The sequence below is a fragment of the Phenylobacterium sp. genome, from assembly GCF_041913825.1.
Classification (GTDB): domain Bacteria; phylum Pseudomonadota; class Alphaproteobacteria; order Caulobacterales; family Caulobacteraceae; genus Phenylobacterium.
The window spans coordinates 163,852-204,695 of sequence record NZ_JAYSEO010000006.1 but is presented as its reverse complement, the minus strand read 5'-3'; the positions used below and the strand labels follow the sequence as shown (position 1 = coordinate 204,695).

The following is a 40,844-nucleotide window of genomic DNA, read 5'->3' as shown; positions in this document are numbered from 1 at the left end:
CGTAGAGGTTGTCGAACTTCGACTTGGTGACGCTGTCGTTGACGTTGATCGCCGGGAAGGGCAGCTCGCCGCGCTCGGCCATCTGATACAGGCGGTGCACGCCCGTGGTGGTCTCTTCCGAGACGCCCTTGATGGCGTCGCGGATCGCCGAATAGAAGCCCGGCTTCTCCTTCAGGTAGCGCTTCATCACGGTGAAGAGCGCTTCCTCTTCCTCGTTCTGCGGGTTGGCGAGGACCGACGGGTCCTTCTCGGCCTTGGGACCCAGCACGCAGAGCAGGGTGGCGTCGCCGCCATCGTCCAGGATCAGGTTCGGGTAGCCGCCGTCGTGCCACTCGAAGATCTTGTGGGCGTACTCCCAGTACTCCACCAGCGTCTCGCCCTTGATGGCGAACACCGGGGTGCCCTTCACCGCGATGGCGGCGGCGGCGTGGTCCTGGGTGGAGAAGATGTTGCAGGAGGCCCAGCGAACCTCGGCGCCCAGCGCCTGCAGGGTCTCGATCAGGACGCCGGTCTGGATGGTCATGTGGAGCGAGCCGGCGATCCGGGCGCCCTTCAGCGGCTGGTCCTTGCCGAACTCGGCGCGCACGGCCATCAGGCCGGGCATCTCGGTCTCGGCGATGTCGAGTTCCTTGCGGCCCCATTCGGCCAGCGAGAGGTCCTTCACGACGTAGTCGGTCATGGGGCGTAGCGTCCTGATGCGGGATGTCGGTTTGCGGCTCCTATAGCCGCGCGCGGCCACTCTCGCAAGGAGGACATAAAGAAAGCTTTATATGTCTGAGACGACTCGCCGCGCGGCGGAGTGGAGCCGGCGGAGAAAAGGCGCTAGCTGACGCCCGGCCTCGCCTCGGGGCGCTGGCCGTAGCGAAACAGAGCAAGGATCGGGCTTCAGGTGAGCGACGCTGCAAGGGTCTGCGTCTATGGCGCGCCGCCGGCCGGCCTGGTCGAGGTCCCCCGCGGCGCCGTCCAGGTCTCACCGCTGTCGCCCGGCGGCGAGAGCCTCGAGGAACTGGCGTCGGGAAGCCTGGCCGCAGCGGTGGTCGCCGCCCCGCCCGGGACGGTGGAGCGCCGTTACGTCCTGGCCCGCCTGCTGCAGGCGCTGGCGCCCGGCGCGGCGCTGACGGCGGTGGCGCCGAAGGACAAGGGCGGCGCCCGGCTGCGCAAGGAACTGGAGGCGTTCGGATGCACGGTCGCGGAGACGAGCGGCCAGCACCAGCGCATCTGCCGCACCGAGCGGCCGCCGGAGCCGACCGGCCTCGAGGCGGCGATCGCCGCAGGCGCCCTGCAGCATCATCCGACGCTCGGCCTCTGGACCCAGCCCGGGGTGTTTAGCTGGGACCGGCCGGATCCGGGCACGCGCCAGCTTCTCGCCGCCCTGCCGGCGCTGTCCGGACGCGGCGCCGACCTGGGCTGCGGCCTCGGCGTCCTGGCGCTCGCGGTTCTGGAGGGGGCCAAGGTCAGCCGCCTGGACCTGGTCGACATCGACGCCCGCGCCATCGCGGCGGCCCGCCGCAACGTCGAAGATCCCCGCGCCGCCTTCCACTGGGCCGACGCCAGGCTCGCGCCGGAGCTGTCCGGCCTCGACTTCGTCGTCAGCAATCCGCCGTTCCACGATCGCGGCGTCGAGGATCGCGAGCTCGGCCAGGGCTTCATCCGCCGGGCGCATCAGATCCTGCGGCCGGGCGGCGCGCTCTGGCTGGTCGCCAACCGGCATCTGCCCTACGAGGCGGTGCTCAACGGCCTGTTCAGCCGGGTGACGCCCCGCGGCGAGGGGGCGGGGTTCAAGATCTACGAGGCTCGGCGATGAGCGCGACGTTCCGGCTCGACCGGCTGCTGGCCAACATGGGCTACGGGTCCCGGCGCGAGATCCAGGCGCTGGTCCGTGCCGGCGAGGTGGTGCTCGACGGCCAGCCGGTGAAGGACGCCGACATACGCCTGGCGGCGGGGCCCGAGCTCGCTGAGCGGATGCGGGTCGGCGGGGCGAAGCTCGATCCCCCGCCCGGCATGGCCCTGATGCTGCACAAGCCGACCGGCGTCACCTGTTCGCACAAGGAAGCCGGCCCGCTGGTCTACGACCTGCTGCCGACCCGCTGGCGCGCCCGCGATCCGGCGGTCTCGACCGTGGGGCGCCTGGACAAGGACACGTCCGGCCTGGTGCTGCTGACCGACGATGGCGACCTGCTGCACCGCATCATCTCGCCCCGCCGCCACGTGGCGAAGCGCTACGTGGCGACCCTCGCCCGGCCTCTGGAGGGTCACGAGGGCGCACGGTTCGCTTCGGGCGAGCTGATGCTGGACGGCGAGGACAAGCCGCTGGCCCCCGCCGTGCTGGAGCCGCTCTCGCCGACGGCGGCGCGGCTGACCATCACCGAGGGCCGTTATCACCAGGTGCGCCGGATGTTCGCCGCGGTGGGCAACCACGTCCAGGCCCTGCACCGGGACCGGATCGGCGGCCTCGACCTGCCGGAGGATCTTGCGCCCGGCGCCTGGCGGCTGATGAGCCCGGCCGACACCGCGGCCGTCTTCGCCGAGCCCGCCGCATGATCCCCTGGGTCCAGCTCGACGCCGCGCCCATCCCGGACGGCGGCGAGCTCCGCCTGATGCGGCGCGGCTCGGAGCTGTCGATCATGTCCGGCCCGATCGAGCTGATGAACAGCCGGCTGAGCGGCTCGGAAGAGGCGCTGGCCACCCTCACCTGCGAGCCCCTGGCCGCGGCCGCCGGTCCGTCGGTGCTGATCGGCGGGCTCGGCATGGGCTTCACCCTGCGCGCTGCGCTCGCGGTCCTGCCCGCCTCGGCGAAGGTGGTGGTCGCCGAGCTGGTCCCCGCCGTCGTCGCCTGGGCGCGCGGCCCGATGTCGGACCTGTTCGCCGGCAGCCTCGACGACCCGCGCGTCACGATCCGCGAGGGAGACGTGGCCGAGATCATCGCCGAGGCGCGCGCCGCCTACGACGCCATCCTGCTCGACGTGGACAACGGTCCAGGCGGGCTCAACCGCGACGCCAACGACGGCCTCTACGACATGCGGGGCCTCGCCGCTTCGGCCCGGGCGCTTCGGCCCGGAGGCGTGCTGGCCGTGTGGTCGGCCGTGCAGGACGCCGGCTTCGTCCAGCGCCTGCGCCGCAGCGGCTATGTGGTGGAGGAGAAGCGCGTGCGCGCCACCGGCGGCAAGCGCGGCGCCCGCCACGTGATCTGGCTCGCCCGCCCGGCTTCGACGCCTAGCGCCAGAACCGCGGGGTCTCGTCCAGCTTCTCGAAGGCCCTGACGGCCTTGTGGATGCGGCCGGGCTTCTCGGCTGCCTGCAGGCCAGTGAGCTCGCCCGCGGCGAAGGCGGCCTCCGGCGGCAGCTCCATAGACGCCAGCAGGGGCTCTGCGGTGGCGGCGTCGTTCAGCGCGCCCAGCTCCTCCTGCAGGTCCTTCAGCCGCCCGATGAAGCGGGTCGTCGGCTTCTCCGGGAACAGGCTGGCGAAGGTTTCGGCGGCGTAGCGCAGCTTCTTCGCCTCGATCCGCGCGTCGTGGCGGGCCTCGTCCGAGGCCTTCTCCAGGTCCCGGGCGAGCTTGCGCAGCTTGCGGCGGCGGCGGTCGAGGGCGGCGGCGGCGAAGGCGGTGGCCTTCTGCTCGCGCACATCGCGGCCCGCGTCGTCGGAGAGCCAGGCGCCGGTCTCGATCCAGGCGGTGGCGTCGATCATCAGGCGGCGGAAGCGCTCGGAGCGCGCGGCCTCGGCCGCCTGGGCGGAAGCCTCCGCCCGCGCCGTCTCCACCGCGTGCACCAGGGCGTCCAGCCCGGCCGGCGCGGCCGGCAGGGCCGCCGCGGCCTCGGCGATCCGCTCGGCCAGGACGTCGAGATTGCGGGCCGCGTCGCAGGCTTGGGCCAGCCAGCGCAGCTCGTCCTTCACCGCCTCGGCCCCAAGCTCGTCGAGCAGCGGGCCGAAGGTGGCGATGGCGCTCCGCAGCCGCCGGGCGGCGACGCGGAGCTGGTGGACCGCTTCCGGCTGCGGCCCTTCGCGCAGCACCGCGGCGTTGGCGGCGATCTGGCCGAGCGCGTTGCGGGCGGTGGCCTGGAAGGCCTCGGCGGCGGTTACCCCGCGGGCGAGCTCCACCCGCTCCTTGCGCCGGGCCTGCAGCGGCGCGCCCGCGACCAGCGCCTGGCCGCGGGCCGACTTGCTGTCGAACGAGAGGTAGAGCGGCGCGGCGGCGCCCAGCTCGCGGGCCAGCTCGAACAGCGCCTCGGGCCGGCCGGACTTCAGCTCCAGCTCGACCTCGCTGATCGGCGCGGTACGGTCGCCGCCGCGGACCTCGCCCTCGTCCAGGGCGAGCTCGATCTCGGCGTCCCGGTATCGCACGAGGCGCTGGCGGCGCGTGACGCGGACGTCGAAGGCCGGGCTCAGCGCCACCGCCTCGCCGTTCGGAAGGATGTCCTTGAGCGGGCCGACCGTGGGATCCGGTCGGTCGCCTTCCACCGGGACCTCGTGCTCCTCGCGGGTGAGGCCCGCGCCGCGCTTCAGGGTCTGCACCCGGCGGCCCTTGCTCTCGCGGACCCGCAGGGAGACGCCCTGCTTCTGGAGCTTCAGGTCCGGGGTGTCGAAATAGGTGCTGGCCAGCTCGCGGGTCTCGTCCTCGCCCGCCGGCGCCGCCGCCAGGACCGCGGCGAGGTCCTCCGCGGCGCACAGGAACTTCAGCTCGATCTCGTGAGATCCGCTCATCCAGGCGCCCTTCTCCGGCCCATGATCGACTGGCGCCTAGCACAACGCCGCGCCGGGAACATGCGCACGCTCAACAATAGCTAAAATTTTCCGCCCGCCGGACCGCTTGCTCCACGCAGCGTGAACCGCTCTAAGCGCGTCGAGCAAAGGAGCCGCCGATGAACGCCCCCTTCCGCCCCGCCGACCCTGCCCAGCCCCGGCACGACTGGACGATCGAGGAGGTCGAGGCGCTGTTCGAACTGCCGTTCACGGAGCTGGTCTTCCGCGCCGCCGAGGTTCACCGCCGCTGGTTCGACCCCACCGAGCTGCAGATCAGCCAGCTGCTGAGCGTCAAGACCGGCGGCTGCGCCGAGAACTGCGGCTACTGCGCCCAGAGCCAGCACTTCAAGACGGGCGTGAAGGCCACCAAGCTCATGGAGGCCGAGACGGTCATCGCCGCCGCCCGGGAAGCCAAGGCCGGCGGCGCCCAGCGCTTCTGCATGGGGGCGGCCTGGCGCGACCTGAAGGACCGCGACCTGCCGAAGGTCGCCGCGATGATCTCGGGCGTGAAGGCGCTGGGGCTCGAAACCTGCGCCACGCTGGGCATGCTGACGCCCGACCAGGCCCGCGCGCTGAAGGCCGCCGGCCTCGACTTCTACAACCACAACCTCGACACCGGCCCGGACTACTACGACCAGGTGGTCACCACCCGCACCTACCAGGAGCGGCTGGACACCCTGGCGGCGGTGCGCGACGCCGGCATGTCCACCTGCTGCGGCGGCATCGTCGGCATGGGCGAGACGCGCCGCGACCGGGCGGGCCTGCTCCACCAGCTCGCCGTCCTGCCGGGCCATCCCGAGAGCCTGCCGATCAACGACCTGATGCCGATCCCCGGCACGCCGCTGGGCGACTCAGAGGCCGTCGATCCGCTGGAGTTCGTCCGCATGATCGCGGTCGCCCGCCTGGTCTGCCCCAAGTCGGTGGTGCGCATCGCCGCCGGTCGCGAGCACATGACCAAGGAGCTGCAGGCGCTCTGCTTCCTGGCCGGCGCCAACTCGATTTTCGTGGGCGGCCGCCTGCTGACCACCAACAACCCCGAGAAGACCGCCGACGAGGCCCTGCTGGCCGACCTGAAGATGCGCCCGATGACCCGCAGGTCGGCCGAGTTGGCCTAGCGCTCCGCTTGATGTCGGCTACGCCCTAGCTGAACCGTCCTTCGGGCCCTATCTGGAGGGCGCAAGAGGGGGACGCGTGGATCCGATCATCCAAATCGAGGGCCTGTCGAAGACCTATGCCGGGGGCTTCCAGGCCCTCAAGGGCGTGGACCTGACCATCCGGCGCGGCGAGATCTTCGCCCTGCTGGGGCCCAACGGCGCCGGCAAGACGACGCTCATCGGCATCACCTGCGGCATCGTGAATTCGACCGGCGGACGGGTGCTGGCCGGCGGTCACGACGTGGTCCGGGACTACCGCGCCGCGCGGACCAAGATCGGCCTCGTGCCCCAGGAGCTCTCCACCGACGCCTTCGAGACGGTCTGGGCGACGGTCAACTTCTCCCGCGGCCTGTTCGGCAAGCGGCCTGACCCGGCCTACCTCGAGAAGGTGCTGAAGGACCTCAGCCTCTGGGACAAGAAGGACGCCAAGATCCAGGCGCTCTCCGGCGGCATGAAGCGGCGGGTGATGATCGCCAAGGCGCTCTCCCACGAGCCGGAGATCCTGTTCCTCGACGAGCCCACCGCCGGCGTCGACGTGGAGCTGCGCCAGGACATGTGGGAGATGGTCCGCGGCCTGCGCGAACGCGGCGTCACCATCATCCTGACCACCCACTACATCGAGGAAGCCGAGGAGATGGCCGACCGGATCGGCGTGATCTCCCGGGGCGAGCTGATCCTGGTGGAGGAGAAGCACACCCTGATGCGGAAGCTCGGCAAGAAGCAGCTCACCCTGCAGCTCCAGGAGCCGCTGGCGACGGTCCCGCCGGGGCTTGGCGGCTACAAGCTCGAGCTCGCCAACGACGGGCAGGAACTGATCTACACCTTCGACACCCAGGCCGATCACACCGGCATCGCCGAGCTGCTGCGGGAGCTCTCGAAGAACGGGATCGACTTCAAGGACCTGCAGACCAGCCAGAGCTCGCTCGAGGAGATCTTCGTGAGCCTGGTGCGCGGAGGCCGCCAATGAACCTGCACGCCGTCCAGGCCATCTACCGCTTCGAGATGAGCCGCTGGTTCCGCACCATCGTGCAGAGCGTGGCGGCGCCGGTGATCACGACCTCGCTCTACTTCATCGTCTTCGGCGCCGCGATCGGCCGCCGGATGCCCGAGATCGACGGGGTCAGCTACGGCGCCTTCATCATCCCCGGCCTGATCATGCTCTCGATCCTAACGGAGAGCATCTCCAACGGCTCGTTCGGCATCTACATGCCCAAGTTCGCAGGCACCATCTACGAGGTGCTCTCGGCCCCCATCGGCGTTGGCGAGATCGTGCTGGGCTACGTCGGCGCGGCGGCCACCAAGTCGGTGGTGCTGGGCCTGATCATCATGGCCACGGCCAGGGTGTTCGTCCCCTACTCCATCGCCCATCCGCTGGTCATGCTGGCCTTCCTGGTGCTGACCAGCGTGACCTTCAGCCTGTTCGGCTTCCTGACGGGCATCTGGGCGGACGGCTGGGAGAAGCTGTCGATCATCCCGATGATGGTGGTGACGCCGCTGACCTTCCTGGGCGGCAGCTTCTATTCCATCGACATGCTGCCGGGGATCTGGCGGACGATCGCCCTGTTCAACCCGGTGGTCTACCTGGTGAGCGGCTTCCGCTGGGCCTTCTACGGAGTCTCGGACGTGGGCGTGGGCGTCAGCCTCGCGGCCACGGCGGGCTTCCTCGCCGCCTGCCTGCTGGCCGTCACCTGGATCTTCCGCACCGGCTGGCGGCTGAAGACCTAGGCTATTCCTCTTCCTCGAAGCGGCACTCGACGAGGGCGCAGAGGGCTTCGAGCGCCTGCGGCGCCTCGGCGCCCTCGGCCTCGATGGCGATCTCGCTGCCGGGGCCGGCGGCGAGCATCATCAGGCCCATGATCGAGCGGGCGTCGACCGTCTGGCCGTCCTTGGTGACCCGGACCTCGGCGTCGAAGGCGGAGGCGGTCTTCACGAACTTGGCCGAGGCGCGCGCGTGCAGGCCGCGCTTGTTGCAGATCTCGACCGTGCGGGCGGCGGTCTCGCTCACTTTTCCCCTGCGAGCACGTAGGAGGCGACCGAGATGTACTTGCGGCCCGCTTCCTGGGCGCAGGCCACCGCGTCCTCCAGGCTCTGCCGGGTGCGCACGCTGGCCAGCTTGATCAGCATGGGCAGGTTCAGCCCGGCGATCACCTCGGCCTTGGTCTGCTCCATGACGGAGATGGCGAGGTTCGACGGCGTACCGCCGAACATGTCCGTGAGCAGGATCACGCCGCCGCCGGAGTCCACACGGCCGCAGGCCGCGAGGATGTCCTGCCGCCGGCGCTCCATGTCGTCTTCCGGGCCAATGCAGATGGCTTCGACCGCGCTCTGCGGCCCCACCACATGCTCCATGGCGAAGATGAACTCCTCCGCCAGCCGCCCGTGTGTGACGATCACGAGCCCGATCATGAAATGTCTCTCAAGGGGTATCCCCACCCGGCCGCGGCTACGCGAGCGCTGCTAAATACGCTTCTTGGAGCCGGCGTCAAAGGCGGCGAGCGCGTGACCGAGTTTCGCAGGGGCCGAGGCTTCACACGCCTGGAGATGCGCCAAGGGAACTCGCAACCCGAGGATGTCGGCGAACGCCGGGTCCGGCAGCCGTTCGGGCGCGCCGGCGCGGACCACCAGGGCCACCTCCGCGAACGGCAGAGCCTCGAAGCGCCGGATGCCCACCCCACGCACCTCCAGCAACCCCTGCAAGGGGGCCGGCGCGCGGCCGAACAGGCGGCCGCCCGAGACCCAGAGCAGCACCCGGTCGTCGGCGACCAGCCGGAAGCCTTGCTCGAGGGTGCGGAGCATCAGGTCGCTCTTGCCCGAGCCGGACGGCCCCTCGATCAGCACGCCGCGCCAGGCGCCGCCGGCCCCGCGCCGGGCGATCAGGCCGGCATGGACGATCACGCCTGCGCCACCGGCAGGGTGAGCACGAACAGGGCGCCCACCACCTTGTCGTCGGCCCCCAGCCGGTTCTCGGCGTGCAGCGAGCCGCCGTGCGCCTCGGCGATCTGGCGGGCGATGGACAGGCCGAGGCCCGAGTTGCCGCCGAACGCCGTTCCCTTCGGCCGGGAGGTGTAGAACCGCTGGAAGATGGTCTCCAGGTTCTCGGGCGGGATTCCGGGCCCGTTGTCGGCCACCGTGACGATCGCCTGGTCGCGGGTGCGGAACAGCGAGACGGTCACCTCGTCGCCCGGCGGCGAGAAGGACCGGGCGTTGTCGATGAGGTTGCGGAAGATCTGGCCGAGCGGCCCCTCGCGCCCCAGGACCACCACCGGCTCCATGCCGCCGGGGGCCTGGAAGCGGACCCGGACGTCCTGCGGCTTCAGCGTCGCGTCGTAGAGATTGACGATATCGAAGATCAGCCGGCCGAGGTCGACGGCGCGGGGGTTGTCGCGCGACAGCTCGGCGTCCAGGCGCGAGGCGTTTGAGATGTCGGTGACCAGCCGGTCGAGCCGCTGGATGTCGTTCTTCAGCACCTTGAACAGGCGCTCGCGCGCGCCCTCGTCCTTCACCAGGTCCAGCGTCTCGATGGCCGAGCGCATGGAGGTGAGCGGATTGCGGATCTCGTGCGCCACGTCGGCGGCGAAGCTCTCGATGGCGTCCATCCGCTCGGAGAGCACGTGGGTCATGTCCTCCAGGCTGCGGGTCAGGTCGCCGAGCTCGTCGTCGCGGCCCGCGAGATCGGGCAGCGAGATGGCCCGGGCGCGGGCCTGCTTCACGCGGTCGGCCGCGCGGGCCAGGCGCCGCACCGGCTGGGCGATCAGCCGGTTCAGCAGCAGCGACGACAGCAGGGTCACGGCCACCGCGATGAGGATGAAGGGGGTGAGCGCCGCCCGCTCGCGGGCGATGATCTCGTCCACGTCGCGGGCCTCGAGGGTCAACACGCCCAGCACCGCCTGGACGTGCTGGATGGGAATCGACACCGACACCACCCGGTCGCCGCGGCCGGTGCGCCGGAGCCCCGCCACGTGCTCGCCGTTCAGCGCCCGGCGCAGCTCGGCCTCCAGGGCCAGGCGCGCAGACTCAGGCGTCGGCTTGGGCGAGCTCGGCATCTCGAGCCGGAACCGCTCCGACTCGCCGCGCGGGCGGGCCGGCGGCAGCGGCTGGGCCTCAACCTGGTCCACCACCCAGTCGCTGTCGGCGACGACGTTCCCCTCGGCATCGAACAGCCGGGCCCTCTGGCCCTTGGGATTGGCCAGGAGCTGCAGGACGATGTCGTTCGCGTAGGCCGCGTCCATGGCCGGCGCGGGCTCGCCCACCGTGGCGGCCTGCTCGATGATCGAGGCCATCAGCTCCCCCTGGGTGGTCAGGCTGTCGATCCGCGCCTCCACGAGGCCGCGGCGCAGCTCGTTCATGACCATGGCCCCGCCGATCAGGATGGCGAGACTGAGCACGTTGAGCGCGATGATCAGCCGGCCAAGGCGGGTGCCGGGCAGCCACGAAAGCCCCGAGCGGCGCGGCCGCCGCTCAGCTTTCGCGGTATCGATAGCCGACGCCATAGAGCGTTTCGATCGCGTCGAACTCCGGGTCCACCTCGCGGAACTTCTTGCGCATCCGCTTGATGTGGCTGTCGATGGTGCGGTCGTCCACGTAGACCTGGTCGTCGTAGGCGGCGTCCATCAGGTTGTCGCGGCTCTTCACGAAGCCGGGCCGCTGAGCCAGCGACTGCAGCAGCAGGAACTCGGTGACCGTCAGCTTCACGGGCTTGCCATCCCACAGGCAGTCGTGTCGGGCCGGATCGAGGGTGAGCTTGCCGCGCTTGATGGCCCGCGTGCCGCCGTCGGCCGCCGGCGCAGGCGCCGCCCCGCCGTTCTCCTCCGCATCGACGCCCGCGCGGCGCAGCAGCGCCTTCACCCGCTCGATCAGCAGCCGCTGGCTGAACGGCTTGTGCATGTAGTCGTCGGCCCCGAGGTTGAAGCCGAGGATCTCGTCGATCTCCTCGTCCTTGGAGGTGAGGATGATCACCGGCAGGTCCGAGTTCCGGCGCAGCCGCCGCAGGACCTCCATCCCGTCCATCCGGGGCATCTTCACGTCGAGGATGGCGAGGTCGGGCGGATCGTTCTCCAGCGCCGCCAGGCCGGCGGCGCCGTCATAGTAGGCCTTCACGGTGTGGCCATGGCTTTCCAGCGCCAGGCTGACCGACGTGACGATGTTCTCGTCGTCGTCCACCAGGGTGATCTTGGCCATGTTTCGTCGATGTCTCCGTCGGGAAGATTGGTGAAGCTAGTCGCCACGCACCATGGCCTCAATGGGGCGGCGGCCAAGCCGTTCCGGAAACGCGGCCTTAAGGTTGTTCGGCGAGGGTGGTGCGTCCCCGGGGGTTGAGTAACAGATGGACGGCGCGCGCGTACATTTCGAGGTCTTCGTCCGCAGAAAGCCCGGCGCCGACTGGACGCTCGAGCTCGCGACGGAGAACCGCGCGACGGCGGTGTCGTCCGCCGAGCGGACATTCCAGGAGGGCGGCGTCCATTCGGTGAAGGTCACCAAGGAGACGCAGGACCCCGGCACCGGCCAGTTCCAGTCCGTCCAGATCCTCAACCTCGGCATGCCGGACCCGCTGTCAAAGCGACGCGCGGCGCCCGAGAACCTCGAGCCGCTCTGCGTCACGCCGCAGGACCTCTATACCCTCCACGCCCGCGACCGCATCGGGCGGCTGCTCGAAGCCTGGCTCAGCCGGCGGTCGGTGACGCCCTTCGAACTGCTGCACCGGCCGGACCTCGTCGAGCAGCTCGAGGCCTCGGGCAGCGACCTGCAGCACGCCATCCAGAAGATCGCGGTCCCCGAGGCGCAGGCCCGCGGCGGCAATGTCCACGAGATGATGCGCACCTTCCACGGGCTCGTGGAACGCGCCATCGACCGGCTGATGCGCGACTGGCGGGCGGGGCGCCTGCCGGACCTCGGCCGGGAGACCTTCGCCGGCGCTGCGGAGCGGCTGGCCCACGACCCCGACGGCGCCTACCAGTTGGGCTGCGGCGTCGCCATGAGCCTGGGCAAGGCCAAGGACTGGTCGGAGAAGCTCTCGCGGCTGATGGACTTCGCGGCCGCCGCGCCGCCCGCCGCGGGCCCGGCCCGCAAGCTCGCCATCTTGGTCCTGCAGCAGCCGATCGCCGAAATCCTGGAGTCCCGCGCCGGGCTCGAGGGCATCGTCGGCAAGACCGACAATCTCGGCGCCGCCCTCGCCGCGCTCACCCGCCTGGCCGCCGCCGACTCCGTCGAGATGCTGGTGAAGGTGGAGAAGTCGGTCGCCAAGGTCATGCCGGAGCTGTCTACCGAGGCCAAGCGGCTGGGCCGCTGGCTCGGGGGCGAGGACTTCCTCGAGGTGCGCACGGCGCTCGGCAAACGGATCCTGACGGAGCTGAACGGTCCGCGCCGGCTGGTGCCGGGCGACGCCGCCCGCGAGATCGAGGTGCTGCGCGCCCTCGCCATGTCGCTGACCGCCGCGGCCGGCAAGCTGCTGCCCCTGGAGGACGTGCAGGCGGCGTTCTCGCACCGCTCGAAGATGCTGGTCACCGGCGACTTCGTGGAGAGCTATCTCGGCCCCGGCCGCACGCCGCGCCAGGAGGCCGAGGCCCTGGTGTGGCTGGCGGAGAACGTCATCGGCCCGCAGAACAAGCGCAACGCCGCCCGCTGGCTGAAGGCGGTGATCGGCGCGCAACGCTTCGAGAAGGACGCCATGGGCGGCGTGGAGACGCCGCCGGTGCGGCTGTCGGCCTTGGCCGGCCTGCAACGCGCCTTGGGCCGCTGCGGCCTTGCGCCCGAGGACTCCGCGCCACTGCAGGAGCGGATCGGCGAGATCGGCGGGCGTATCGAGGCCGAGGCCCGGCTGATCGCCGCCCTGACCCGGGCCAACGCGCCCATCGTCCAGAAGCTGACCTTCCTGCTGCGGCTAGCGACCGGAGAGGCCGCGCCGCTCGGCCCCGCCGCCGACCGGGCCCGCACCGAGGCCATGCGCCTCGTCCGCGAGGACGCCGTGCGCGTGGAGCTGGCCAAGGCGCCCGAGCAGATGGCCGCCGTGCGCGACCTCGTGGAGAAGGCGGCCGTCGCCGCCTAGATCCCGAGGGCGGCGCCGAGCGCCTCCGCCACCGTTCGCACGTCGCCGTCCTGCATGCCCGGATAGAGCGGCAGCGACAGGCACCGGCCGTACCACGCCTCCGCGCCCGGCAGGGACAGCTCGCCATAGCGCTCCCGGTAGTAGGGCTGGCGGTGCACCGGGATGTAGTGGACCTGGCTGCCCACGCCGCGCGCCCGCAGGGCCTCCACGACGTCCAGGCGGCTGCGGCCAGCGCGCTCGAAGTCGATCAGCACGGTCATCAGGTGGAGGACGGGATCGCTCCAGGCCGGCTGCGCCGCCGGGCGCGCCACGGGCGCCAATGGGGCAAGCGCCTCCCGGTAGGCCGCCGACAGGGCGCGGCGACGGGTTGCGAACCTGTCGAGCTTGCGGAGCTGCGAAAGGCCGAGGGCGCAGAGGATGTCCGGCAGGCGATAGTTGAAGCCCGGCTCCGGCATCTCGTACCACCAGGGCTCGGCCCCCTCCGGACGCAACATCCCGTGGCTGCGCAGCGTCCGGAGCCGGGAGGCCAGAGCCGGGTCGTTGGTGGTGACCATGCCGCCCTCGCCCGTGGCGATGGTCTTCACCGGGTGGAAGGAGAAGGTGGCCATGGCGCTGTGGCGCACATCGCCGATGGTCTCCGTCGCTCCGCCGAAGTGCGTGGTCGTGCCGAGCGCGTGCGGCGCGTCCTCCACCAGCACCGCGCCCGCCTCACGCGCCACCGCCGCAAGGGCCGGGAGCTCGCAGGCGTCGCCCCGCAAGTGGACCGGCAGCACCGCCTTCACGGGCCCGTCGGCCCGGGCCAGGGCCTCGCGCAGGGTGGCCGGCGTCATCAGGCCGGTGTCGGGATCCACGTCCGCGAACACCACCTCGGCCCCGACGTAGCGGGCGCAGTTGGCGGTGGCCAGGAAGGTGATCGAGGGCGCCACCACCCGGTCGCCGGGACCGAGGCGCAGCGCAAGCATGGCGAGGTGCAAGGCCGCGGTGCCGTTGGCGCAGGCGATCGCGTGGGCCGCGCCCACACGCTCGGCGAAGGCGCGCTCGAACGCCTCCACCCTCGGCCCGGTGGTCAGGAAGTCGGCCCGCAGAGCCTCGGCCACCGCGGCGATGTCGTCGTCCTCGATGGTCTGTCGGCCGTAGGGCAGCATCAGTCGGTGGCCCGCCGGCGGCGCTGGACCGTGGCCGCCTGCCCCAGCATGCCGAGGAAGCTCTCCGGACTCAGCCACTCGTCGTTCGTGTCGGAGGCGTAGGAGAAGCCCTCGGCCAGGCGCCCGCCGTCCAGCGGCGCGCGGGTGTAGTCGGCGAAGGCCGGCTCGATGGCGTAGCGGTCCCCCAGGTCGACGGTGTCGCGCGCGTCGTCGGCCGAGATCATCATCTCATGCAGCTTCTCGCCCGGCCGGATGCCGATCACCTTGGTGGCCAGGCCGGGCGCCATGGCCGCAGCCATGTCCACGACCTTCATCGACGGGATCTTCGGCACGAAGATTTCGCCGCCCCGCATCATGGTCAGCGACGACAGGACGAAGTCGACGCCTTCGTCGAGGGTGATCAGGAACCGGGTCATCCGCGGATCGGTGATCGGCAGCTCCTTCACACCCTTTGCGATCAGCCGCTGGAACAGCGGCGCCACCGAGCCCCGCGAGCCCACCACATTGCCGTAGCGGACGACGGAGAAGCGGGTGCCGATGTCGCCGGAGAGATTGTTGGCGGCCACGAAGGTCTTGTCCGAGGCGAGCTTGGTGGCCCCGTAGAGGTTGATCGGGTTGCAGGCCTTGTCGGTGGAGAGCGCCACCACCTGCTTCACCCGATTGGTCAGGCAGGCCCAGACCACGTTCTCGGCGCCCAGCACGTTGGTGTGGATGCACTCCGAGGGATTGTACTCCGCCGCCGGCACCTGCTTCAGGGCCGCGGCGTGGATCACGACGTCGACGCCGCGCAGCGCCAGCGTCAGCCGCTCGCGGTCGCGCACGTCGCCGAGGAAGAACCGCATGCAGGCCAACCGCTCGGCGTCGAACCTGTCGGCGAGCTCGATCTGCATCTCGCTCTGCTTCAGCTCGTCCCGGGAGTAGACGATCAGCTTGCGGGGCCGGGCGCGGGTCAGCACCGTCTCGACAAACCGCCGGCCGAACGAGCCGGTGGCGCCTGTGACCAGGATGACCTTGCCGTCGAGGTCCAGGGTGGTCGGCGCAAAACGGCCCAAGCGGCGCTCCAGCAGCAGCGAATCTCTCGCGCGGCAGATTCGGACGTCGGGCGTAAAGAGAGCGCTAACCATAACCGGGCAGCTTCGCCGCATGCGCCGCCGCACCCTGCTCGCTCTATTGCTGACCGCCCTGCCCGGCGTGGCGGCCGCGTCGGGGAAGGACAGCGGCGAGGAGGGCGATCCGAAGAAGCGCTCGGGCGGGGCCAGCTACATCGTCGTCCAGACCCTGACGGCCACCACCAACAAGGGCGGCGGCCGGCGGGGCGTGTTCACCGTGGAATGCGGGCTGGACGTGCCCGACCCCGCGCTGCGGACCCGCGTCCAGCAGAGCCTGCCCAGGCTACGGGCGGCCTACAACCAGGTGGTCCAGAGCTATGCCGCCGGCCTGCCGCCGGCCACGGCCCCCAACGTCGATTTCCTCGCCCAGAACCTGCAGCGCCAGACCGACCTCGTGCTCGGCAAGCCGGGCGCGAAGCTGCTGCTGGGCGCGATCCTGGTGAACTGAGCGGCCGGCCGCCGCTCACATGGCGCTGATGCCGCCGTCCAGCTTCAGCTCGGCGCCGGTCATGAACCGGCTCTCGTCGGAGGCCAGGTAGAGCACCGCGTCGGCGATGTCCTTCGGCTGGCCGATCCGGCCGAGCGGCACCTGCCGGGCGAGCTTCGACTCCGCCTCCTCCTTGCCGAAGCGCTGGCGCAGCGGGTCCAGGATCGGGGTGTCGATGAAGGTTGGGTGGATCGAGTTGGAGCGCACGTCGAGGCCCTGCTTGGCGCAGTGCAGGGCGATGCCCTTCGACAGCAGCCAGACCGCCGCCTTCGAGGCGTTGTAGACGGGCGTGTTGTGGGCGGCGATCAGGCCGGCGATCGAGCTGATGTTGACGATCGAGCCGGGCTGGTTCTGGCGCAGGTACTTCAAGGCGTGCTTCGTGCCCAGGAAGACGGAGTCCACGTTGACGCTCATCACCAGCTTCCAGTCCTCGAAGCTGAGCTCCTCGATGTTGCCGCCGCGGCTGATGCCGGCGTTGTTCACGAGCACGCTGATCCCGCCCATGGCCTCGTCGGCCTCTTCGAGGGCGTAGATCCACTGGTCCTCTTTGGTCACGTCGAGCGGGAAGGAGAAGGCGGTCCCCTCCCCGTGCGCGGCGTTGATCTCGGCGGCCACCGCCGCCGCGCCCGCGGCGTTGATGTCGGCCACCGTCACCTTGGCGCCTTCGTCGGCGAGCCGGGCGGCCATGGCCGCGCCCAGCCCCTGCGCCCCGCCGCTGATGAAGGCCTTCTTGCCCGCGACCCGTCCCGCCATGCCGTGCTCCCTTGCTTCCTGGTCTATTCGCCGCCGAGCGTGCGGGCCGCCTCGTCCATGAAGGTGGCGAGCTGCACGTCGAGTCCGGTCACCCCGTCGGCGTCGTGGGTGGCCAGCAGCACCTCGACCCGGTTGTAGACGTTGAACCACTCCGGGTGGTGGTCGAGCTTGTCGGCCATCAGGGCGACGCGGGTCATGAAGCCGAAGGCCGCGTTGAAGTCGGCGAAGCGGAAGGTCCGCTGGATCGCGTCGCGCTCGCCGTCCACGGCGCGCCAGGCCGGTAGCGACTTCAGCGCCTCCGCGGCGCCGATCTTGGCGGGACGGTTCATGCGTCTTCCTCTGCGGAGAAGGTGAGGCCGGTGGCGGCGGAGAGCTCCGCCAGGGTCTGGTCGACGTCCACCACCTTGATGGCCTTCATGCCGAGCTGGGCGGCCGGTTTGCAGTTGATGCCCAGGTCGTCGAGGTAGACGCAGGCCGCCGGCTCCACCGCCAGCAGCTCGCACATCATCTGGTAGATCCTCGGATCTGGCTTGCGGACGCCGGCCTTCGAGCTCTCGATGATCGAGTCGAACAGCGGCATCACCTGGGCCATGGCCCCCGCCATCCGCTGGCCCTCGGCTTGGCCGGGGCTGTGCTCGGAGGCCACGTTGTTGGTGATGCACCCCACCTTGAAGCCGGCCGCCTTGCAGGCCTTCAGCGCCGCCACCATGCGCGGCCGGAGCCGGCCCGACAGCAGCGGCAGGACGTCGGCGCCGCGGACCGGGTGGCCGAGCGCCGTGGCCTCCTCCAGGAACAGGGCGTCGAAGCGGGCGGCGTCGATCTCGTTGCGTTCGAACAGGGCCCAGGCGTTGTGGTCGGGGTTGGTGGCGTTGACCCGCCGGATCAGGTCCCGCGGAAGGCCCCTCTCCTCCTCGTAGCGGTTGAACGCCTCGAACGGCGAGGAGGTGAACACCCCGCCGAAGTCCCAGATCACCGCCTCGATGGCCATACGCCGCGCACTCCCTTGGTGGCGGCGGACGCTAGTGAGCGGCGCTGGCCGGTGCAAGCGCGCTGGGCGATCTGCTATCGCAGGGTCATGCTCTACCTGCTCGCCAAGGCCGCCCTGTCCGGCGCGATCATCGCCGCCATCGCCGAGATCGGCCGGCGGAGCCCCGGTTTCGCAGCGCTCGTCGCATCCCTGCCGCTGGTCTCGATCCTCGGCATGATCTGGCTGTGGCGCGACACCCGCGAGCCCGAGCGGCTGGCCGCCCACGCCGAGGCCACCTTCTGGTTCGTGCTGCCGTCGCTGCCGATGTTCCTGGCCGTCCCGGCCCTGCTGCGGCGGGGCGCACCCTTCTGGCCCGCCCTGGCCGCCGGCTGCGTGCTCACCGTCGGCCTCTACTTCGCGATGCTCTGGGCCGCCCCGCGGCTGGGGCTGAAGCTGTGAGCCTGAACCCCGCGCGGCTGCCGCGACCGCTCCGTCTCGCCGCCTTCGCCGTGGCGGTGGCGGTGCTGCTGTGGCTCTGCCTCGCGCCCATGGACACCCTGCCGCAACCGCAGAACCTGGGCGACAAGGCCGAGCACGCCATCGCGTGGTTCGTGCTGACCGCGCTGGGCGTGATCCTCTCGCCGCGCCGGTGGCGCGGGGTGGCGCTGTTCGCGCTCGCGCTGGGGGCGGGGATCGAGGTGCTGCAGGGCGGGCTGGGGTTCGGCCGCCAGGCGGACTGGCGCGACCTGCTGGCGGATGGGCTCGGGATCGGCGCAGCCCTGCTGGTCCTCGTCCCAGTGCGCCGCCGCCTCGACCCGGCCTGAGCCGCCGCCTATCCTGCCGACATGACCGCGCGTCCGTTCATCTATCTGGCGGCCCCCTGCTTCGGCGGCCAGGTGAACCTGTTCTTCATGCAGTCGGTCCTGCGGCTGCAGGAGGCCTGCGAAGCCCGCGGCGTCGGCCTGCACGTGGAGCTCCTGCCCAGCGATCCGCTGATCACCCGCGCCCGCAGCCGGCTCGCGGCCAGCTTCCTGGCCCACGCCGAGGCCACCCACCTGCTGTTCGTGGACGCCGACATCGGCTTCGCGCCCGAGAACGCCTTCCGCCTGCTGGACTCCGGCCGCGAGGTGGTGGCGGCCGTCTGCCCCCTGAAGCACATCGACTGGGAGAAGGCGCGCGCCGCGGCAAGGGCCGGCGTCGAGGACCTGCAGGCCGCGGCCATCGGCTACGTGGTGCGCTTCATCGCGACGCCGGACCATTCGGTGGAGGTGCACGACGGCATCGCGCGTGTGGCCTACGGCGGCACCGGCTTCCTGATGATCGCCCGCGGCGCCCTGCAGCGCATCGCGGACGCCCACCCCGAGCTGAACGCGGTGCTGGACGACGGCTCGCCCGCCGTCATGGTCTTCGACACCCTGCTGGAGCCGGAGACCGGCGAGTACCTCTCGGAGGACTACGCCTTCTGCCGCCGCTGGCGGGATCTCGGCGGCGAGATCTGGGCCGACCTGGAGGCGCGCCTGACCCACGTGGGGCACGCCGCCTATACGGGCAGCGTGCTCCAGGCTATGCGATCCCGCTGACCTATTCGGCCGGCGCCACCGCGACGCCGCCGGTGGCGGGCGGCGTGCCCTGCGCCGCGACCGTCATCGCCTCCGCCCGACGCTTGGCCAGCGCCTCGCGCGTCACCTCGTAGGCCTGCCGGTCGATGCGGTAGCGGCCGTAGCACCAGGCGGCGATCAGGCCAGGGACGGCCGCCAGCAGCCCGTCCCAGAGCGCCAGATTGTTGAGGATCTCCGGGGCCACCTGGCCGGGCTGCGCCCGGTCCGGGAAGGCGATCAGCGCGATCACGAACCCGGCCAGCGCCGTGCCGATCGCCTGGTCGAGCTTCGCCGCAAGCGCGCGGGTGGAGTAGAGGATGCCCTCCTGCCGCACGCCGTACTTCAGCTCGTTCTCGTCGGCGATGTCGGCCAAGGCCGACATGATGCTGATCTGCAGCACGCTGACCGCGGCATAGGCGAAGGTGGCGAAGGCGATGAGGATCGCGAGCAGGCCCGGCGTGTCCGGACCGAGCACGCCCATCTGCCCCAGCACGATGGGGATGGTCGGGATCACCGCATAGGCGACGGCCGACCAGATGGCGGTGGCCTTCTTGTCGAACCGCCCGTGCATGCGCGCGGCGAAGGCGAAGGCGGTGGCGTAGCCCAGGAAGCTGCCGATGATGAACAGCCGCATGTCGCTGGAAGAGATCTCCCAGTAGTAGCTGTAGGTGTAGATCCTGAGGCCCTCCCGAAGCCCCAGCATCATCGACAGGAAGAAGTAGCCGGCCAGCAGCCAGACGTAGTTCACGTTGGTCAGCGCCTTGCCGATGTCCTTGAAGAACTCCGCGGGGCTGAACTTCGGCGTGTCGGCGGCGGGCTTCGGCAGGTAGGGAATCCGGTCGCGGGTGAACCAGGCCGAGGCGAACAGCACGGCGATCACCACCACCGCCATGGTCGCGGCGAACTCGTTCCAGGGCTCCGGGTTCAGCAGGCCGTTGTGGAATTCCTCCGTCTTCGGGAAGAAGAAGGTGAGCGCCACATAGGTCATGCCGGCCCCGCCGGCCCAGGTGAAGAAGCTGTTGTAGGCCATCACCTTGGAGCGCTCGACGTAGTTCGGCGACAGCTCCCCGCCCAGCGCAAGGTGCGGCGTGTGGAAGAAGGTCATCACCTGCCGCAGCACCGAGACGGTGACGCCGCACCAGACCGCCAGGCCGAGCTCGCCCAGGGACGCCGGCGGACTGAAGATGGCGAAGAAGGCGAGCGCGATCGGGATCGGCGCGGCGAACATCCAGGGATGCCGGCGACCCCACTTGGACTTGGTTCGGTCCGACCAGGAGCCGACGATCGGCTCGGTGAGGCCGTCGAACACCAGGCTGGCGGAGATCGCCAGGCCCACCCAGGCGGCGTTCACGCCCAGCACCTGATTGTAGAACAGCAGGGCGTAGCTGGTGACGGCGAAGAGCGCGATCGTCTCGGCGGCGCTGCCGATCCCGAAGGCCAGCTTGGTCTTCAGGCTGAGGCGCTCGGCCTCCGCAGGTGAGGCTTGGGCCACGTCGATGTCCTCCCACGCGCCGCTCTTGCCGGCGGCGCTTTGGGTCAGCAAAGACCCGTCCGCCTCGGCCGTCAATCGAAAGACGGGTATGGAGAAGGTCTTCGCGCGGCGCGGCGGGATCGAAGCGGCGTCACAGACATTCTAGGCTCGGCGAAGCTTCACCGGGGTCGCGAGGCGAGCGATGGACGAACGCACGGGTTCCGAAACCGAGGCCGGCGCCGCGCGGCAGGCGCTGGCGCGCGGCGTCTCGGCCGATCTGGACGCCATCTTCCGCCCCCCGCCTGAGGCTCCGCCGCCGCCCAGCGGGCGGGTGCGCGCCTTCGCCGGCCTGCGAGAGCCCGCCAGCCGCCAGGGCCGGATCGCGCGCTGGGGCGGGCTGGCCGCCGCCGCGCTGGCGGGTCTCGCGGTCGGCGCGGTGTTGATGGACCCGCGCGCGCCCGCAACCGCCGCCAAGCCCGTCCAGATCGCCCAGGCCGCGGCGACGCCCTCCCTCCCCGTGGTCGTGGCCGAGGCCCCGCGCCCCGCGCGGCCGCCGGCCGCCGACCTGCCGGCCCCGGTGTTCACGCCCGTGCCCGCCGCCCCGCAGGCCCGCCCCGCGGCGCCCGAGCGCGCCGGCGAGGCGAAGCCCGCCCGCGTGGTGAAGGCCAAGGCCAAGCGTCGGCCGGCGGCCGGACGCTGCGAGGGCCTGCGCGGCGACAATCGCGCCCGCTGCGCCTATCCGCAGGTGCTGGAGGCCGACCGCCGCCTGCGCCGCGCCTACGCCTCGGCGACGCGCGCCGGCGTCGCCCGCGCCAGCCTGGTCAGCTACCGCAACCGCTGGGCCAGCCTGCGCCACCGCGCGGATGACCAGCCGAGCCGGGTGATCGCCGCCTACAGCGATATGGCCCGCGACCTCGACAACCTGGCCCGGCGGGCCCGCTCGTGAGTCGCGGCGCCACCGAAGGCGAGCTGGTCTATGCGATCGGCGACGTGCACGGCTGCTACGAGGCGATGAAGGCGCTGCTGGCGCGCATCGCCGCCGATTCCGCCGAGCACGCCCGCGGCCGCCGGCCGATCCTGGTCTTCCTCGGCGACTATGTGGACCGCGGCCCTGACTCCGCGCGGGTGCTCGAGGCCCTGCTCTGGCTGCGCCGCCGGCCCGACCTGGAGGTGCGGCTGCTGAAGGGCAACCACGAGCAGGCCATGCTCGCGTTCCTCGAACGGCCGCAGGACGGCGGCGGCTGGCTCCGGTTCGGCGGGGTGGAGACCCTGGCGGCTTATGGCGTGGCCGCCCCCTCCGACCCCGCCGGCTACGGCCCGGCCCGCGACGAGCTCCTGGAGCGGATGCCGGCGTCGCACCTCTGGCTGCTGCAGCGGCTCGAGCTGATGCTCGCGGTGGGCGACTATGCCTTCGTGCACGCGGGCGTCCGGCCCGGCGCGGCCCTCGCCGCCCAGACGGAGGACGACCTGCTCTGGATCCGCCAGGCCTTCCTGGAAGCGCCCGGGCCGCACGAGAAGGTGATCGTCCACGGCCACACCTGGCTCGACGAGCGGCCGCAGCTCCACGACCACCGGATCGGCGTCGACACCGGGGTCTACGCCACCGGCGTGCTGACGGCGGTGCGGCTGGACGGCGACGAGCGGGCGGTGCTGCAGGCGAACACCCCGGCCGCCGCGCCGGTCACAGCCTAGAGCGCGCCTCGTCGGGCCGGCGCGCCGGCGGCTCCTCGAAGCCCTGGGCCGCGTCGTTGCGGAAATAGCCGCTCCAGTCGGGCTCGCCGCGCATCCGGCGCATGACGCGCAGCATCCTGGGACGGGTGAGCACGAAGGCCGCCCAAGCGCCCGTCAGGCCGAGCGTCACCAGCCAGTTGTGGAAGATCAGGGCCGAGACCACGAAGAGCAGCAGGGTCGTGACGGCGCAGAACAGGATGGCGCGGACGTCGCGCGGCCTCATGAGATCACCCCTTCCCGGTAAAGCCGATTCCGCCCTCTGTCGGCTGAACGACGAACCCCGCCTTTGCGTTGCACCCGATCGCGCGCCTTCATCGAACTGTCGGCGGATCGACTGATGATCCTGGGCGTTTCGCAGCATGGCGGTAGCGCCCGCGTCGGGCGGCGCGCAGCCGTTTTCTCTGAAGGACGGGGACATGAGCCAGGACGCACACTCCGACGACACCCCCCTGCTGCACGGCGTCGACGAGCCGGGCGGTCCCACCGCGGCCTACGAGGCCAAGGACCCGCACGACAGCGACGGAACGGATGGGGGCGACAGTGACGGCACGGACGGGGACAGCGACGGAACCGACGGGACCGACTCCGACGGGACCGACGGCATCGGCGGCGACAGCGACGGAACCGACGGCGACGGGACGGACGGCACGGACGGCGACGCCGCCTGACGCCCGGTCGCCGACCCTCTCCGGCCTGCTCGGGCCGGAGAGGGCGGCCACCTTCCTGGCCGGCTCCTTCGGGCGCGACGCCTGGCGGACCCGGATCGGCCCCGAGGCCGCGGCGGACTTGTTCGGCTGGCCGGAGCTGAACCGGGCCCTGGCCGAGCACCGGCTGACGCCCCCGAGGCTCCGCCTCGAGCGCGGCGGCGACTGGACGAAGGGGCTGTTCCGGTCCCGGCGCACCCGGCGCGGCGAGCTGATGCAGGACCTAGACCCCGCGGTCCTGACCGAGCGGCTGCGCGACGGGGCCACCCTGATCCTCGACGCGGCCAACGAACTCAGTCCGCCGCTGCAGGCGCTCTGCGCCGGACTGGCGGCCGACTTCGCCTGCTCGTCCCAGGCCAACCTCTACGCCTGCTGGGGCACGAGCCAGGGCTTCGATGTCCACTGGGACGACCACGACGTGCTGGTCATCCAGGTGGAGGGCCGCAAGCACTGGAGGCTCTATGGCGCGACCCGGCCCTCGCCGACGCGCAAGGACCTGCACGCCGAGCACCCGAAGCCCGCCGTGCCGATCGAGGAGCTGGTGCTCGAGCCCGGCGACATCCTCTACCTGCCGCGGGGCTACTGGCACGCCGCCGTGGGTCTCGGCGAGCCGACCCTGCACCTGACCGTGGGCCTGACCCGCAAGGCCGGCTCCGACTTCCTGCACTGGCTGGCCGACCACCTGCTCTCCGAGGCCGACGTGCGTGCCGACCTGCCGTTCGAGCAGGGGGACGCCGTGATGGGCGCGCACCTGTCGGGCCTGCTCGCGCGCGCCGCGACGCTCGACCCCGAGGCGCTGGGGCGGGCCTACCGCCGGCACGTGGAAGCGGCCCAGGCCCAGCGCCCGGAGCTCTCCTTCCCGCGGATCGGGCGGCCGGACGAGGCCTTCGGGCCGCAGACCCGCTTCACGCTCGCCGACGGCGCCGCCCGGGTCATCGAGGCGGAGTTGGGGGAGGTCGTGCTGAGCTGGCGGGGGACCGAGTTCCGCGTCGCCCATTCCCTGGCCGCGCCGCTGCGGGCGCTCGCCGAGCGCCGGATCCTGGCCTACGCGGACATCGAGGCGGCCCTGCCGGAGGATCAGCGGGACAAGCTGCCCGCCTTCCTCGGCGAGCTCGTCCGGCGCGGCGCGCTCGTGGTCCAGGGCAGGACGGGCGCGTGAGCTTCTGTTCGCGCGCCGACCTGTTGTCCGGGACCCCGGCCGCCGGCACCGGTGTCCGCGCCGAGGCGTACGTCTTCCTGCCGGTCCCGAAGCGGCTCTGGCGCGCCCAGGAGATGAACCCCGGCTGGGCGAGCACCGAGGAGCTGGCGGCGATCGCCGCGGCGCGGCGTGGAGGCGTGGTGACCCGCCTCTACAATCCCCCGAAGGCCCAGACGCCGCACGACCACGCCATCCTGCTGCACGCCGCGCCCGGCCGCACGGCGCCGGGCCTGCAGCCGCTGCTGGACGCGCTCGCCCACCGCTGGAAGCTCGAGCCGAACCCGGCGCCCCGGCTGGCGATCTGCACCCACGGCACCCGCGACCGCTGCTGCGCCAAGTGGGGCTTCGCGGCCTACAGCGCGGCTTTGAAACTGTTCCAGGCCGGCGGCTCCCCGTTCGAGCCCATCGAGTCCTCGCATCTCGGCGGTGACCGCTTCGCAGCCACGGGCATCTTCTTCCCGTCCGGGAGCATGTACGCCCACCTCGACAGCCTGGACCTCGCCGCCCTCACGGCCTCCGAAGCGGCGGGCCGGATCGAGCCCGCCCACTACCGTGGCCGGGTCTTCGAAGCCCCGCTGGCCCAGGTGGTCCGCGCCGGGCTGGCGCGGGAAGGCCTGCTGAACGACGCCTCCGCGCCACTACGCCTGCGGCGGGACCCGCCCGACGCCCCGCGCGTGACCGTCACCGCGGCCAACGGCCGGCGGTTCGAAGTCGACCTGGCCCAGGTGGAGGTGAGCTTCTTCGCCAGTTGCGACAAGCTCGCCGAGCACAAGCCGGCCGCCGGCCGCCGCACGGTGTACGCCGGCGCCCGGGTGCTGGACGCCGCCGGCTGAGCTTCCTCAACGCCATCAGAGTAATCCGGAAGCCAGGACGCAATCGGATATCCGGCTAATCGTTGCAGAGGCGGCGCATTTTCCCCGGACGAAGGTAACTGTTCCTCAATGGCGAAGCGCAGATCGTTAGGCGAAGCAGGGACTTACTGTCCGTCGCCGGCCGATGGCGGTCGAGGACTGGAGGAATTCGGATGAATGCGGTGCTGACCCCCGGCGCCAGCCGTGAGCTGATCTCGATCCAGGTGGGCCAGCAGCTCTTCGCGCTGGACATCATGAAGGTGCGCGAGATCCGCGGCTGGACGGCGTCCACGCCCCTGCCCCATTCGCCCGCCTATGTGCTCGGTATGATCAACCTGCGCGGCACGGTGCTGCCGGTGCTCGACCTGTCCTGCCGCCTGGGCCTGCCGCCGCGCAGCCCGGACGCCTCGTCGGTGGTCGTGGTGGCCGAGCTCGCCGGCCGTCCGGTCGGCCTACTGGTGGACGCCGTCTGCGACATCATCACGGTCGACTCCGCCCAGATCCAGGCCGCCCCGGAGCTCGGCGGCGGCGACACCGACTTCGTGCGCGGCGTGATCACCCTGGGCGACGACATCGTCACCCTGCTGGACCTCGACACCGCCCTGCCCGAAATGGCTCTCGAGGCCGCGCCCATGGCCGAGGTGGCCTGACCGCGCGCGCCCGGGCCGCGCCCGGCGGGGACGGCGCCAGGCGAGATCGCGCGGTGGCGCGATCCACCTCGCCCTGATGGGCCGGATCAGTCCAGCTCGAGGTCCAGCAGGCGCACGAACTGCTGGCCCGCGTGCAGGTCGCGCTCGACGACGCCACCCTGCGGCGACTTCCGCGGGTAGGAGATCTTGATCATCTCCAGGTTCTCGACCGGGAAGCGCTTCACCAGCGCTGGATCGACACCGAAGACCTTGCCGATCGCCTGGGCCCCGAGCGCCGGCCGGTCCGCGTAGCGGCGGAAGCTCTCCGGACCGTCGAAGAAGATGTCCACGGTCACCCAGAAGGGGCCGGCGTTCTTGGACCGCACGTCGCGGGTGACGTCACGCAGCAGGGTCATCAGGCGGCCTCCGAACCGGTCAGGTCGACGAATTCCATACGCACCAGCTCGGTCGGGCTCTCCGTCGCGACCACGTGGTTAAGCTTGAACTCGTAGACCGGGCCCCGCTCGATGTCGGCCGGCGAGAAGGCGAAGGCGTAGCTCGGCAGCTCCTTCTCGGGGTTGATCGGGAAGTGGAAGAAGTAGGGATTGCAGGACTTGGCGATCTCGGTGGCCAGCTTCTGCGTCGGCGCGGTGATGACGCAGAGCACGCCCACCTCGCGGGGCGGCGGGGTGCCGTCGGGCACGGGCTCGCCGTCCACGGCGTTCCAGCCGTAGAGCCGAAGCGAGATCGACCAGGTGTCCGGATCGGCGTCGACGGTGCGGCGCGCACGCTCGGTCAGGGCCGCAAGCATCCTGTCGTGGAACACGTCGAGCTGGCGCAGCACCTCGGGGTCGCGGATGCCGATCAGCATGATGGTCTGGTAGGGCCCCACCGCCGCGCCCTCGAGCTTCATGGTGTAGGGCCGCGGCTCCCATCGCGAGCCGGTGACCCGCACCCAGTGTTCGTCGAGCTGCTCATAGCGGGCCGCGGTGACGTCCAGCACGCCGCCAGGCTCCACCAGCCGGAACGGATCGCTGTTCTCGTAGAGCATGTGGGCCGAGACGCTGTGTGGCGTGCACAGGTTGCCGGGGTTCAGCGGCGCCACGTCGAAGAAGTCGGCCCCGACCCGGAACATCACCCCCGAGCCCATGCGCCTGGCGGCGCACTGGGCGCCGCATTCGGTGACCTTGCCGGCGTGCCAGGCCGGCGCGACGCCCATACCCTTCCACAGCGGATAAGCGGCGAGCACGGCGGTGTCCGTCGTGCGGCCGCCCAGGATGATGTCGGCGCCCGCCTCCAGCGCCTGGATGTAGGGCTCCGGCCCCATGGCGGCGACGATGTGGTCGCAGGAGTCGAGGGTGGCGTCGTCCAGCGGGCCCAGCGGAGCCAGGGCGGTGATCGCGCCGGCCGCGTTCTTCGCCTTCAGGACCGCGGGATCCTGCTCGCTGTAGAGGACGGCGATGCGCGGGTTCAGGCCCTGCTCGCGGGCGATCTCCACCACGATGTCGCGCGTCCAGTCGACGTTCAGGTCACCGCCCGCCTGGCCGCTGGAGCCGATCAGGATCGGCACGCCGTGGCGCGCCTGGGCCCGCATCAGGATCTCGAGATCACGCTTCACGGCGCCGCGGTTGTTCTTGGACATGCCGAGCGCAAGGTAGGCGGCGCCGCTGTCGGTGGAGCCTGCGTCGGAGGCGATGGCCTGTGCCCCGGCCGCGAGGCCGAACTCCACCTCGTCCTCGCGCGCTCCGGCGCCGAGGGAGCCCACGGGCACCAGCACGGTCACAGTGTCGGTCGTCGCGGTCATGTTCCCTCCCTGGCCGAGGGTTCATATCCGCCCGGGAACACTCGTCGTCAATATTGACGCGAAGCGTACATATATTTGGTCAGGGCAAGGGGCCGACGTAGACCGTCCTCGGCCGCACCGTGTCACGGGTGAGGTATTGCTCCATGGCGTGCGCGATCCAGCCCGCCATCCGCGGGAGCTGATAGATCACTCCGCCCTGCGACTTCAGCCCAATCCGTTCGGCCACGAAGCTGAGCGGGAAGGCGAGCGCCGGCTCCAGCTCGGTGGCGTCGCGCGCCACCTGGATGGCGCGCTGCAGGCGCTGGAACGCCGGGTCGTCACCGACGGCGGCCTCCAACGCGGCGAGCAAAGCCCGGGCGCGCGGATCTCCCGCCGGATACTGGCTCGAGCCGAAGCCCGGCAACGAGGCCCCTTCCCGGAGCGGCCGGAGGATCGCCGCCTCGGGATCGGACCCGTGCAGCACTTCGTCCAGCAGGCGTCCAAGGCTCTCGGCGCGGCCGAACATCAGTCGCCGCCCGAAGGTGGAGGCCAGGCCGACGAGGACGATCTGGTGGGCGGTGACGCCCGTGTTGGCCAGGGCCCGCACGGCGTAGGTGCTGGGGTCGAGCTCATGGTCGGCGGCGAGCACGAACAGCCGCCGCAGGACGTCCTCGTACACCTGTGGCGCGCCGAGGCCGGCGATCACCGCCTGGTGGAGGGGCCGGTCGTCGGCCGGGTCGAACCCCGCGATCAGATGACCGAACCAGCGCATCAGTTCCGCCCCGGCCCGGGCGTAGCCGGCATGGCTGAGGTCGAAGGCTCGCGGGTTGCCGCGCTCCAGGAGGGGCAGAAGGGTGAGCGCCCGATCGTGCACCGTCGCCCCGGCCAGCGCCGCCTCTGTGCGGCGGTAGAGCTCGCTGATCCGCAGGTTCACCGCCCCGAAGGTCGCCTCGTGCGGCATGTTCCAGAGGATCGCGCACACCTCTTCCAGGGTGTGGTCCTCCGCGAGGGCGACGGCGCTCTGGCCCCGGTAGAAGTGCCCGCCCTCGGTGATCAGGGTGATGGTGGAGCGCGGCGCCAGCACGTCCTCGGACGCCGCCGCCGGCGCGCCCTTCAGCCGCTCGATATCCTCGCGCCAGTAGCGGCGCGTGCGCGACCCGGGCGCCTTCTGGGTGCGGATCTGCTTGCGGCTTACATAGGCGTAGAGCGTGGTGACGCTCACGCCCAGCTCCCGCGCCGCCTCTTCTGCCGTCAGGTACAAGCTCATCCCCTCTTCCCCGCACGCCGGAAGGCCGGCTCCGTCGCGGGGCTCGTCCGATCATTGCTAGCCGCTTCGCGCACGCCTGTCCTCTCCCGCTCTACAGCATGACGATTTTCGTCAATATTGACGCGCTGCGCCTCATGCCACAGTGAAGATCGGAGACGCACGGCCGAGGAGCTCGCCGCTTGAACCTCTCCCTCCTGGGCTTCGCGGCCCTGGCCACCTTCCTGGCGCTCGTGCTCACGAAGCGGCTCTCGGCCGCTGCGGCGCTGATCCTGGTGCCGGTCGCCTTCGGCGTGCTCGCCGGCTTCGGCGCCGGCCTGGGCGACATGATGCTGAAGGGGGTCGGCGAGGTCGCGCCCACGGCGCTGATGCTGGTCTTCGCCCTGCTCTACTTCGCGGTGATGATCGAGGCCGGTCTTTTCGAGCCGCTGGTGCGCACGGTGCTCCGGGTGGCGGGCGACGACCCGGTGCGCGTGGTGATGGGGACTGCGCTGCTGGCCATGCTGGTGTCGCTGGACGGTGACGGGGCGACCACCGCCCTGGTGACCATCTCGGCCATGTACCCCGTCTACCGCCGCCTTGGCCTCAATCCGCTGATCCTGGCGACCCTGCTCGGCCTCTCCAATACCCTGATGAACTGGCTGCCCTGGGGGGGCCCGTCGGCGCGGGCGGCGACGGCGCTGCGCGTCCCGGTCATGGACGTGGTGGGACCGCTGCTGCCGGCGCTCGGCCTTTCGCTCCTGGCGGTGCTAGGGCTGGCCTACGCCTTCGGCCGGATGGAGCGCCGCCGCCTCGCCGACGCCACGGAGCAGGGGCGTCGGTCCCTGGCCGAGGACGCCGCGGACGAGACCCCCGCCGCCCCCAAGGAGACCCGGAACCTCTGGCTGAACCTGGCGCTGACCGTCGGCCTGATCGTCGGCATGGTCACCCAGATCGCCCCGTTGCCGGCCCTGGTGATGAGCGCCTTCGCCATCGCGGTGACCCTGAACTTTCCCAAGCTGTCGGAACAGAAGGCCAGGCTGGCGAACCACGGCGAGACGGTGCTGATGATGGTCTCGCTGATCTTCGGGGCCGGCGCCTTCACGGGCATCCTGTCCGGAACGGGCATGATCGACGCCATGGCGGGCAGCCTGGTGTCGGCGGTGCCGCCGGCGCTCGGTCCGTTGATGGGGCCGATCACTGCGCTGCTCAGCATGCCGCTGCTGATGTTCATGTCGAACGACGCCTTCTTCTTCGGCGTGGTCCCGGTCCTGGGCGCGGCGGGCGCCGCCTACGGCGTGCCGCCGGAGGTAATCGCCCGGGCATCGCTCATGGGCATGCCGCTGCACGGCCTGAGCCCGTTCATCGCGCCGATCTACCTGGTCGCCAGCCTGATCCGGGCCGATGTGGGCGACATGCAGCGCTTCGGCCTGCCCTGGGCGATCCTGCTCAGCCTTTTCGCGCTCAGCGCGGCCATGCTCACCGGGGCGGTCTCCGTCCCGGCCTGACGGCGGTTCAGCGCCGCGGCTCCGGCCGCAGCCACGGCTGTTCGGCGAAGTGCCGGGCCTCGAAGGCGCGGATCTCGCCGGCCCGCTGCAGCGCCATCCCCACCGCGTCCAGCCCTTCCAGCAGGGCCTGACGACGGCCCGGCTCGATCTCGAACGGCACGGTCAGGCCGTCGGCCACGATCACCTGCGCCTCGAGGTCGACCGTCATCAGCGCCGAGCCGGCCTGCGCCGCCCGGGCCGACAGCGCCTCCACGGCGGGCGCCTCTAAGGTCACCGCCAGCAGGCCATTGCGGGCGCAGTTGTCGAAGAAGATGCCAGCGAAGCTGGCGCCGATGAGCGCCCGGACGCCGAGTTGGGAGAGCCCCCAGACCGCATGCTCGCGGCTGGAGCCGCAGCCGAAGTTCGGCCCGACCACCAGGAAGGCGGCCTCAGTCCAGGGCGGCTGGTTCAGCACGAAGCCCGGCCTGGACGCCCCGTCGGCGTCGAAGCGCAGGTGATGGAACACCCCGCGGTCGAGGCCACCCCGGTCGATGCCCTTCAGGAACTGCTTGGGCATGATCACGTCGGTGTCGACGTTCGCGGCGGGCAGGGCGGCGGCGATCCCTGTCACCTGGCGGAACGGCTGCATGTCAGACTCCGAGCCGGCGCACGTCGGCGAGGTGGCCACAGACGGCCGCGGCGGCGACCATGGCGGGGCTCATCAGATGGGTGCGGCCGCCGGCGCCCTGGCGGCCCTCGAAGTTGCGGTTGGTGCTGGAAGCGCAGCGCTCGCCCGCAGCCAGGACGTCATCGTTCATCGCCAGGCACATGGAGCAGCCGGATTGCCGCCACTCGAAACCGGCCTCGGCGAACACGCGGTCGAGGCCTTCCGCCTCGGCCTGCCGGCGCACGGCGCTGGAGCCCGGCACGACCATGGCGCGAACCCCGTAGGCGACGCGGCGCCCGCGCAGCACGGCGGCGGCTTCGCGCAGATCCTCGATCCGGGCGTTGGTGCACGAGCCGATGAAGGCGCGGTCGATGCGGATGTCCTGCAGCGGGGTGCCGGGCGTCAGCCCCATGTAGTCGAGCGCCCGCGCGACGTCCCGCCGGCGCGCGTCCGAGGCCTCTTGCGCCGGATCGGGCACGCTCGCCAGCACGGAAGCCGCCTGGTCCGGGCTGGTGCCCCAGGTGACCATGGGCTCCACGGACTGGGCGTCCAGGTGGACGGTCCGGTGGAACACGGCGTCGGGATCGCTGGCCAGCCGCAGCCAGCCTGCCGCCGCCCGCTCCCAGAGTTCGCCCGACGGCGCTCGGGGCTTGCCGCGCAGATAGGCCAGCACCCTCTCGTCCGGCGCGATGAGGGCGCCCCGCGCCCCGCACTCGACGGACATGTTGCAGATGGTCATCCGCCCCTCGACGCTGAGGGCGGAGATCGCCTCGCCGGCAAACTCGATCGCGTAGCCAGTGGCCCCGTCGGCGCCGATCCTGCCGATCAGCGACATCACGATATCCTTGGCGGCGACCCCCGTGGGCAGCCGGCCGGTGACCTCCACCCTGAGCGACTTGAGGCGGCGGTAGACGACCGTCGAGGTCGCCAGCATGTGCTCGATGTCGGACGTGCCGATCCCGAACCCCAGAGCGCCGAGGGCGCCGTAGGTGGTCGTGTGGCTGTCGCCGGCGGCGATCGCCATGCCCGGCAGCACGAACCCCAGCTCCGGCGCGACCACGTGCTCGATCCCCTGCAAAGGGTGCAGCACGTCGAACAGCTCGATCCCGAAATCGCGGCAGTTGCGCGCGAAATACGCCACCTGCTCCGCCCCACCCGCGTCGGGCATCGTCGCCGAGCGCGTCGGGGTGGTGGGGTTCACGTGATCGACCACGCCCAGCATAGAACGGGGGCTCCACACGGGACGGCCCGCCTCGCGCAGGCCGGTGAAGGCCTGCGGGCTGGTGTACTCGTTGAGCACGCTGCGATCGATGTAGAGCAGCACCGTGCCGCCAGCGCCGTCCAGGTCGGCCACGGTGTGGGCGTCGACCAGCTTGTCGTAGAGGGTGCGCGGCGGGGTCATTCCGCCGGAATCCCCACCCGCCCGTCCGCCACCACGCATTGCGTCGGCGCGTCGCGTCCGTCGAGGACCGCCACCACGCATTGCGAGGCGATCATGTTGGTGCGGTCGAGCCCCTCGCGGGTGGAGGCGCCGGCGTGCGGCGCGGCCACCACGTTGGGCAGGGCGATCAGCTCGTCGGTGACGGGCTGCATGTCGGGATCGCTCTCGCTCTCGAAAACGTCGAGCCCGGCGCCGCCGAGATGACCGGCCTTGAGGGCGGCGAGCAGATCCCGGTCCGAGACCAGCCCGCCGCGTGCGGTGTTGATGACGAACGCGCCCGGCTTCATCGCCGCGAGCGTCTCGGCCCGCAGCAGGTGGCGGGTGGCGGGCGTAAGCGGCGCATGGACGCTGACGTAATCGCTCTCGGCCAGCAGGGCCGGCAGGTCCACGAAGCTGACGCCGGTGCGCGCCGCATAGGCCGGGTCCGGGCGCGAACTGACCACCAGCACGCGCGCCTCGAAGCCACTCAGGCGCTGGACGAGGCTCCGCCCGATCCGGCCGAGGCCGATCACCCCGACTGTCTTCCGGTAAAGGTCGGTCCCCATGAGGATCGACCAGGAGCCGGCCCGCATCCGCGCCTGCGCCTCGCCGAAGCGCCGGCCGACGCTGATCATCATGCCGATCGCCTGGTCGGCCACCGAGGCGTCGTTGCCGCCCGCCGCGATCGTGACCACGCGGCCAAGGTCGCGGGCGGCCTGCAGGTCCACGCGCTCGTAGCCGACGCCGCGGCGGGAAACGATCTTCAGCTCCGGCAGGGCCGCCAGCAGCTCGCGGGTCACCCGGGCGTGCCCGACGATCCAGCCTTCGGCGCCCTGCAGCAGCGCCACCAGCTCGTCCTCGCTGAGATCGCCGTCGGCGCGGCCGGCCGGAAGCTCGGCGATAGCCACCTCACAGCCCGCACCGCGCAGGTAGGCGAGCGACGCCTCGTCGAAGAACCTCTGGGTGACCACCACCCGCCGTGCGCCCGTCGCCATGATCAAGGTCCTTCCCGGTTCTGTCCCCCGCGCGTAGCCGCCCGTCGCGGGCCAAGGCCAAGACCGGTTGCGCATGAACTCATGCGCGGACCCTAGGCGGCGAAGGGGAAGGCGAACGTCGCCAGGCCGACGAGGATCGCCGCCAGCGACAGGAGCACCGTCCAGCGGAGCGCGAAGCGTTGCAGATCCACCAGCTCAACGCCCAGCAGGGCGCATTTCAGGTAGAGCGGCGCCACCATCGGGCTGAGGCCGTGCACCGGCTGGCCCATCAGAGACGCGCGGGCGATCTGCGCCGGGGCGATCCCATAGGCCTTGGCGGCCTCCGCCAGCACCGGGACCACGCCGAAGTACCAGGCGTCGTTGGACAGGAAGAAGGTCATCGGCATGGCGAGCAGCGCGGTGATCACCGCCATGTGCGGGCCCAGCCAGGGGGGCAGCACCTGAACGATGCCGGCGGCCATGGCGTCGATCATGCCCGTCCCGCTGAGCACGCCGGTGAAGGCGCCGGCCGCGAAGACCATCACCGCCAGGGTGACGACACTTCCGGCGTGGGTGGTCAGCCGGGCGCGCTGGTCGTCCAGCCGCGGGTAGTTGACCAGCAGGGCGACGGCGAAGGCGCCCATGAACAGCACCGCCAGCGGCGCGACGTGGAACACCACCGCCGTCATCAGCGCCAGGGTCAGCGCCAGGTTGAACGGGAAGAGCCTGGGCCGCACCGCCGCTGGATCGCGTTCGAAGCCGGCGAGCGCCGTCTGCACCACGGCCTCGGCGTCCACCGCGCCCGCGGCGGGCGCATCGCGCAGGCGACGTCGCTCGCGCAGGCCGAAGAAGACCGCGATGGCGAAGGTGACGGCGAGGCCGCCGCCGATCACCGGGATCAGCGGCAGGAACACCTCTGCCATCTCCACCTTCAGCGCCGCCACCGCCCGCGCCGGCGGCCCGCCCCAAGGGGTCAGGTTCATCAGCGCGCTGCACAGGCCGCCGATCAGGCCGAAGATCAGCACGTTCATGCCCAGCCGCCGATAGATCGGCAGCATGGCTGAGGCGCAGACCAGCAGGGTGGTCGTGCCGTCCCCGTCCAGCCCGACGACGGAGGCCAGGGCGGCGTGGCCCACTGTGACCCGGAGCGGGTCGTCGCCCACCCAGCGGACGATCCGGTCCACCAGCGGGTCGAACAGGCCGACGTCGATCATCAGCCCGAAGTAGAGCAGGGCGAAGACCAGCATCACCGCCGTGGGCGCGACCTGGCGCACGCCCTCCATGACATGGTCGCCGATCCCGGCGCCCGCGCCGATCGCCACGGCGAACAGAACCGGCACGATCATCAGTGCGGTGATCGCCGACAGGCGCCGCGTCATGATCAGCGCCATGAAGGTGAGGACCAGCGCGAAGCCGGACAGGGCGAGAGTCATGGCAGGTCACCCATCGGAGGCGCGGGGTGCGGGGAGGCGCCGCGCGCCTGGCGCGCGGCGACCAGCGGACGCCGCCCAGGCGGACCCGCGGGGAGGAGGCGAGGCCCGGGCGGGGTCTGCGGCCCGGCGGCTAGAAGCGGTAGTCCACCGTCACGCCGAACTGGCGAGGCGGCCCGTACTGCACGAAGAGCCCGCCGGCCGTGCCGCTCTGGTGGGTGCGGTACTCCACGTCGGTGAGGTTGCGGCCCCAGACCTGGACCTTCACGTCGTCCGTGGCCTGGTAGGTGACGCTGGCGTCCCACAGCGTCCGGGCCTTGCGGAATTCCTCGAAGTTGTTCGAGTTGTCGTCGAAGACGTCGCTCTCGTAGTTGAAGCTCGTCTCGAAGCGCAGCGAACCCCACGCGTAGGTGTCGGTGGTGAAGGCCGCCGTGCCGGACAGGGCGTGCTTCGGCGTCCGGCTCAGCCGGTTGCCGCTGAGGTCGTCGAACAGCGCGGTCCCATCGGCCAGGATCGCCGTGGTCTCCACGAACCGGTCGAAGGTGGCGTCGAGATAGGTGTAGCTGAGGCCGAGCTCGATCGCGCGGACGGGGACGAAGTTGGCGTCCGCCTCGACGCCGCGGATCGTCGCGTCGCCGGTGTCGGTGACGAGGCGCGTCTGGCCCGGGCCCTGGCTCGCGTCCGGCACGGTCTGCTGGGTTTGCAGGTCGCTGTAGTCCATCTGGAAGATGGAGACGTTGAGGCGAAGCCGGCGATCCAGCCAGTCGGTCTTCAGGCCGGCCTCGTAGTTGACCACCTTCTCCGGCGCCGTAGCGATGCGTGCGAAGGCGGGCTGCGGCTGCTCTTGGAAGCCCCCCGACTTGAAGCCGGTGGCCACGCTGGCGAAGGCGAAGACGTTGGGATTGAGGCGCCAGTCGCCGCCCACGCGCCAGGTGACGGCGTCGTCCTCGTAGCGGCCGGGGTCGCCCACGGTGGTGAAGTTCACCACCGGCGCGGTCTCGCGACCGGTGAAGCGGGTGATCTCGTAGCGCTTCTCCTCGTGGGTGTAGCGCAGGCCGGCGAAGAGGTGCGCGCCGTCGAACACCTCGTAGTTGGCCTCGCCGAACACGGCGGCGCTCTTCGTGACGTTGTCGGCCACGAAGCGGTTGAGCGTGAGGTCGGGCACCTCCGTCTCGCTCTCGCGCTCGCGGTGCACCTCGTCGCGCAGGGCGTAGATGCCCGCCACCCAGGAGAACGGCCCGTCGCTCGCCGAGGAGAGGCGGGCTTCGGCCGAATAGGAGTCGGCGTCCTCCGCCATGAGCGCCTGGATCCCCGGGACCAGCACGCCGGTGGCGGCGTTGATCGCCGGGTTGGCGCCGTCGTAGTCCTCGGAGGATTTGAGGTCGAGGTAGCGGTAGGAGACGTAGGCGGTCAGGTCGGCCCAGCCGAGCGCGGAGCTGTTCACTTCGAGCTTCACCCCGCCGGTCTCGCGGTCGAGGTAGCCCGGCTGGTCGGCGAAGGTGCGGCGCGGCTTCTTGACGTTGCGGTTGCCCAGCGGGGCGGTGTTGAAGCGCGCCCCGCCGCCGGCGTCATCCACGGTCACATCGCCGGAGAACAGCACCGTCGTGGCCTCGGAAAGCTCGGTGAGCACGTGGATGCGGCCGCTGATCCGGTCGTCGTCGTCCAAGGGCGCGCCGGTCCCGGCCACCTTGCGGAAGCCGTTGTTCTTCTGGGACGACAGCGCGATCCGCGCGGCCGCACGCTCGCCCAGCGGCGCGTTCAGGATCAGATTGCCGTTGCGCTGGCCGTATTCGCCCAGTGTCACTGCGGCCCGGCCGGAGAGGTCGTTGAGCTCCGGCTTGGCGGTGATGAAGTTCACCGCGCCGCCCACCACGTTCTTGCCCCAGAGCGTGCCCTGCGGGCCCTTCAGGACCTCCACCCGCTCCATGTCGTAGATGTCCACGGCCAGCATGGGTCCGCGGCCAATGTAGACGCCGTCGATGAACGCCACCGACGAGGGGTCGCCACCCGCGCTCTGGGTGCTGCTGCCGATGCCCCGGAAGAACGGGCGCGGCGCGGCGCGCGGGAAGGCGTCGATGGTCACGCCCGGCGCGGCGTCGGCGAGACGCTGCAGGTCGACGATCCCGCGCTCCTCGATGGCTTCGGCGCTGTAGGCGGTCACCGTGACCGGCACGTCCTGGAGGGACTCCTGCCGCCGCCGGGCGGTGACGACGATCTCCTCGATGGCCGAGGCGGCGGGGGCGCCGGCGGCGTCCTGGGCCAGGGCCACGGGGGCGGCGGACAGCGCTCCCGCGCAGGCGGCGGTGGCGAGCAGCAGGGTGCGGACAGGGACGGATGTTCTCATGGTTTCCCCCTCTGGCGTTCATCGCCAGGCGTTGCGCCCCCGCCGTTGAGGCCGCGGGGGCTGAGGGGCGACCATAGGCGCGGCTGCGGGCGAACCCGTGCCAATTAGTTTACATTGGCCCGCGGACAGCAATAAATCCGTCAATGTGTATGGATGCCGTCAGGGCCTGAGGCGTCATGATCAACCGTCGTGAGAACTGGATCGCGGGTCTGCCGGCCGACGCGCGCGCCGAGCTCGACCGCTGCGCCACCGAGCGTCGCGTACGGCCCGGGGATGTGCTGATCCACGCCGGGGCCGAGGCGTCCGGGGTGCACCAGGTGCTCGACGGCTATGTGAAGGTCACCGGCCTGACGCACGCCGGCGACACCGCGGTGATCGTCATCTACAGCCCGGGCAACTGCTGGGGGGAGACGCCGCTGATCTCCAACCGGCCTCACCACCACAGCACCGTGGCCATGACGCCGGTCCGCTTCCGGACCATCGCCAAGGCGGACTTCCTGAGGATCTACGACACCTACCCGGCCATGGCCTACGCGCTGGCGCGGAAGTTCTCGAACGCCATGACCCGGCTGATCCAGGCCCGCGAGGAGATCGCCACGGGCCGGGTGGGGCCGCTGGTGGCCGCCTCCTTCCTGAGCCTGGCTCGCGACCTGCCGCTGCCGCCGGACGCCAACGCCTGCGAGATCGACGTGCCGGTTACGCAGCTCGACCTGGCGAACTTCCTGGGCGTGACGCGCCAGAGCGTGCAGCCGGAGGTCGCCGCCCTGAAAGGGGCGGGCATCCTGGAGAAGCGTTCGGGCTCTTGGCTGATCCACGACATGCGCCGGCTCCGCCGCTGCTCGGTGGACCCCCGGCTGATCTGACCGGCGCATGAATTCATGCGGCGGACGCATCGGCCCCCTGTCGCCCTGAACGCTAATGTTGATGCGCGGCGTCAATCTTGACGCCTTTTGCTGAGCGGGCGCATCGAAGACGCCGAACCAGGGAGGACACGGCATGAAGGCCGACAGGACAGGGGGCGCGAAGGTGATCGTGCCCACCGGCGCGCTCGGCGCCGGGATCAAGCCGGAACACGTCGCCGCGGGGCTGGCGATGGGCGCCCATGCCGTCGCCTGCGACGCGGGCTCCACAGACAGCGGCCCCTCCTATCTCGCCCGCAGCGTGTCCAAGTGGGCGCGGGAGGCGGTGAAGCGGGACCTGGAGGTCCTGATGGTGGCCAGCGAGCGGGCGGGCATTCCGCTGCTGATCGGCACCTGCGGCACCTCCGGAGCGGACGACGCCCTCTTCTGGACCCGGGACATCGCCATCGAGGTCGCCCGCGAGCAGGGGCTGAAGCCAAAGATCGCCGTCCTCTGCTCGGAGCAGCCGCGGGACGCAATGAAGGCCAGGCTGGCTGCCGGCCGGATCCGGCCGCTGCCGCCCTCCGGCCCGCTGGACGAGGCCGCCCTCGACGCATGCGACCACATCGTCGCGCTGATGGGGCCGGAGCCGTACATCGCAGCCCTCGAGGCCGGAGCGACGGTCGTGCTCGGCGGCCGCACCACGGACACCGCCGTGCTGGCCGCCGTGCCGATCATGATGGGCGCGGGGCTGGGTGCGGCCTGGCACGCCGGCAAGACCGCCGAGTGCGGCGGGGTCTGCACCGCGGTGCGCGGCGACGGCGGCGTGCTGATCGAGGTGTTCGAGGACCGCTTCGAGATCGAGCCGCTGAGCGCGACCAATCGCTGCGAGGTGCACGGCATCTCGGCCCACATGCTCTACGAGAACAGCGACCCCTATCGGCTCTACGAGCCGGGCGGCGTGCTGAACGTCGCCGGGGCGGTCTACACCGCGCTCGACGAGCGGCGCGTGCGGGTCACGGGCTCGGTCTGGGAGCCGGGCCCCTACACCATGAAGCTGGAGGGCGCCGGAGCCGGCCCGTACCAGACGATCAGCCTGGTGGGCGTCGAGGACCCGAAGGTGCTCGCCAACCTCGACCTGTTCCACGACCGGCTGGTGGCCGGCCTGCGCGAGCGGATCGACCGCACCTTCGGCCCGGAGGCCGGCGACTACGACGTCTCAGTGCGCATCTACGGCTGGAACGCTGTCTCCGGACGCCCACTGCCGCCCGGTACGCCGCCGCCGCAGGAGGTCGGCGTGCTGCTGGTCATCACCGCCGCCACCCAGGAGCTCGCCACCCGGATCTCGAAGACGGTGAACCCGATCTTCTTCCACTTCCCGCTGGAGCCGAACCTGCCGCAGCCCAGCTACGGCTTCGCCTTCACCCCGGCGGAGATCGAGCGCGGGCGGGTCTACAAGTTCCATCTGAACCACGTGGTCGAGACCCAGGACGGCCACGAGCTGGTCCGCACCGAATGGGTCGACCTCAGCACCGCCGAAGCCCGGGAGCCCGCACATGCCTAAGGTAAGCGACGTCTGCCGCCATGTGCGGTCCAAGGCCGCCGGCCCCTTCTGGGTCACCGTCGACCTGTTCTTCGACGGGCCCGAGACCTATGCCCGCTATCACGACAGTCCGGCGCTGGGACCGGACACCTTTGCTCGCCTCTACGGGATCGACGCCCAGTGGGTGAAGCGCACCGCCGTGCCCGACCTTTCCATGGTCAAGGTGTCGTACCCGCGGCCCACGCCGCAGGGCTGGATCGTGGAGCGCGACATGCACAGCGGCCAGCAGTACGTGCGCCTGCTGGGCGTGGAGCTGGGCTGAGAGGCTTGCGGGAGGCGGGCGGCGACTGCGCCACGGGCGCGGACCTGCCGCCAAGTCCTTGAAACCGCTGGCGCACCCGACACGATTCGAACGTGTGACCTTTGCCTTCGGAGGGCAACGCTCTATCCAGCTGAGCTACGGGTGCGGACAGCGGGTGCGGTTCTCTAGCCGAAAGCCTCGCGGGCCGCAAACGGGTCCTCAGATTTCATCCGCGCAATTGTCAGAAGACACGGTACGGCTAGCCTGAGCGACGTAGCCGCCCGGACGAGGCGGCGCGTCCGTTCGGGGGAAACTCATGCTGACCTGGTCCAACCGCGCCCGTTTGGGCGCGGGCCTCGCCGCCGCCGCGGCCGCCGCGCTCTGCGCCGGCTTCGCCATCGCCCAGGCGCACGGGGAGGCCGAGGGGCCGCAGCATCCGGGCAAGGCCGTCTACGACCAATACTGCGCGGCCTGCCACAACGCGCCGGAGGCCGGCAGCCGGGCCGCCCCGGTGGCCTCGCTGCGCAAGATGAGCGCCCAGACGCTCGCCACGGTCCTGACCAGCGGGGTGATGAAGCCGATCGGCGACCAGCTCACCCGCGAGCAGCTTCGCGCCGTGGTGACCTACCTCGCCCCGGCCGAGCAGGCGGCGGACACCGGCTGGATCGACAGGGCCATGTGTCCGGCCGAGCGGCGGGCCGTGGACCTGAACGCCAGGCCCGCCCAGGTCGGCTTCGGCGTCGATCTCGACAACACCCGGCGCATGTCGGCGGCGCAGGCGGGGCTGAAGACCCGCGACCTCGCCAACCTGGAGGTCGCCTGGACCTTCGCCATGCCGCGCACCACCGGCCTGCGCGGCCAAGGCGTGGTGGTGGGGAACACCCTCTTCTACCCGGCGGGCCAGGCTAACCACATCGTGGCGCTGGACACAGAGACGGGCTGCGTGAAGTGGGCCACCCGGACGCCGTCGCAGGTCCGCAACAGCCTGGCCTACGGCCAACTGGGCAAGGGGGGGCCCATGGGGCTGGTGGGCGGCGAGGCCGAGGGCGACCTGATCGCGCTCGACGCCCGGACCGGCAAGATCCTCTGGCGGGCCGATCCGCGGCACGACAAGACCGCCCCGCTCTCCGGCTCGCCCCTGATCCACGACGGCAAGGTGATCGTGCCGATCTCCGGCAGCGACGTGGCCGCCGCCATGCGGCCCGCCTACGAGTGCTGCAAGGGCCATGGGGCTGTG

At 71.3% G+C, this 40,844-nt stretch carries 44 protein-coding genes and 1 tRNA gene (1 of these 45 running past the window's edge); 22 read left to right on the top strand and 23 right to left on the bottom strand.

Features of this window, described 5'->3' with window-relative positions:
- Positions 1–679, bottom strand: a 679-nt coding sequence (locus ACE3Q8_RS06950; protein ID WP_374469523.1) for an adenosylhomocysteinase, incomplete at its 3' end; no start/stop codon positions are given.
- A gap of 210 nt (positions 680–889) precedes the next feature.
- Between ACE3Q8_RS06950 and ACE3Q8_RS06945 the strand changes: the two genes are divergently transcribed.
- The 3 genes from ACE3Q8_RS06945 to ACE3Q8_RS06935 are packed head-to-tail and all read left to right on the top strand — an operon-like array spanning position 890 to position 3,260.
- A complete protein-coding gene (locus tag ACE3Q8_RS06945) occupies positions 890–1,804 on the top strand; it encodes a class I SAM-dependent methyltransferase (RefSeq protein WP_374469522.1) in 915 nt (304 codons plus the stop codon).
- On the top strand, positions 1,801–2,541 hold the full coding sequence (locus ACE3Q8_RS06940) for a pseudouridine synthase (RefSeq protein ID WP_374469521.1): 741 nt from the start codon (positions 1,801–1,803) through the stop codon (positions 2,539–2,541). The genes ACE3Q8_RS06945 and ACE3Q8_RS06940 overlap by 4 nt, the downstream gene beginning before the upstream one ends.
- Positions 2,538–3,260 (top strand): spermidine synthase, encoded by a 723-nt coding sequence (locus ACE3Q8_RS06935; RefSeq protein WP_374469520.1) that lies wholly within the window; start codon positions 2,538–2,540, stop codon positions 3,258–3,260. The genes ACE3Q8_RS06940 and ACE3Q8_RS06935 overlap by 4 nt, the downstream gene beginning before the upstream one ends.
- Here ACE3Q8_RS06935 and ACE3Q8_RS06930 read toward each other — a convergent pair.
- Positions 3,214–4,698, bottom strand: a complete 1,485-nt coding sequence (locus ACE3Q8_RS06930; protein WP_374469519.1) for a CHAD domain-containing protein — start codon at positions 4,696–4,698, stop codon at positions 3,214–3,216. The two genes, ACE3Q8_RS06935 and ACE3Q8_RS06930, sit on opposite strands and share 47 nt — an antisense overlap.
- Positions 4,699–4,856: 158 nt before the next feature.
- On the opposite strand from ACE3Q8_RS06930, the gene bioB reads away from it, so the two are divergent.
- From bioB to ACE3Q8_RS06915, 3 genes are read left to right on the top strand one after another with little or no spacing between them, the layout of a single operon-like run.
- Positions 4,857–5,852, top strand: a complete 996-nt coding sequence (gene bioB, locus ACE3Q8_RS06925; protein ID WP_374469518.1) for a biotin synthase BioB — start codon at positions 4,857–4,859, stop codon at positions 5,850–5,852.
- 52 nt (positions 5,853–5,904) lie between these two features.
- Positions 5,905–6,858, top strand: coding sequence for an ABC transporter ATP-binding protein (locus ACE3Q8_RS06920; protein WP_374469532.1), 954 nt, complete (start codon positions 5,905–5,907; stop codon positions 6,856–6,858).
- Entirely contained in the window at positions 6,855–7,616 is a 762-nt protein-coding gene (locus ACE3Q8_RS06915; protein WP_374469517.1) for an ABC transporter permease, read from the top strand. Before ACE3Q8_RS06920 ends, ACE3Q8_RS06915 begins: the two co-directional genes overlap by 4 nt.
- A 1-nt stretch (position 7,617) precedes the next feature.
- Here the strand turns inward: ACE3Q8_RS06915 and ACE3Q8_RS06910 are convergent, their stop codons facing one another.
- From ACE3Q8_RS06910 to ACE3Q8_RS06890, 5 genes are read right to left on the bottom strand one after another with little or no spacing between them, the layout of a single operon-like run.
- On the bottom strand, positions 7,618–7,896 hold the full coding sequence (locus ACE3Q8_RS06910; RefSeq protein WP_374469516.1) for an HPr family phosphocarrier protein: 279 nt from the start codon (positions 7,894–7,896) through the stop codon (positions 7,618–7,620).
- On the bottom strand, positions 7,893–8,297 hold the full coding sequence (locus tag ACE3Q8_RS06905) for a PTS sugar transporter subunit IIA (protein ID WP_257815790.1): 405 nt from the start codon (positions 8,295–8,297) through the stop codon (positions 7,893–7,895). Before ACE3Q8_RS06905 ends, ACE3Q8_RS06910 begins: the two co-directional genes overlap by 4 nt.
- Positions 8,298–8,348: 51 nt before the next feature.
- Positions 8,349–8,786 carry an HPr kinase/phosphorylase gene (locus ACE3Q8_RS06900; RefSeq protein ID WP_374469515.1) on the bottom strand — a complete coding sequence of 146 codons (438 nt, stop codon included), beginning with the start codon at positions 8,784–8,786 and terminating at the stop codon, positions 8,349–8,351.
- Positions 8,783–10,381 (bottom strand): stimulus-sensing domain-containing protein, encoded by a 1,599-nt coding sequence (locus ACE3Q8_RS06895; RefSeq protein ID WP_374469514.1) that lies wholly within the window; start codon positions 10,379–10,381, stop codon positions 8,783–8,785. Before ACE3Q8_RS06895 ends, ACE3Q8_RS06900 begins: the two co-directional genes overlap by 4 nt.
- The gene (locus ACE3Q8_RS06890) at positions 10,350–11,069 is read right to left on the bottom strand and encodes a response regulator transcription factor (protein WP_374469513.1); all 720 of its coding nucleotides are present in this window, start codon (positions 11,067–11,069) and stop codon (positions 10,350–10,352) included. The genes ACE3Q8_RS06895 and ACE3Q8_RS06890 overlap by 32 nt, the downstream gene beginning before the upstream one ends.
- A gap of 145 nt (positions 11,070–11,214) precedes the next feature.
- Here ACE3Q8_RS06890 and ACE3Q8_RS06885 point away from each other — a divergent pair, with 145 nt between their 5' ends.
- The gene (locus ACE3Q8_RS06885; protein ID WP_374469512.1) at positions 11,215–12,933 is read left to right on the top strand and encodes a hypothetical protein; all 1,719 of its coding nucleotides are present in this window, start codon (positions 11,215–11,217) and stop codon (positions 12,931–12,933) included.
- Here the strand turns inward: ACE3Q8_RS06885 and pseC are convergent.
- Both pseC and pseB read right to left on the bottom strand, forming a co-directional pair.
- Complete coding sequence (pseC, locus tag ACE3Q8_RS06880; protein WP_374469511.1) at positions 12,930–14,078, bottom strand: UDP-4-amino-4,6-dideoxy-N-acetyl-beta-L-altrosamine transaminase; 1,149 nt, start codon at positions 14,076–14,078, stop codon at positions 12,930–12,932. The genes ACE3Q8_RS06885 and pseC overlap by 4 nt on opposite strands.
- Positions 14,078–15,130 (bottom strand): UDP-N-acetylglucosamine 4,6-dehydratase (inverting), encoded by a 1,053-nt coding sequence (pseB, locus tag ACE3Q8_RS06875; protein WP_374469510.1) that lies wholly within the window; start codon positions 15,128–15,130, stop codon positions 14,078–14,080. Before pseB ends, pseC begins: the two co-directional genes overlap by 1 nt.
- A gap of 91 nt (positions 15,131–15,221) precedes the next feature.
- Here pseB and ACE3Q8_RS06870 point away from each other — a divergent pair, with 91 nt between their 5' ends.
- Positions 15,222–15,635, top strand: a complete 414-nt coding sequence (locus ACE3Q8_RS06870) for a Tat pathway signal protein (RefSeq protein ID WP_374469509.1) — start codon at positions 15,222–15,224, stop codon at positions 15,633–15,635.
- A 15-nt stretch (positions 15,636–15,650) separates the two neighbouring features.
- Here the strand turns inward: ACE3Q8_RS06870 and ACE3Q8_RS06865 are convergent, their stop codons facing one another.
- The 3 genes from ACE3Q8_RS06865 to ACE3Q8_RS06855 are packed head-to-tail and all read right to left on the bottom strand — an operon-like array spanning position 15,651 to position 17,415.
- Positions 15,651–16,427 carry an SDR family oxidoreductase gene (locus ACE3Q8_RS06865; RefSeq protein WP_374469508.1) on the bottom strand — a complete coding sequence of 259 codons (777 nt, stop codon included), beginning with the start codon at positions 16,425–16,427 and terminating at the stop codon, positions 15,651–15,653.
- A gap of 23 nt (positions 16,428–16,450) precedes the next feature.
- On the bottom strand, positions 16,451–16,756 hold the full coding sequence (locus ACE3Q8_RS06860; RefSeq protein WP_374469507.1) for a 4a-hydroxytetrahydrobiopterin dehydratase: 306 nt from the start codon (positions 16,754–16,756) through the stop codon (positions 16,451–16,453).
- Positions 16,753–17,415, bottom strand: a complete 663-nt coding sequence (locus ACE3Q8_RS06855; RefSeq protein WP_374469506.1) for an HAD-IA family hydrolase — start codon at positions 17,413–17,415, stop codon at positions 16,753–16,755. The genes ACE3Q8_RS06860 and ACE3Q8_RS06855 overlap by 4 nt, the downstream gene beginning before the upstream one ends.
- A gap of 87 nt (positions 17,416–17,502) precedes the next feature.
- On the opposite strand from ACE3Q8_RS06855, the gene ACE3Q8_RS06850 reads away from it, so the two are divergent.
- The 3 genes from ACE3Q8_RS06850 to ACE3Q8_RS06840 are packed head-to-tail and all read left to right on the top strand — an operon-like array spanning position 17,503 to position 18,974.
- Entirely contained in the window at positions 17,503–17,853 is a 351-nt protein-coding gene (locus tag ACE3Q8_RS06850) for a DUF3147 family protein (protein WP_374469531.1), read from the top strand.
- On the top strand, positions 17,850–18,218 hold the full coding sequence (locus ACE3Q8_RS06845) for a hypothetical protein (RefSeq protein ID WP_374469505.1): 369 nt from the start codon (positions 17,850–17,852) through the stop codon (positions 18,216–18,218). The genes ACE3Q8_RS06850 and ACE3Q8_RS06845 overlap by 4 nt, the downstream gene beginning before the upstream one ends.
- A gap of 21 nt (positions 18,219–18,239) precedes the next feature.
- On the top strand, positions 18,240–18,974 hold the full coding sequence (locus ACE3Q8_RS06840; RefSeq protein ID WP_374469504.1) for a hypothetical protein: 735 nt from the start codon (positions 18,240–18,242) through the stop codon (positions 18,972–18,974).
- 1 nt (position 18,975) lies between these two features.
- On the opposite strand, the gene ACE3Q8_RS06835 is transcribed toward ACE3Q8_RS06840, so the two are convergent.
- Positions 18,976–20,535: an MFS transporter gene (locus ACE3Q8_RS06835; protein ID WP_374469503.1), complete on the bottom strand. Its 1,560-nt coding sequence runs from the start codon at positions 20,533–20,535 to the stop codon at positions 18,976–18,978.
- A 130-nt stretch (positions 20,536–20,665) separates the two neighbouring features.
- Here ACE3Q8_RS06835 and ACE3Q8_RS06830 point away from each other — a divergent pair, with 130 nt between their 5' ends.
- Together ACE3Q8_RS06830 and ACE3Q8_RS06825 are read left to right on the top strand one after the other, a co-directional pair.
- Positions 20,666–21,409: a hypothetical protein gene (locus ACE3Q8_RS06830; protein WP_374469502.1), complete on the top strand. Its 744-nt coding sequence runs from the start codon at positions 20,666–20,668 to the stop codon at positions 21,407–21,409.
- Positions 21,406–22,155: a metallophosphoesterase family protein gene (locus ACE3Q8_RS06825; protein WP_374469501.1), complete on the top strand. Its 750-nt coding sequence runs from the start codon at positions 21,406–21,408 to the stop codon at positions 22,153–22,155. Before ACE3Q8_RS06830 ends, ACE3Q8_RS06825 begins: the two co-directional genes overlap by 4 nt.
- On the opposite strand, the gene ACE3Q8_RS06820 is transcribed toward ACE3Q8_RS06825, so the two are convergent.
- Positions 22,145–22,417, bottom strand: coding sequence for a hypothetical protein (locus ACE3Q8_RS06820; protein WP_374469500.1), 273 nt, complete (start codon positions 22,415–22,417; stop codon positions 22,145–22,147). The two genes, ACE3Q8_RS06825 and ACE3Q8_RS06820, sit on opposite strands and share 11 nt — an antisense overlap.
- 193 nt (positions 22,418–22,610) lie before the next feature.
- Here ACE3Q8_RS06820 and ACE3Q8_RS06815 point away from each other — a divergent pair, with 193 nt between their 5' ends.
- The 4 genes from ACE3Q8_RS06815 (at position 22,611) to ACE3Q8_RS06800 (ending at position 25,597) form a co-directional block, all read left to right on the top strand.
- On the top strand, positions 22,611–22,862 hold the full coding sequence (locus ACE3Q8_RS06815) for a hypothetical protein (RefSeq protein ID WP_374469499.1): 252 nt from the start codon (positions 22,611–22,613) through the stop codon (positions 22,860–22,862).
- A 118-nt stretch (positions 22,863–22,980) separates the two neighbouring features.
- Positions 22,981–24,057 carry a cupin domain-containing protein gene (locus ACE3Q8_RS06810; RefSeq protein ID WP_374469498.1) on the top strand — a complete coding sequence of 359 codons (1,077 nt, stop codon included), beginning with the start codon at positions 22,981–22,983 and terminating at the stop codon, positions 24,055–24,057.
- On the top strand, positions 24,054–24,929 hold the full coding sequence (locus ACE3Q8_RS06805) for a sucrase ferredoxin (protein WP_374469497.1): 876 nt from the start codon (positions 24,054–24,056) through the stop codon (positions 24,927–24,929). Before ACE3Q8_RS06810 ends, ACE3Q8_RS06805 begins: the two co-directional genes overlap by 4 nt.
- Before the next feature lie 191 nt (positions 24,930–25,120).
- On the top strand, positions 25,121–25,597 hold the full coding sequence (locus ACE3Q8_RS06800) for a chemotaxis protein CheW (RefSeq protein WP_374469496.1): 477 nt from the start codon (positions 25,121–25,123) through the stop codon (positions 25,595–25,597).
- Positions 25,598–25,683: 86 nt separating this feature from the next.
- On the opposite strand, the gene ACE3Q8_RS06795 is transcribed toward ACE3Q8_RS06800, so the two are convergent.
- The 3 genes from ACE3Q8_RS06795 to ACE3Q8_RS06785 form a co-directional block, all read right to left on the bottom strand.
- Entirely contained in the window at positions 25,684–25,992 is a 309-nt protein-coding gene (locus tag ACE3Q8_RS06795) for a DUF4387 domain-containing protein (protein ID WP_374469495.1), read from the bottom strand.
- Entirely contained in the window at positions 25,992–27,380 is a 1,389-nt protein-coding gene (locus tag ACE3Q8_RS06790) for an acyclic terpene utilization AtuA family protein (RefSeq protein WP_374469494.1), read from the bottom strand. The genes ACE3Q8_RS06795 and ACE3Q8_RS06790 overlap by 1 nt, the downstream gene beginning before the upstream one ends.
- A gap of 79 nt (positions 27,381–27,459) precedes the next feature.
- Positions 27,460–28,626, bottom strand: coding sequence for a citrate/2-methylcitrate synthase (locus ACE3Q8_RS06785; RefSeq protein WP_374469493.1), 1,167 nt, complete (start codon positions 28,624–28,626; stop codon positions 27,460–27,462).
- 179 nt (positions 28,627–28,805) lie between these two features.
- Between ACE3Q8_RS06785 and ACE3Q8_RS06780 the strand changes: the two genes are divergently transcribed.
- Entirely contained in the window at positions 28,806–30,110 is a 1,305-nt protein-coding gene (locus ACE3Q8_RS06780) for a CitMHS family transporter (protein WP_374469492.1), read from the top strand.
- 7 nt (positions 30,111–30,117) lie between these two features.
- On the opposite strand, the gene leuD is transcribed toward ACE3Q8_RS06780, so the two are convergent.
- The 5 genes from leuD to ACE3Q8_RS06755 form a co-directional block, all read right to left on the bottom strand.
- Positions 30,118–30,738 (bottom strand): 3-isopropylmalate dehydratase small subunit, encoded by a 621-nt coding sequence (gene leuD, locus ACE3Q8_RS06775; protein WP_374469491.1) that lies wholly within the window; start codon positions 30,736–30,738, stop codon positions 30,118–30,120.
- A gap of 1 nt (position 30,739) precedes the next feature.
- Positions 30,740–32,158, bottom strand: a complete 1,419-nt coding sequence (gene leuC / locus ACE3Q8_RS06770) for a 3-isopropylmalate dehydratase large subunit (RefSeq protein ID WP_374469490.1) — start codon at positions 32,156–32,158, stop codon at positions 30,740–30,742.
- Entirely contained in the window at positions 32,155–33,171 is a 1,017-nt protein-coding gene (locus ACE3Q8_RS06765; protein WP_374469489.1) for a phosphoglycerate dehydrogenase, read from the bottom strand. The genes leuC and ACE3Q8_RS06765 overlap by 4 nt, the downstream gene beginning before the upstream one ends.
- A 92-nt stretch (positions 33,172–33,263) precedes the next feature.
- Entirely contained in the window at positions 33,264–34,583 is a 1,320-nt protein-coding gene (locus ACE3Q8_RS06760) for a CitMHS family transporter (RefSeq protein WP_374469488.1), read from the bottom strand.
- Positions 34,584–34,713: 130 nt separating this feature from the next.
- A complete protein-coding gene (locus ACE3Q8_RS06755) occupies positions 34,714–36,924 on the bottom strand; it encodes a TonB-dependent receptor (RefSeq protein ID WP_374469487.1) in 2,211 nt (736 codons plus the stop codon).
- Between the two features lie 176 nt (positions 36,925–37,100).
- On the opposite strand from ACE3Q8_RS06755, the gene ACE3Q8_RS06750 reads away from it, so the two are divergent.
- From ACE3Q8_RS06750 to ACE3Q8_RS06740, 3 genes are all read left to right on the top strand, one after another.
- Positions 37,101–37,787: a Crp/Fnr family transcriptional regulator gene (locus ACE3Q8_RS06750; protein WP_374469486.1), complete on the top strand. Its 687-nt coding sequence runs from the start codon at positions 37,101–37,103 to the stop codon at positions 37,785–37,787.
- 133 nt (positions 37,788–37,920) lie between these two features.
- Positions 37,921–39,327, top strand: coding sequence for an acyclic terpene utilization AtuA family protein (locus ACE3Q8_RS06745; RefSeq protein WP_374469485.1), 1,407 nt, complete (start codon positions 37,921–37,923; stop codon positions 39,325–39,327).
- Positions 39,320–39,628, top strand: coding sequence for a DUF4387 domain-containing protein (locus ACE3Q8_RS06740; protein ID WP_374469484.1), 309 nt, complete (start codon positions 39,320–39,322; stop codon positions 39,626–39,628). Before ACE3Q8_RS06745 ends, ACE3Q8_RS06740 begins: the two co-directional genes overlap by 8 nt.
- A 68-nt stretch (positions 39,629–39,696) precedes the next feature.
- Here the strand turns inward: ACE3Q8_RS06740 and ACE3Q8_RS06735 are convergent.
- Positions 39,697–39,773 (bottom strand) — tRNA-Arg (locus tag ACE3Q8_RS06735).
- A 150-nt stretch (positions 39,774–39,923) separates the two neighbouring features.
- Here ACE3Q8_RS06735 and ACE3Q8_RS06730 point away from each other — a divergent pair.
- Positions 39,924–40,844 carry the 5' portion of a PQQ-binding-like beta-propeller repeat protein gene (locus ACE3Q8_RS06730; RefSeq protein WP_374469483.1) on the top strand. 999 nt of this gene lie beyond the right edge of the window, so the window shows 921 of its 1,920 coding nt (coding positions 1–921); its start codon is at positions 39,924–39,926; its stop codon lies beyond the right edge, outside the window.

Coding starts and splice junctions, on each gene's coding strand:
- ACE3Q8_RS06785 (WP_374469493.1), bottom strand. CDS start 28,626: ATGAGCTTGTACCTGACGGCAGAAGAGGCGGCGCGGGAGCTGGGCGTG.
- ACE3Q8_RS06760 (WP_374469488.1), bottom strand. CDS start 34,583: ATGACTCTCGCCCTGTCCGGCTTCGCGCTGGTCCTCACCTTCATGGCG.
- ACE3Q8_RS06870 (WP_374469509.1), top strand. CDS start 15,222: ATGCGCCGCCGCACCCTGCTCGCTCTATTGCTGACCGCCCTGCCCGGC.
- ACE3Q8_RS06865 (WP_374469508.1), bottom strand. CDS start 16,427: ATGGCGGGACGGGTCGCGGGCAAGAAGGCCTTCATCAGCGGCGGGGCG.
- ACE3Q8_RS06830 (WP_374469502.1), top strand. CDS start 20,666: ATGGACGAACGCACGGGTTCCGAAACCGAGGCCGGCGCCGCGCGGCAG.
- ACE3Q8_RS06815 (WP_374469499.1), top strand. CDS start 22,611: ATGAGCCAGGACGCACACTCCGACGACACCCCCCTGCTGCACGGCGTC.
- ACE3Q8_RS06740 (WP_374469484.1), top strand. CDS start 39,320: ATGCCTAAGGTAAGCGACGTCTGCCGCCATGTGCGGTCCAAGGCCGCC.
- ACE3Q8_RS06800 (WP_374469496.1), top strand. CDS start 25,121: ATGAATGCGGTGCTGACCCCCGGCGCCAGCCGTGAGCTGATCTCGATC.
- ACE3Q8_RS06940 (WP_374469521.1), top strand. CDS start 1,801: ATGAGCGCGACGTTCCGGCTCGACCGGCTGCTGGCCAACATGGGCTAC.
- bioB (WP_374469518.1), top strand. CDS start 4,857: ATGAACGCCCCCTTCCGCCCCGCCGACCCTGCCCAGCCCCGGCACGAC.
- ACE3Q8_RS06905 (WP_257815790.1), bottom strand. CDS start 8,297: ATGATCGGGCTCGTGATCGTCACACACGGGCGGCTGGCGGAGGAGTTC.
- ACE3Q8_RS06790 (WP_374469494.1), bottom strand. CDS start 27,380: ATGACCGCGACGACCGACACTGTGACCGTGCTGGTGCCCGTGGGCTCC.
- pseC (WP_374469511.1), bottom strand. CDS start 14,078: ATGCTGCCCTACGGCCGACAGACCATCGAGGACGACGACATCGCCGCG.
- ACE3Q8_RS06915 (WP_374469517.1), top strand. CDS start 6,855: ATGAACCTGCACGCCGTCCAGGCCATCTACCGCTTCGAGATGAGCCGC.
- ACE3Q8_RS06895 (WP_374469514.1), bottom strand. CDS start 10,381: ATGGCGTCGGCTATCGATACCGCGAAAGCTGAGCGGCGGCCGCGCCGC.
- ACE3Q8_RS06930 (WP_374469519.1), bottom strand. CDS start 4,698: ATGAGCGGATCTCACGAGATCGAGCTGAAGTTCCTGTGCGCCGCGGAG.
- ACE3Q8_RS06860 (WP_374469507.1), bottom strand. CDS start 16,756: ATGAACCGTCCCGCCAAGATCGGCGCCGCGGAGGCGCTGAAGTCGCTA.
- ACE3Q8_RS06935 (WP_374469520.1), top strand. CDS start 2,538: ATGATCCCCTGGGTCCAGCTCGACGCCGCGCCCATCCCGGACGGCGGC.
- ACE3Q8_RS06755 (WP_374469487.1), bottom strand. CDS start 36,924: ATGAGAACATCCGTCCCTGTCCGCACCCTGCTGCTCGCCACCGCCGCC.
- ACE3Q8_RS06765 (WP_374469489.1), bottom strand. CDS start 33,171: ATGGCGACGGGCGCACGGCGGGTGGTGGTCACCCAGAGGTTCTTCGAC.
- ACE3Q8_RS06890 (WP_374469513.1), bottom strand. CDS start 11,069: ATGGCCAAGATCACCCTGGTGGACGACGACGAGAACATCGTCACGTCG.
- ACE3Q8_RS06745 (WP_374469485.1), top strand. CDS start 37,921: ATGAAGGCCGACAGGACAGGGGGCGCGAAGGTGATCGTGCCCACCGGC.
- ACE3Q8_RS06750 (WP_374469486.1), top strand. CDS start 37,101: ATGATCAACCGTCGTGAGAACTGGATCGCGGGTCTGCCGGCCGACGCG.
- leuC (WP_374469490.1), bottom strand. CDS start 32,158: ATGACCCCGCCGCGCACCCTCTACGACAAGCTGGTCGACGCCCACACC.
- ACE3Q8_RS06840 (WP_374469504.1), top strand. CDS start 18,240: ATGACCGCGCGTCCGTTCATCTATCTGGCGGCCCCCTGCTTCGGCGGC.
- ACE3Q8_RS06885 (WP_374469512.1), top strand. CDS start 11,215: ATGGACGGCGCGCGCGTACATTTCGAGGTCTTCGTCCGCAGAAAGCCC.
- ACE3Q8_RS06855 (WP_374469506.1), bottom strand. CDS start 17,415: ATGGCCATCGAGGCGGTGATCTGGGACTTCGGCGGGGTGTTCACCTCC.
- ACE3Q8_RS06850 (WP_374469531.1), top strand. CDS start 17,503: ATGCTCTACCTGCTCGCCAAGGCCGCCCTGTCCGGCGCGATCATCGCC.
- ACE3Q8_RS06795 (WP_374469495.1), bottom strand. CDS start 25,992: ATGACCCTGCTGCGTGACGTCACCCGCGACGTGCGGTCCAAGAACGCC.
- leuD (WP_374469491.1), bottom strand. CDS start 30,738: ATGCAGCCGTTCCGCCAGGTGACAGGGATCGCCGCCGCCCTGCCCGCC.
- ACE3Q8_RS06820 (WP_374469500.1), bottom strand. CDS start 22,417: ATGAGGCCGCGCGACGTCCGCGCCATCCTGTTCTGCGCCGTCACGACC.